The sequence below is a fragment of the Salinispora mooreana genome, assembly GCF_000379065.1.
GTDB classification, from domain to species: Bacteria; Actinomycetota; Actinomycetes; order Mycobacteriales; family Micromonosporaceae; genus Micromonospora; species Micromonospora mooreana.
The window spans coordinates 4789185-4845500 of the sequence record NZ_KB900614.1; the positions used below are offsets into that span (position 1 = coordinate 4789185).

The following is a 56316-nucleotide window of genomic DNA, read 5'->3' on the forward strand; positions in this document are numbered from 1 at the left end:
TGTCCACCTCGCCGGCGTGCAGTAGTGCGGGCAGGGTTGAGGCGAAGCGCAGGCGGCCGGGGGACTCCGCCAGGTAGAGGGGCTTGATGCCGAGCCGGTCACGGGCCAGCACCAGCCGCTGGCGGGTCTGGTCGACCAGCGCGATCGCGAACATGCCGACCAGGTGGTCGACGAAGGCCTCCCCCCACTCGGCGTACGCCACCAGGATGACCTCGGTGTCACTGGTGGAGCGGAAGGTGTGCCCGGCGGCGCGGAGCTCCTCACGCAACTGCGGGTAGTTGTAGATGCACCCGTTGAAGACCAGCGCTGATCCGAGGTCCTCGCGCACCATCGGCTGAGCGCCGGTGTCGGAGAGGTCGATGATGGTGAGCCGGCGGTGTCCCAGGGCTACCCAGCCCTCCGTCCAGTGGCCGGTGTCGTCCGGGCCGCGGGACTCCATCGCCTGGCTCATCCGGATCACCGCCTCGGTGTCCGGCCTTGATCCGTCAAAACGCACTTCCCCGCTGATGCCGCACACGCTCAGTGCCCCTCCGGCCGCTGTCCGGCGGTCCGGGCGGGTCGATGGCCGAACGTCGAATCCATGGCCACCGTCCCGTCGCACCGTCTCACCTGGCCACCGGGCATGGCCCGGGCCCCGTCCCGATCACGGGTGCGGCGGGTACCCGTGATCGGGACGCTCAAACCCGGCCCGGTGCCCGCCGCCGTCCGGGCCGGGTTTCGAGCCGGATCCGAGACCGGTATAGCGTGGCGCAGGACTCCTAGGGTGGTGTCGATCGGTTCACCCGGGTGAGGTACCGGACGCGCGCAACCGGCGCGAACTGACGGCGACAGGAGACCCCATGCCCGCTATCGCGGTTGACGGACTGGTGAAGAGCTTCGGTGCGGTCCGCGCACTCGACGGGCTCAACCTGCGGGTGGAGGCGGGGGAGGTGCACGGCTTCCTCGGGCCCAACGGTTCCGGAAAGTCCACCACCATCCGCGTCCTGCTCGGGCTGCTGCGTGGTGACGCCGGCAAGGTGCGGCTGCTCGACGGTGACCCGTGGCACGACGCGGTGGCGCTGCACCGCCGACTCGCCTACGTGCCCGGTGACGTGAACCTGTGGCCCAACCTCTCCGGTGGGGAGGCGATCGACCTGTTCGGGGCCCTGCGCGGTGGCTTGGACCAGCGCCGTCGCGACGAGCTGCTGGAGCGATTCGACCTCGACCCGACCAAGAAGTGCCGGGCCTACTCCAAGGGCAACCGGCAGAAGGTGGCGATCGTCGCCGCCTTCGCCTCCGACGTCGAGCTGTACGTGCTCGACGAGCCGACCTCCGGGCTCGACCCGTTGATGGAGGCGGTGTTCCAGGATGAGGTGCGGCGGCTCACCGGCAACGGCGCCACGGTGCTGCTCTCCAGTCACGTGCTCGCCGAGGTGGAGGCGCTCTGCGACCGGGTCAGCATCATCCGCGCCGGCCGTACCGTTGAGTCCGGCTCCCTGAGTGAACTGCGGCACCTCGCCCGCACCACGGTCACCGTCGACACGGCGCGCCCGTTGACCGGCGTCGCGGAGCTACCCGGCGTACACGAGGTCCGGGCCGTTGACGGCCGGGTCCGGTTGGAGGTCGAGCCGGAGCACCTCGACGCGTTGCTCGCCCACCTGATCCGCTTCGAGGTCCGGGCCCTGGTGAGCGCACCGCCCACCCTGGAGGAGCTGTTCCTGCGGCACTACGACGGGGCCGACGACGGTCGGGCCGCCGTGGCCGACAGCGGCGCGGAGCGGGCCCGGTGAGCGCGTTCACCGGCACCGGCCGACTGGCCCGGCTCGTCCTGCGCCGCGACCGGATCAAGCTCGGGGCCTGGCTGCTCGGTACGCCGTTGCTCGGGTTCGCCCTCGCCGGTAGCGTCATCGAGTTCTACCCCGACGAGGCCGCTCGTCTCAGCTATGCCGATACCGCGCTCACCAGCGTGGTGGCGCGCGCCTTCAACGGGCCGATCTTCAACGCCGAGCTGGGCTCGATCGTCGTCGCCGAGGCATACCTGACGCTAACCCTGCTCGCCGCCCTGGTCAGCACGTTCGCCGTCGTCCGGCACACCCGACAGAACGAGGAGACCGGCCGGGCGGAGCTGCTCGGTGCGGCCGTCGTCGGTCGGCACGCGTTGCTCACCGCCCCGTTGCTTGTTGTCGTCGGGGCGAACGCCGCCGCCGGCCTACTCCTCGGGCTGGCCTTCGCCGCCGCCGGCCTGCCACTGGCCGGATCCCTCGCCGCTGGCGGGGCGGTCGGCGGAGTCGGCGTCGCCTTCACCGCTGTCACCGCCGTCGCCGCCCAGCTCACGGTCACCTCCCGGGGTGCGAACGCGCTGGCCGCGGCCACCGTCGGGGTGGCGTTCCTGCTCCGTGCCGCCGGGGATGTCCTCGGTGAGCGGGACGGCCTGCAACTGGTGAGCGCCTGGCCGTCCTGGCTCTCCCCGCTCGGCTGGGGCAACCAGGTACGCGCGTTCGGTGCCGAGCGGTGGTGGGTTCTGGGCCTGCCGGTCGTGTTGCTGGTCGGCGCCACCCTGGCCGCGTTCGGTCTCGCCCGCCGACGGGACCTCGGCGCCGGGCTGCTCAGCGACCGGCGGGGGCCGGCTCGTGCCGCCGCCGGCCTGCTCAGCCCGAGTGGACTGCTCTGGCGGCTGCACCGCGGCTCCCTGGTCGGCTGGTCGGTGGCGGTGGCGATCCTCGGGATATCGATGGGCTTCGCCGCGGACGAGGTCAACGACGTGATCGCCGAGAACCCGGCCGCCGCCGAGCTGATCGCCGCGATGGGGGGCGGGGTCGACGACCTGGTTGACGCGTTCCTCGCCGCGATGCTGGGGGTGTTCGCGTTGGCCATCGGCGCGTACGTGGTGCAGGCGTTGCTGCGTACCCGCGCCGACGAGTCGGGTGGCGTCCTGGAGGCGGTACTCGCGACCGCGGTGGGTCGGGTTCGCTGGCTGACCACCCAGGTGGTGGGCGCCGTCCTGGGCGCGGCGGTCCTCGTGTCGCTGGCCGGGCTCGCGACCGGCCTCGGCTACGGACTCGCGGCCGGTGATCCGGGCAGGTGGGCGCTTCGCCTGGGCGGCGCCGGGCTGCTGCAACTACCGGCGTTGCTGGTGGTGGCGGGCTTGGTGACCGCGCTGCTCGGGTTGGTTCCCCGGTGGTCGGTGTCGCTGTCCTGGGCGGTGCTGATCGGGTTCCTGCTGTTGGGACAGCTCGGCGCGGTGCTCGACCTCCCGCAGGCGGTGCTCAACCTCTCGCCGTACACCCATGTCCCCGCAGTGCCGGCGGTCGAGGCGACCGTGCCGCCGTTGGTGCTGCTCACCGCCGTGGCCGGTGCACTGCTCACCGCCGGGCTGGCCGGCTTCCGCCGCCGCGACGTCCCCAGCTGAGTGGCTCGCAGCTCGAGTCCGGGCGCTAGCCGGAGACCTCGGGCTCCGGCTCCGGTTCGGACTCCGGGCCGGTGTGGCGTTGGCGTAGCAGTTCACCGCTCCACCGCGCGGCGGCCCGCTGCTCGGAGAGGATCCGCTCCCGGGCGCGGGCCAGCTCCTCGCGGACCGCTTCCGAGAGGTCGGCGTCGGGCAGGTCGGCGAGGATCGCCGACCAGCGTCGGTTGAGCTGCTCGGCGTAGCGGGCGCGGCGGAGGAGCTCCTCGTGCCGGCAGTCCAGCGCGATCACGCGCTCCCAGTAGGGCTGGAGGGCTTGACGGACTCGCTCATCGAGCTGCACCCATGCTGTGGGACGGCAGGTCACCGTCTGACCACCGCGCTCGAACGACCACGGTTCCTGCTGGGCGAGCTTCCGCTGAAGCTGCGCTTCCAGCTCACCGGCCCGGTGCGGTGCGACGGTACGGGCGAGGTCGCCGGCGATGCTGGTGAGCCGCTGGGTGGCCGGTGGCAGAAAGTAGTGGGCGTACCAGGCGAGCTGATCCGGTCGCAGTCCCTGCGAACGCCAGGTGAGGTCGGCGCGGATAGTGAAGGTGAAGACGTAACCCCGGGCGAAGACGGTGATCGGACCGGCGGGCTCACGCCGTTCGATCGGATCCTGTGGTGGGGACGGTGCCGGCCCCTGCTTCGCGGCCGTGTCGACCGTACGGGCCACCGTGAGCAGCCACCGCCACAGCCGCTGGGTGGCCGGTGCCAGCCGGGCGGCGAGTCGCCGGGCCGCTGAGATCAGCCGGGTGGCGAACGGACGGGCCGCTGGTGCCAGCCGGGCGATAACTCGGCGCGCTCCGGCCGCCAGCCGGGCGACGCTTCGTCGGCACGCTCGCACCAGCCGGGCCCAGCGGCCCGGTCGCCCGGGATCCGGCGCGCCCTGGCGATGCTGACGCGGATCGGGGGGTGTGGCCTCCGCAGGCGCCTCCGCAGGCGCCTGCGCCGGCGGGCCGTCGGCCATGTCGCCTCCCTCGTCCGTCAACCGGTCCGCCGGGCCGAGCGGTGGTGCGGTCGGTGCCAGGTACGAGGGGGTGCCGGCAGGTGCGGTGTCGCCGCCTACTCACGTTAACAAGGACCGGGCCAGTGGGCCGGCAGCGGCACGGCGTGCCGATCGGCGCTCGGCTGACAGTGCGAGAGGATCCAGCCGTGAGTAGCGTCGTCGCCCCGGCCGCCGCACGGTCGGTGCTGGCTGCCCGGACTGGGGTCGTGGTGGTGTTCGCCCTCAACGGCTTCGTTATCGGGTCCTGGTTCTCCCGGGTGCCGGCGGTCCGGGAGACGCTGGACCTCTCCGCGGGCCGGCTCGGGTTGCTGTTACTCGCGATGTCGGTCGGTGCGGTGGTGGCGATGCCCATCTCTGGTCTGGTCGTTCAACGGCTGGGCACCGCCCGGACGGTGGTGGTGGCGGCGCTGACGCTCTCGGTCGGACTGCTGGTAACCGGTGTGTGTGCGAGCGTGGCCGGCTGGCCGCCCGGGGTGGCGGTGGGGCTGTTTGTCTTTGGCTACGGCACCGGTACCTGTGATGTCGCGATGAACATCGAGGGTGCTGCGGTGGAGCGGCGGCTCGGTCGTACGGTGATGCCACGGTTTCACGCGGCGTGGAGCCTGGGTTCGGTGGCGGGGGCGGCTCTTGGTGCGGTGGCCGCTGAGCTGGGGCTGGTGTTGGCTCTTCACTTGCCGCTGGTCGGCGGGGCGGTACTGGTCGGGATGGTCTTCGGTGTTCGAGAGTTTCTGCCGGCTGCCGAGACGACATCGGCCGGCGGCGCGGTGTCGCCGGCGGCCCGCCGTCGTTCGCTGTTGGCGGCCTGGCGGGAGCCACGGACCCTGCTGATCGGTCTGTTTGTGTTGGTCGCGGCGTTCAGTGAGGGGAGCGCCACCGACTGGGTCGCGATTGCGTTCGTTGATGGGTATGGCGTCAGCGAGGCGGCCGGGGCCGTCGTGTACGGGATCTTCGTGGTCGGCATGACCATTGGCCGGATCACCGGCACCCTCGCCCTGGACCGGTGGGGGCGGGTGCCGGTGCTCAGCGGTGCGATCCTGCTCGCGGTGGCCGGCGTGAGCGTGGCGGTACTGGCTGAATCCGAGCCGGTGGCGGCCGTCGGCGTGGCGTTGTGGGGCCTCGGCGGCTCGCTCAGCTTTCCGGTGGGGATGAGTGCGGCGGCCGACGAGGAGGAGCGTGCCCCGGCCCGGGTCAGCGTCGTCGCCGCGATCGGCTACACCGCGTTCCTCGCCGACCCGCCCTTGCTCGGCCTGATCGGGGACCGGGTCGGGACACTGCACGCCCTGCTGGTGGTGCCGATCTTGCTGCTGTTGTCGGTCGTGTTGGTGCCAGCCACCCGTCCTCCTCGCGGACGCCCGAGTGATCACCGTGCCCGTCGTCGCCGGGGCAGGGATCCGAGCCGGCGAAGGAAACTCTGAGGCGGACACCCGATGGTGGATAGCCGGGGCAGCTCGACAGCGAGAAACCGGACGTACCCGATCCCATCGCGCACGGCGGATGAGCCGCACCCCCGCAGCGGCCTCGCGCTGCTGTCGCCGGCGGACAAGACTCATCAGCTATGTGGCGGTGCCACGCTCTCCAGCTCGTCAATGCTGCCGGACATGATCGTGCGAATATGCGCGGTGGTGTGCGCCAACGGCCAGTCCCACCAGGCAAGCGCCATCAGGCGGGCAAACTCTTCTTCGTGGAGGCGGCGGCGGATCACCCGGGCCGGGTTGCCGCCGACGATGCTGTATTCGGGGACATCGTCAACCACAACAGATCCAGAAGCAACGATCGCCCCGCTGCCGATGTGGACGCCGGGCATAATCATCGGAAACGGGAAGGTCGAGGGCCCGTCCATGCGGTGATTGGCGCCGGTCGGATCGTCCGGGTCATCGTAGTAGGTGAACTCCCCAACCTCGATCAGCGGCGAGGTGATCAGTGGCTTCAGCAGCACCACACGTGGCTGTTCGGGCATCGGATGTAGGACATCCGGATCGGCTGGAGTGCCCGTCATCGCAACGTCCTTCTGGGTAAGAAGTGGAAACCGGGACTGTAGCGCCCAGGCGGGAGGCTGTCACCGCGCCCGTTTTGCGGAGAAGCGCGTTGCGTCAGCCGCTCATCCGGTGCACCGGGCGGGACGGAAAGAGCGTTGGCGGCAGGACCGCGTCGCCGTTGAGTACGGCGGTCACGGCGGCTGTCGCGATTCCGGCCACCGGGTGGGTGGACGTGGTGAGCGAGGGGTTGGTCATCGCGGCCAGTGGGGTGTCGTCGAAGCCGGTCACCGCGATGTCCCCGGGGACCTGGACGCCATCCCGAAGGAGCCCGTTGAGCACGCCGAACGAGGTCACGTCGCTGGCGCCGACGATCGCGTCGGTGTCCGGCCAGCGGGCCAGAACCTCCCGGGCCGCGGCACGACCTCGGTCCGCGGTGAAGTCACCCCGGACCAACCGGGGCGGTAGCCCCGCCGCGCGCAGCACTGACCGGTAGGCGCGCACCGAGCGGCCGGCACAGGGCAGCCAGCGAGAACCACTGATCATGGCGATGTGGCGGCGGCCCGTCGCGTACAGGTGCTCTACCAGTGCTGTGGTGCCACCGCCGTTGTCGATGTCGAAGGAGGCCACCACGGGGGAGCCGACGCCGAGCGAGGCGACCCGGCCCCGCAGCGTCGGCGGCACGGCGGCCAGGACCGCGGGGGTGGTGTTGACCAGGACCAGCCCGCTCACCCCGCGCTGCTCGGCGAGCCGGCGTAGCTGGGTCAGATCCCGGGTCGGCAGCCAGTGCAGGGCCACGCCGACGCCGTGCGGGGCGCACACCCGGGCGGCGGCGCCGACAACCTGGTCGACGTACGGGTCCTCGAGCACCCGGGGCGAAGTGCCGTGGACCACCATGACCAGCCGGACACCGGTGCCGCGGACCAGGGCGCGGGCGGCCAGGTCCGGTACGTAGCCGAGTTGTTCGGCGGCGGCAGTGACCCGGTCGCGGGTGTGGGCCGCGGCGTACCCGTTGTTGGCCAGCACCCGAGAGGCGGTGGCCCGGGAGACGTCGGCCGCCCGCGCCACATCCGCCAGAGTCGGCGCGCGCTGCGGTGCCGGCATCGTGATCCCCTCCCCGTTCCCGCCGCCGGGCGACGTGTGTGGTCAGGACATTATTGCTCGGCTCGACGGCGATGGCCTGCGAAGACTTTTCGGTTTGCACTGAGAACGTTCTCAGGGGTGTGCTCGTGCGGTCCGCCCTGATCACCTTGCGCGAGAGGACCCCTGTCGTGAACAGCGTTACTACTCCGGTCGCCCCCGCTGCCCGCCCTCGGTCGGTGCTGGCCGCCCGCACCGGTGTCGCGGTGGCGTTCGCCCTCAACGGCCTCGCCATCGGGTCCTGGTTTGCCCGGGTACCGGCGGTCCGGGAGGCACTCGACCTCAGCGCGGGTCGGCTCGGGCTGCTGCTGCTCGCCATGTCGACGGGAGCGGTGGTGGCGATGCCCACCTCCGGTCTGGTCGCCCAGCGGTTGGGTACCGCCCGGACGGTGGCGCTGGGGGCCCTTCTGGTCTCCGTGGGCTTGGGGACCGCCGGTGTCTTCGCCAGCACGGCCGCCTGGCTGCCCGGGGTCGCGGTGGGCCTCTTCGCCTTCGGCTACGGCACCGGCACCTGGGATGTCGCGATGAACATCGAGGGCGCTGTCGTGGAGCGACGGCTCGGCCGTACGATCATGCCTCGGTTCCACGCCGCGTGGAGCCTGGGTTCAGTGGCCGGGGCCGGCCTCGGTGCGGTGACCGCTCAGGTGGGGCTGGCGGTGGCCGTCCACCTACCGCTGACTGCCGGGGCGGTGCTGGTCGGCGCGGTGTTCGGCGCCCGGGCCTTCCTGCCGGTCTCCGAGACAACGCCGGCCGCCGACGGAGTCTCCCCGGCAGCCCGCCGCCGGGCGTTGATGGCCGCCTGGCGGGAACCACGGACCCTGCTGATCGGTCTGTTTGTACTGGTCGCGGCGTTCAGCGAAGGGGCTGCCACCGACTGGGTCGCGGTCGCGTTCGTGGACGGCTACGGCGTCACCGAGGCGGCCGGAGCCGCCGTCTACGGCGTGTTCGTGATCGGCATGACCATCGGCCGGACCGTCGGCACCCTCGCCTTGGACCGCTGGGGCCGGGTGTCCGTGCTCGGCACCACGATCCTGCTCGCCGTGGTCGGCGTGAGCGTGGCGGTGCTGGCCGGTTCCGGGCCGGTTGCGGTCGCCGGCGTGGCGTTGTGGGGCCTCGGTATCGCCCTCAGCTTCCCGGTGGGGATGAGCGCAGCGGCCGACGAGGAGGAGCACGCCCCGGCCCGGGTCAGCGTGGTGGCCGTGATCGGCTACACCGCGTTCCTTGCCGGAGCGCCCCTGTTGGGCCTGATCGGGGATCGGGTCGGGACGCTGCACGCCCTGTTGGTCGTGCCGATTCTGCTACTGCCGTCGCTGGCGTTGCTGCCGGCTACCCGCCCTCCTCGTTGACTGCCCGATCTACGTGGCCGTCGTGGCGGTGGCAACCGACGTGTCGCTGGGCCGCACCCTGCTGGCGTGCCTGGTCGTCGCGTTCGCGGGGCGGGGCACACGCTGATTGACCGCAGGTGTTCCTCGCCGATTTCGGACATCCGGCCTCGGACCGGAGCCGCGGCGCGTACTTTGACGGCCAAGGGGTGGTGTTGACACCACCCGACCGCTGCCCGAGCCACCGCCGGACCGCGCGCGACGAATGAAGCGGGGCATCGTGAGCATCAAGCAAAGTTTCGCCTGGTGGTCGTTCGCGGAGGCGCCGCAGCAGGTGCCCGACCTGCTGCGGCAGGCCGCGACCATCGGTTACCAGGGCGTCGAATTCCTGCCCCGCGACCGTTGGCAGGAGGCCTACGACCTGGGCCTGGAACTGACGGTAATCGACGGTCACGAGTGCGTTGAGGTCGGCTTCAGCGATCGGGCCAATCACCGGGCACTGGCCGATGAGGTATGCCGCAACCTGGAGATCGCGATCGCGGGAGGGGTGCGGAACCTTGCGGTCGCCTCGGGTAACTGGTCCGGCCCTCCGCATGACGGGATCAGCATCTGTGCCGAGGGCCTGGCACCCCTCGCGGCCGAAGCCGAGGCCGCCGATGTGGGGCTGCTGCTGGAACCGCTCAACACGAAGGTGGACCACGTCGGGCACGAGTGCGACTCCACGGACTGGGCGGCGGCGGTCATCGAACGGGTCGGCTCGCCAGCCCTGCGGATGCTCTACGACATGTACCACATGCAGATCATGGAAGGTGACCTTATTCGGACAATAAGGAATACGTTTCCGCTTATCGGCCACGTTCACGTGGCCGGTGTGCCGGGCAGAGCCGAACTCGACGACCGCCAGGAGGTGAACTGGCGAGCGATCGCCGCGGTGCTGCGGGAGCAGGACTACCCCGGGTACGTGACCCACGAGTTCATCCCGCAGGGCGAGCCGGTCGCCGCACTACGGCAGGCCTTCGGAGTCTTCGCCCAGCCGGCGGCCCAGGCCGCCCGCAGTTGACCGGGCATCCGCAGCTGACCCGGGCGTCCCGACCGCGCCCGATCGCGGTACGGGTCGACGTCGCCTACGGAAGGTGGATGGCTACCTCCGAACGGTGGCCCCGCCCGGCATCGCCGGTCAGCTGATCTGGCGGGCGGCGGCGCGGCCGGCGACCCGGCCGGAGAAGAGACAGCCGCCGAGGAAGGAGCCCTCCAGGGCGTTGTAGCCCATCATGCCGCCACCACCGAACCCGGCGACCTCGCCGGCGGCGTAGAGGCCGGAGAAGGCGTCACCGTCGCGGGTTCGGCAGCGACCGTCCAGGTCGGTCTCCAGCCCACCGAGGGTCTTGCGGGAGAGGACGTTGAGCCGTACGGCGATCAACGGCCCGGCCCTCGGATCCAGGAGGCGATGCGGCGCGGCGACCCGTAGGAGTCGGTCACCGCGGTAGGCGCGGGCGGAGCGAATCGCCTTGACCTGGGCATCCTTGCAGAAGGTGTTGATGAGCTGATGGTCTCGTTCGGTGACGAGCGTACGGATCCGGTCGACCTCGATCGCCGGCACGTCCGGGTCGGCGATGCGGTTCATCCCGGCGACGAGGTCGTCGAGGATGTCCGCGACGACGAAGTCCTCGCCGTGCCGCTTGAACGCCTCGATCGGCCCGGGAGCACCGGCCCGCACCCGGGACAGCAGCAGCTTGAGGTCCTTGCCGGTGAGGTCGGGGTTCTGCTCCGAGCCGGAGAGCGCGAACTCCTTTTCGATGATCTTCTGGGTGAGCAGGAACCATGAGTAGTCGTAGCCGCTGTGGCGCAGGTGGCGCAGGGTGCCGAGGGTGTCGAAGCCGGGGAAGTACGGAGCCGGCAGCCGGTTGCCGGCGGCGTCCAGCCAGAGCGAGGAGGGGCCGGGCAGAATGCGAATTCCATGGTTCTCCCAGATCGGATCCCAGTTTCGTAGCCCTTCGACGTAGTGCCACATCCGGTCCGGGTTGATGATGTTGGCGCCGGCCTCCTCGGCGATGCCCAGCATCCGGCCGTCCACGTGGGCCGGCACTCCGGCCACCATCCGCTTCGGCGGGCTGCCGAGCCGCGCCGGCCACGCCCGGCGGATCAGGTCGTGGTTGCCGCCAATCCCGCCGCTGGTGACGATGAGGGCCTGGGCGCGGGCCTGGAACTCGCCGACCACGGTGCGGCTGCTCGGCCGGCCTCGCTCGGCCGTGGTCGGCTCCAGCCGGCTGCCGTGCACCCCGACCACCGCACCGGCTTCCACGAGTAGCCCGTCAACCTGATGGCGGAACGCGAACCGGATCCGGCCGGTGTCGGCGTGCGCCCGTACCCGTCGCTCGAACGGTTCCACCACCCCGGGACCGGTGCCCCAGGTGATGTGGAACCGCGGAACCGAGTTGCCGTGCCCACCGGGCCGGCCGTCTCCGCGTTCGGCCCAGCCGACCACCGGGAAGAAGCGATGCCCGTACTGCCGCAGCCAGGATCGTTTCTCTCCGGCGGCGAACTCCAGGTATGCCTCGGCCCAGGCACGCGGCCACCGGTCCTCCTCACGGTCGAACTGGGCGCTGCCGAACCAGTCCTGCCGGGCCAGCTCAAGGGAGTCCCGAACGCCCATCCGCCGCTGCTCGGGGCTGTCCACCAGGAACAGCCCGCCCAGGCTCCAGAACGCCTGCCCGCCCAGGTTCTGCTCCCCCTCCTGGTCAACGAGGAGCACACTCCGGCCGAGGTCTGCTGCCTCGGCGGCGGCGACCAGCCCGGCCAGACCGGCTCCGACCACGACGACGTCAGCTTCCACGGATGCCTCCTATCGGTGGGGGCGGGCATCGACCCGCTTCCGGGCCGATCGCGGGAGCGGGGCGGCGCCGGGGGTTGTCCCACCGTGCCGCAGCCGATCGGGCGACGCCACCAGTTCCGCGCTGGGTGAGCATGAGTATTGTCAACCCGCGCGGTTCGTGGTCGGTCGGGCCGGCTGGCAGTGCGAGGGGCGGTGACCGGGGTGGGCCTCGCGGAACGGCTGGTCGTATACCGAATGCTCACCGAGCGTAGCCCGACCCTCGTGGACGAGATGGTCGGCGCGGTGGTCGACCAGGTTCCGATCTACCGTGAACTCAGCGACACCCAACTTGGGGAGGTCACCGCCATCGCCCAGTGGGCCGTCACCCGGCTCACCGAGATGTGGGTTGACGGCACCCGGCTGAGCGCCCGGGACATCAGCCGCTTCCGGGGCATCGGCGCCACCCGCGCCACGGACGGTCGGCCACTGCTGGCGGTGCTGCGCGCCTACCGGGTCGCGGCGGCCGTCATCACGGACGCCGTCGCCGAGCATGCCCCGCCCGGGCTGACCGTCGCCGACCTCGCCGCTCTGGTGCAGGCCCTCGTCGCCGCGCTCGACGAGCTGTCCGAGGCGCTGGCCAACGGCTACCAGCACAAGGCCGCCGAGTTGATCACCGACCGGCGTCGACTGATCGACGAGTTTCTGCACGATCTGCTCGCCGGTCGCCAGACCTCGCCCGGCGCCCTCGCCGACCGTACCGAGCAGCTCAACGTCCGCGTTCCCGCCAGCTTCGGTCTTCTCCTCGCCGTCGGCGACCCGACGAGTCCGGAGACCCACCCGGCCCGCGTCGCCGCGCTCGTTGCGTCTCCAGCCATCGGCGCGGACCACGGCCCGGTCGACCTGGGTACCGGTGCGCTGCTGAGCACGGTGCGGGCCGGCGCGGGTGTCCTGCTGCTCCCGGACGAGCACGATCAGTCCGCGGTGGCGGCGGCCGTCGCCGCGGGCGGTTGGCGGGCCTGTCTGATCAGCGGCGCTTCCCCGGCGACCCTGCCCCAGGACTACCGGGCTGCGGTCGCCGCGCTCGAGCACGCACCCGTGGCGGCGTTCGCCCGCCGGACCGTGCTCGACCGCGGCGACGCGCTCACCGTTGCGGTACTGCACGGTGCGCCCCCCGTTGACCGTGCCGCCCTGCACGCCGCGGTCCTCGGGCCGGTGCTCACCCCCGCCAACGCCCACCTGCTCGAAGGCCTGCATGCGTACCTCACGCACGGGTCGGCGATCGAGGCCGCGACCGCGGTCGGACTGCACCCGCAGACCATGCGCCATCGGCTCCGCCGGCTCACCGAGCTCACCGGCCGCAGCCTGACCCACTCCTGGGACCGGCTCGTGCTCGCGGTGACGCACGCCTCACTCCCGCCCCCGGGGCGGTGAGCCGCCCGCCCCGCGGGCCTGGCTCCCACCCGCCGACGGCGCACCCTCAGCACGGCATCAGGGGGCGTACAGATGGCGCTCAGCCAAGGGTGGTGCACTGGAGGCCGGCGGCGCCGGAGCTTCAAGGAGGAGCGGCATGGGCTGGTTCAGTCGGAAGCGGTCGCGTACCTGGGGATCTGACGGCGTGCCGACGAAGCTCGACCGGGAGGGCACCCGCGCGGACCTGGTGGCGCTGGAGCAGTTCGTCGCCAGCCGGACCGGGGTCGAGTTCTACCTGGAGCCGGAGACGACGGCGACGGACACGACGGTGGTGGCGATCGCTCACGACGGTGAGTGGATCCGCCGTCGTACCAGGTCACCACGGGTTGCCGCGGAGCTTGCCCGCCGGCTGGCCCTGCCGCTGTACGAAGCGGCCAAGGTGGGCTATCCGGAGCGGATGCGCGCCTGGAACCGGGCCCACCCGGAACGGCGTCTTCGGTAGCCGCCGCACCTCCCGGGCCGTGGCTCCGGGAGGTGGTCGACTGTGGGTCTCCCCTCCCGTCGTTGACCGGGACGTATTGGTGTGGCAGAGTTCGCGGCCGGACGGCAGTGAAGGAAGCCGGTGTGAATCCGGCGCGGTCCCGCCACTGTCACCGGGGAGTGATCCTCCTTGTGGAGCCACGACCGTGCGTCGCGCGGTTGGAAGGCCGGGGGTGAGCATCGATCCGGGAGCCAGGATACTTCGGCCGTCGTTGCACCCCAGGGCGTGGATACCCGAGGAGGACCCGATGACGCGCAGCATCTCACCCATTGACATGTGTCGCATCAACCCGGCGGGTGGCGGTATGCCCGCGACCGGTCCGCGCGGTTGATCGCTGCCTGACGCGCTCAGTCGGCCGCCCGGTCGGGCGGCCCGAGACGGCGTCCGCGACGTCGAATCTTCTCCCGTTTCGCTGAGCTCGCACCTCGGCGCGGGCGTCACTCACCGGAGTTTGCCGTGCGCATTCTGCTGCTCTCCACCGCCGACACCGACCTGCTCGCCGCGCGGGCCAGCGGGGCCGACTATCGCCTGGCCAACCCGACCCGAGTAGCCGTTGACGGCGTCCCGGAACTGCTCGACGGCGTGGACCTGGCCGTCGTACGCCTGCTCGGCGGCCGAGCCGCATGGCCGGACGGATTGGCCGCGGTCCTCGCCTCGGACGTGCCAACGGTGGTGCTGGGCGGGGAGAGCGTCCCCGACGCCGAGCTGACCGCCGCCTCCACCGTGCCCTCCGGTGTCACCACCCAAGCCCTCTCCTACCTGGTCGAGGGGGGCCCGGAGAACCTGGCGCAGCTGGCCCGGTTCCTCTCGGACACGGTGCTGCTCACCGGTGAGGGGTTCGCGCCCCCCGCACCGACCCCGGCCTACGGGATGCACGGTGACTGGTCGACCGACCCGGACCGACCGACCGTCGGGATCGTCTTCTACCGCGCGCACGCGCTCGCCGGCAACACTGCCTTCGTGGACACGCTCGCCGACGCGGTGGAGGCCGCGGGGGGCAACGCGGCGCCGATCTTCTGCGGCTCGCTGCGCGGGCTGACCGCCGGCACCGGCCCACTGGAACTCTTCGCCCGCTGCGACGCGCTGCTGGTCACCGTGCTCGCCGCTGGGGGCACGGTGGCCGCCGACGCGGCCGGCGGTGGCGACGAGGACGCCTGGGACGTGGGCGCACTCGCCGCCCTCGACCTGCCGGTCATCCAGGCGCTCTGTCTCACCAGCACACGGGAGCAGTGGGCCGACAGTGACGCCGGGTTGTCTCCATTGGACGCGGCGATGCAGGTGGCGATCCCCGAGTTCGACGGGCGGATCGTTACCGTGCCGTTCTCGTTCAAACAGCTCGACGCCGACGGGCTGTCGGTCTATGCGCCGGACCCGGAGCGCGCCGCCAGGGTGGCCGGAATCGCCGTCCGGCACGCCCGGCTGCGGCACCTGCCGAACGCCGGCAAGCGGGTGGCGGTGGTGCTCAGCTCGTACCCGACGAAGCACTCCCGGGTCGGCAACGCCGTCGGCCTGGACACCCCGGCCAGTGCGGTGCGGCTGCTCACCGCGCTCGCCGCCGCCGGCTACGACCTCGGCGCAACGCCCGTACCGGACGACGGGGACGCCCTCATCCACGCGCTCATCGCCGCCGGCGGCCACGATGTCGAGTGGCTCACCCCCGAGCAGCTCGCGACCGCCAGCGCGCGGGTACCGCGGGAGACGTACCGGCGGTGGTTCGACGAGGTGCCGGCGCCGCTGCGCGCCGCCATGGTCAGCCACTGGGGGGAGCCGCCGGGGGAGCTGTACACCGACGGCGGTGACCTCGTCCTGGCCGGCCTGCGGTTCGGCAACGTGGTCCTGCTGATCCAGCCGCCCCGCGGCTTCGGGGAGAACCCGATCGCCATCTACCACGACCCGGACCTGCCCCCGAGCCACCACTACCTGGCCGCGTACCGGTGGCTGGCCGCCCCCGCCGCGGCGGGGGGCTTCGGCGCGGACGCTGTGGTGCACCTGGGCAAGCACGGAACTCTGGAGTGGCTGCCGGGCAAGGGCCTCGGGCTGGCCGCCGACTGCGCTCCGGACGCGGTCCTCGGCGACCTGCCGTTGGTGTACCCGTTCATCGTCAACGACCCGGGAGAGGGGACGCAGGCCAAGCGCCGTGCGCACGCGGTCGTCGTCGACCACCTGGTACCGCCGATGGCCCGCGCCGAGACGTACGGGGACCTGGCGAAGCTGGAGCAGCTGCTCGACGAGTACGCGACCGTGCAGGCGCTCGACCCGGCGAAGGTGCCCGTCGTCCGCGGGCAGATCTGGGAGCTGGTGCGCACCGCGGAGCTGCACCACGACCTGCACCAGTCGGAGATGCCGGCCGCCGACGACTTCGACGACTTCGTGTTGCACCTCGACGGCTACCTCTGTGAGGTCAAGGACGTGCAGATTCGCGACGGCCTGCACGTGCTGGCCGAAGCACCCGTCGGCGAGGCGCGGGTCAACCTGGTGCTCGCCGTGCTGCGTGCCCCGCAGGTGTGGGGCGGGACCCGGGCCCTGCCCGGCCTGCGGCAGGCCCTCGCCGCCAGCTACGGCCTGGACGAGTCCGCGCTGCTCGCCGCGCCCGGCGACCGGGTGCGGGTGCCGGCCGCGTTGACTGAGGTGGCTGACGGGCCGGCCGGCACCGCCGCCGACGCCGTCGACCTGATCGAGGGTCTGGCCCGGCGCCTCGCCCTCGGGATGGAGACGCTCGGCTGGCCCTCCGACCGGGCGCAGGAGGTCGTCGTCGAGGTCACCGGTCGGGCGATTCCGGAGGCCGCCGCGGTGCTGCGCTTCGCCGCCACCGAACTGGTGCCGCGGCTGCAGCGCACCACCGACGAGCTGACGCACACCCTCGCCGCCCTCAACGGGCGGTTCGTGCCCCCGGGGCCGTCCGGCTCACCCACCCGGGGCCTGGTCAACGTGCTGCCCACCGGCCGCAACTTCTACTCGGTTGACCCGAAGGCGATCCCGAGCCGTAACGCCTGGGATGTCGGCGTGGCCCTGGCTGATTCGCTGTTGAGCCGGCACCTCGCCGACACCGGGGTGTACCCGCGCTCGGTCGGGCTCACCGTCTGGGGCACCAGCGCCATGCGGACGCAGGGCGACGACATCGCCGAGGTGCTCGCGTTACTCGGCTGTCGACCCGTCTGGGACGACCGGTCCCGGCGGGTGACCGGGGTCGAGGTGGTGCCCCTGGCCGAGTTGGGTCGCCCCCGCATCGATGTGACCGTCCGTATCTCCGGCTTCTTCCGGGATGCCTTCCCGCACGTGGTGGCACTCGTGGATGACGCGGTACGACAGGTGGCGGCGCTGGACGAGTCGGCCGCGGACAACCACCTTCGGGCGCACGTGGCCGAGGACCTCGCCAGGCACGGCGACGAGCGCCGGGCCACCGCGCGGATCTTCGGGTCGAAGCCGGGCGCGTACGGGGCCGGGCTGCTGCCGCTGATCGACGCCCGGAACTGGCGCAGTGACGCCGATCTGGCCGAGGTGTACGCGGTGTGGGGTGGTTACGCGTACGGGCGGGGGCTGGACGGCCGGGAGGCCCGCGCCGACATGGAACGCGCCTTCGCGCGGATCGCCGTGGCGGTGAAGAACCAGGACACCCGGGAGCACGACATCGTCGACTCCGACGACTACTTCCAGTACCACGGCGGGATGGTGGCGATGGTCCGGCACCTCACCGGGGCCGCCCCGGCCGCATACGTCGGCGACTCGGCGATGCCGCACGACGTGCGGACCCGCACCCTCAGCGAGGAGACCCGTCGGGTGTTCCGGGCCCGGGTGGTCAACCCGAAGTGGGTCGCGGCGATGCGCCGGCACGGCTACAAGGGCGCGTTCGAGCTGGCGGCCACCGTCGACTACCTGTTCGGCTACGACGCCACCGCGGGTGTGGTGGACGACTGGATGTACGAGCGGCTCGCCGAGGCGTACCTGTTTGACGAAGAGACCCGGGAGTTCCTGGAGCGGTCCAACCCGTGGGCGCTGCGCGGCATGACCGAACGGCTGCTTGAGGCCGCCGACCGGGGGCTGTGGGCAAAGCCGGAGCCGAGCACCCTGGACCGGCTCCGGGAAGCGTATCTGGCCAGTGAGGGTGATCTGGAGGACCGCGGATGAGCACGACGAGTGAACCGGGCCTGCGGGTCCCACGGCCGTCGCGACCGGAGGTGCCCGGGGCGAACTACCCGTTCTCGGCCGTACTCGGCATGGCCGACATGCGCCTGGCGCTGCTGCTGAACGCGGTCCACCCGGCGATCGGCGGGGTGCTGGTGCGGGGCGAGAAGGGCACCGCCAAGTCGACCGCGGTGCGCGCCCTCGCCGCCCTGCTGCCGGCGGTGGTTCGGGTCGCCGGCTGTCGGTTCGCCTGTGATCCGCAGACGCCCGACCCCGGCTGCCCGGACGGGCCTCACCCGGCGGTGCCGGCGACCGAAACCCGTCCGGCCACGTTGGTCGAGTTGCCGGTCGGCGCCGCCGAAGATCGGGTGGTCGGCTCGCTCGACCTGGAGCGGGTGCTCGCCGACGGGGTCCGCGCCTACGAGCCCGGCCTGCTCGCCGCCGCCCACCGGGGGGTGCTCTATGTCGACGAGGTGAACCTGCTCCACGACCACCTGGTTGACCTGCTGTTGGACGCCGCCGCGATGGGGCGCTGCCACGTCGAGCGGGAGGGCGTGTCGGTCCGCCACGCGGCCCGGTTTCTGCTGGTCGGCACGATGAACCCGGAGGAGGGGGAGCTGCGTCCACAATTCCTCGACCGGTTCGGGCTGACCGTGGAGGTGACGGCCAGCCGCGACCCGGCCGTACGGGTGGAGGTGGTGCGCCGCCGGCTCGACGCCGACGCGGACCCGGCCGGCTTCGCCGCCCGCTGGGCTGGGGAGGACGCGGCGGTTGCCGGGCGGGTGGCGGAGGCCCGCGCCCGGCTGGACCGGGTGGTGTTGACCGACGCGGCACTGCGTCAGATTGCCGAGGTCTGCGCGGCGTTCGACGTGGACGGGATGCGGGCCGACATTGTCACCGCCCGGACCGCCGTGGCGCACGCCGCCTGGCAGGGCCGGGACCGGGTGAGCGCGGAAGACGTGCGGGTGGCCGCCCGACTCGCCCTGCCGCACCGTCGCCGCCGGGACCCGTTCGACCCGCCGGGACTGGACGAACAACGCCTCGACGAGGCGCTGAACCGGGCACAGGAGGAACATCCCGACGACCCGGACCACGACGGCGGCCCCGGCCGTGGTCCAGGGGATGACGTCGGCCCCGACGGTGGTCCGGGGGGCGGCACACCACCCGACGGTGGTCCGGGCGGGGGCAGCGGTCCCAGTGGTGCGGGCGACCCGGCGGGCGACACCGGGCCCGAGCCGGTCACCGGCTCCGCGGCAGACCTCCACTCTGGTGGCAGCGCCGACTCGATGGCTGATCCATCCGGTCCGGACCGACCCGCGGTCCCCGAAGACGGTGCCTCCCAGTCCGCGCATTCGAGCCGGGACGCGGATCCGAGCCGGGTCCCGCACCCGGTGGCCGCGCCACAGCTCGGGCTACGGGCGCGGTTGTTCACCGTGCCGGGCATCGGGGAGGGGGTGCCGGGCCGGCGGTCGCGGGCGCGGACCGGGCGGGGTCGCACCACCGGCGCCCGGATACCGGCCGGGCGCCTCGGTGCGCTGCACCTGCCGGCGACGGTTCGGGCCGCCGCCGGGCATCAGGTCGCCCGGGGACGGGCCGGTGGACCGCTGCGGTTACGCCCGGCCGACGTACGGGAGGCTGTCCGGGAAGGGCGTGCGGGCAACCTGGTGCTCTTCGTGGTGGACGCCAGCGGTTCGATGGGTGCCCGGCAGCGGATGAGTGCCGTCAAGGGCGCGGTGCTCGCCCTGCTCACCGACGCCTACCAGCGCCGCGACAAGGTAGCGGTGGTCGCCTTCCGCGGTGCGGGCGCGCAGGTCCTGTTGCCCGCTACCGCCTCGGTGCTCGCCGCCTCCACCCGGCTTGCCGAGCTGCCCACCGGCGGGCGTACCCCGCTCGCGGAGGGCCTGCTCGCCGCCGCCGAGCTGCTGCGGGTGGAGCGCCTGCGGGACCCCCGTCGGCAACCGCTGACCCTGGTCCTGACCGATGGTCGGGCCACCGCCGGCGCGGACCCGTTGCCGCGCGCCGCGCGGGCGGCGGCGGTGCTGCGCGCAACCGGCGCCCCCTGTGTCGTCGTGGACTGCGAGTCCGGCCCCGTCCGCCTCGACCTGGCTCGCCGCCTGGCCACCCAGCTGGCCGCCGCCCACCACCCCCTGCCCACCGTGACGACCGCCCCGCTGGCGGCGTTGGCGACCGCCGGCTTCGCCGCGGAGCGGAGCGTGCTCTGATGCCGCAGGGTAAACCGACGCACGTGCCGGCCGACGGGCTCACGACCCGGCAGCGGCGGAACCGCCCGCTGCTGATCGTCCACACCGGATCGATGAAGGGGAAGTCCACCGCCGCCTTTGGCCTCGCGCTGCGGGCCTGGACCGCGGGGCTGCCGATCGGGGTATTCCAGTTCGTCAAGAGCGCCAAGTGGCGGGTGGGCGAGGAGAGTGCCTTCCGCGCCCTCGGTGAGGTACACGAGCAGACCGGTCAGGGCGCCCCGGTGAGCTGGCACAAGATGGGTGAGGGCTGGTCCTGGATCCAGCGCGAGGGTGCGGCCGACCACGCCGCCGACGCCCGCGAGGGGTGGCGGCAGATCCAGCGCGACCTGACCGCCCAGCGGTACGGCCTCTACGTGCTCGACGAGTTCACCTACCCGATGAAGTGGGGCTGGGTGGACGTCGCCGAGGTGGTCGAGACCCTCACCACCCGACCCGGTTTTCAACACGTGGTCATCACCGGCCGAGCTGCCGACCCGCGCCTGGTGGCCGCCGCCGACCTGGTTGCCGAGCTGACCAAGGTGAAACATCCGATGGACGCCGGCCAGAAGGGCCAGAAGGGCATCGAATGGTGAGCGTCCCCTGGTCACTGCCGCGGGTCGTGGTCGCCGCACCGGCCAGCGGCCACGGCAAGACCACGATCGCCACCGGGCTGCTCGCCGCGCTGCGCCGTCGGGGCCACACGGTCAGTCCACACAAGGTCGGCCCGGACTACATCGACCCCGGCTACCATGCCCTCGCCGCCGGCCGACCCGGCCGCAACCTCGACCCGTGGCTGGTGGGGGAGGAGCGGATCGCCGGTCTGCTGCGGCACGGCGCGGCCGTACCCCGTCCCGCCGACATCGCGGTGGTCGAGGGGGTGATGGGGCTGCACGACGGTGCGGTCGGTCACCGCGGGTATGCCTCTACCGCCCACGTCGCCCGGCTCGTCGCCGCGCCCGTGCTGCTGGTGCTCGACACCACCGCCCAGGGGCGCAGCGCCGCCGCCCTGGCCCTCGGAATGGGCGCCTTCGACCCGGCGGTGCGAATCGGCGGGGTGGTGCTCAACCGGGTCGGTTCGCCCCGGCACGAGTCGTTGCTGCGCGAGGCCCTGGCCGAGGTCGGAGTACCGGTGCTGGGCGCGGTCACCCGCGCCGCCGAGGTCGCCGCCCCCGCCCGCCACCTCGGCCTGGTGCCGGTCGCGGAGCGGGCCGCCGAGTCGATCGCCGTGGTTGACGCGTTGGCCGACCTGGTGGGAGCGACGGTGGACCTCGACGCGGTGCTGGAGCTGGCCCGGAGCGCGCCGCCGCTGACCACGCCGCCCTGGGACCCGGCCGCCGCCGTCGGCGGCGTGGCCGGGTCCGACCGTCCGGTGGTCGCCGTCGCCGGTGGCCCAGCCTTCACCTTCGGTTACGCCGAGACGACCGAGCTGCTCACCGCCGCCGGTGGGACCGTCGTTTTCTTCGACCCGCTCCGCGATGCGGCGTTGCCGCCGGGTACCCGGGCGGTGGTTGTCGGCGGGGGCTTTCCCGAGGTGTACGTGGAGGCGCTCGCCGCCAACACCGGGCTGCGCGCCGATCTGGCCGCCTTCGACGGGCCGGTGGTGGCCGAGTGCGCGGGCCTGCTCTACCTGGGACGCGAGCTGGACGGGGTGCCGATGTGCGGCCGACTTGACCTGACCGGCCGAATGACCGGCCGGCTCACCCTCGGCTACCGGACGGCCGTCGCCGCCGCCGATTCGGTGGCGCACGCCGCCGGTGACCGGGTCCGCGGGCACGAGTTCCACCGCACCGGCACCGATCCCGGTCACGGTGAGCTGCCGGCGTGGCGCTGGGACGGCGCCGCGCACGGCTTCGTCGCGGGCCGGATCCACGCCTCTTACCTGCACACCCACTGGGCGGGCCATCCCCGAGCAGCCCAGCGGCTGGTAACGGCGGCGTCCGGGTGACCGTGACGCTGACCGGGGTCGGGGTGGGCCCCGGCGACCCCGAGCTACTCACTGTGCGCGCGGTACGGGTGCTGCGCGAGGCCGACGTGGTCTTCGTACCCGTGCTGGACCGGCCCGAGGGTGTCCTGGCCGCCGGCCGGGCCGAGACCACCATCGCCTCGTACGTCCCGTCGGAGCGGCTGCGCCGACTGCCGTTCGCCCTGGCCGACCGGGGCGGGGTGACCCAACGGCGGGAGCGCGCGTGGAACGCTGCCGCGCGGGCGGTCGCCACCGCCGTTGACGAGGGCGCCCGGGCACTGGCCTTCGCCACCATCGGCGACCCCAACGTCTACTCCACCTTCGGCTACCTGGCGCAGACCCTCCGCGAACTGCGGCCGGGGGTCGCCGTGCACACCGTCCCCGGCATCACGGCCATGCAGGAACTCGCCGCCAGAAGCGGAGTTCCACTCTGCGAGGGGCGGGAGCCGCTGACCCTGCTGCCGGCCACCGCCGGACTGGCGCTCTTCGCCGACGCGGTCGCCGGGCCGGGCACGGTCGTCGCCTACAAGGGGTGGCGGCGGCACCCGGAGCTGCTGGCCGAGCTGCGCCGGCAGGGTCGACTCACCGACGCGGTGCTGGGCAGCGGGCTGGGTCTGGCCGACGACCGTGTCGGTCCGGCCGCCGAGGCCGGCGACGAACCGCCGTATCTGTCGACACTGCTGGTCCCGGCCCGCCGGGACCGCCGAGGGGGGAAACTGTGAGCGGCACCGTCTGGTTCGTGGGTGCCGGGCCTGGCGCGGCAGATTTGCTGACCCTGCGCGCGGCCCGGGTGATCGCCGCCGCCGACGTGGTGGTCTGGGCGGCCAGCCTGGTCCACGCCGACGTGCTGGCCCATGCCCGACCGGACGCCGAGATCGTCGACTCATCGCGGTTGCCGATGGAGGGGGTGCTGCCCCTGTTCCGGCGGGCCGCCGCCGACGGGTTGACCGTGGCCCGGATCCACTCCGGCGACCCGGCGCTGTGGGGCGCGGTGCAGGAGCAGCTCGACCTGTGTCAGGCGCTCGGGCTGGCCGTGGAGATCGTGCCGGGGGTCTCCTCGTTCACCGCGGTCGCCGCCCGAGTCGGTCGGGAGCTGACGGTTCCCGAGATCGCGCAGTCGGTCATTCTCACCCGGCTGGAGGGTGGGAAAACGCCGATGCCGCCGGGTGAGCGGGTGCGCGAGTTCGCCCGACACGGCACCACGATGGCGTTGTTCCTCTCCGCCGCGCGCTCCGGCCAGGTGCAGGCCGAGCTGCTCGCCGGGGGGTATCCGGCGGACACCCCGGCGGTCGTGGCCTATCAGGTGACCTGGCCGGACGAGCTGGTGGCGCACTGCACCGTCGGCACCCTCGCGGCGACGGTCAGGAATCATCGGCTCTGGAAGCACACCCTCATCCTGGTCGGGCCGGCGCTGGAGGCTGCCGGTACCCGTTCGCACCTCTACCATCCGGGGCACTTCCACGGTCACCGGCGGGCGGAGCCGGCCGCGCGGGCCGCCCTTCGTCGGGAGCTCACCGATCGGGCGGATCGGCCGACCTGATGGCCTACGACATGCCGCCGTTGCGCGAGCCGGACCTGCCGCGTACCGCGAAGGTCCGGCCCGTGGCTCTGCGTACCGGCTGGACCACCGGCGCCTGTGCGACGGCCGCGACGAAGGCCGCGCTGACCGCCCTGGTCACCGGCGTGGTGCCGGCGCAGGTCGAGATCGGACTGCCGGCCGGGCGGCGGGTGTGTTTCCCGGTGGCCCGCTGTGCCCGTACGGCTGGCGGCGCCGAGGCAGTGGTGATCAAGGACGCCGGCGACGACCCGGACGTCACCCATGGCGCCGAGCTGACCGCCACGGTCGGCTGGCGGCAGGTCCCCGGACTGGACCTGGTGGGTGGGCCCGGGGTGGGCACGGTGACCAAGCCGGGGCTGGGACTGCCGGTCGGCGGACCGGCGATCAACGACACCCCGCGCCAGATGATCGGCGCGGCGGTCGCCGAGCTGGTCGACCTGGCCGTCCTTGGCGTCCGGGTGGTGATCAGCGTCCCGCGCGGCGAGATCATGGCTCGGAAGACCACGAACCGTCGGCTCGGCATCCTCGGCGGTATTTCGATCCTCGGTACGACCGGCGTGGTCAGACCCTTCTCCACCGCGTCCTGGCGGGCCAGCGTCGTGCAGGCCGTTCAGGTGGCGGCTGCGCAGGGAGAGTCGACAGTGGTGCTGTGCACGGGCGGGCGGACCGAGCGGGCCGCCCGAGAGCTGCGGCCGGAGCTGCCCGAGGTGTGCTTCGTGGAGGTGGGTGACTTCACCGGTGCGGCGGTCACCGCCGCGGTCACCCACGGACTGTCCGGGGTGGCCTTCGTCGGCATGGCCGGCAAGCTGGCCAAGCTCGCCGCCGGGGTGCTGATGACCCACTACACCCGCTCCAAGGTGGACCTGTCGCTTCTCGGCGCCGTCACCGTCGAGGCGGGCGGCACCGCTGAGCTGGCCGCCGCCGTCACCGCCGCCAACACCGGTCGGCACGCGTACGAGCTGTGGGAGGCCGCCGGCCTGCTCGGTTCCGCCGGCGACCTGCTCTGCGGTCGGGTCCGCGCGGTGCTGCGACGCTTCGCCGGGGAGGCCGTCGCCGTTGATGTGGCGATGGTTGACTTCACCGGGGTGCGGTGCGTGGCCGCCAGCGGGCGGTGGGCCCGGTGACCGGTACGTCGGGTGCGGGTTGGCGGAACGCCAGCGCCGGCCACCCCGATGACTCCGTCGTCGCCGGTGGTTCCGTTCTCGGAGCGCCGGTGGTGACGGTGGCCGGTGTGGATGCCGCCGGTAACCCGGCGCACCCCACCCTCGCCGCCGAGCTGGTGCGGGCGGGGCTCGTGGTCGGTGCGGCCCGGCACCTGGCGGCTGCGCCGGTGCCGGCTGGCGTGGAGACGGTCGTGCTCGGTCCGTTGGCGCCGGCCCTGGAGCGGCTCACCGCCGCGGTTGCCGCTGGCACCCCGGCCGTCGTCCTGGCCAGCGGTGATCCAGGCTGCTTCGGGATCGTGCGGCGGCTGCGGGCGGCCGGGCTGCCGGTGCGGGTGTTACCGGCGGTGTCCAGCGTCGCCGCCGCGTTCGCCCGGGCCGGGCTCTCCTGGGACGGGGCGGCCGTGGTCAGCGCCCATGGCCGGGACGCCCGGGAGGCGCTCAACGCCTGCCGCGCGCTGCCCCGGGTCGCGGTGCTCACCGCGCCGGGCGCGGGGGCCGCGGAGCTCGGTGCCGGCCTGGCGGGCTGGTCGCGTCGTCTGGTGGTGGCCGAGCAGCTCGGCACCGACGCCGAGCGGGTCACCTGGACGACCCCGGCGGCGGCGGCGGCCGGTAGCTGGACCGATCCGCATGTGCTGCTGAGCCTCGCCCCCGGCCCGGTCGGGGCGGCCCGGGTGGACAACCAGCCGGCTGCCGCCCCGGCCGCCGGGTGGGCGCTGCCCGAGGGGGCGTACCGGCACCGCGATTCGATGATCACCAAGGCGGAGGTACGGGCGCTGGTCGTGGCCGGGCTGCGGCCCCGGCTCGGCCGGCTGGTGTGGGACGTGGGTGCCGGCAGCGGCTCGGTGGGCATCGAATGTGCCCTGCTCGGCGCGGCGGTCGTCGCGGTTGAGCGGGACCCCGCCGCCGTGGACCTGGTTCGCGGCAACGCCGCTCGGCACGGCGTGGACGTACGGGTGGTAGCCGGTGCCGCCCCGGCCGCCCTGGCCGGGCTCCCCGACCCCGACGCGGTCTTCGTCGGCGGGGGCGGCACCGGGGTGCTCGCCGCGGTGGCGGCCCGCCGGCCGGCGCGGGTACTCGTCGCGCTCGCCGCGCTGGACCGGGTCGCGCCGGCCCGGGACGTGCTGCGGGCCGCCGGCTACACGGTCAACGGTGTCCAACTCTCCGCCGCCCGCCTCGCAGATCTGCCCGGCGGGTCGATCCGTCTCGCGGCCACCAATCCGGTGGTCGTCCTCACCGGGGAGCTCCTGTGAAGCACGTCGAATGCACCGAGGCGCGGTCGCGTCGGATCGGGCTGGTCGCGGTCACCGCGGCGGGGCGCCGGCACGCCCGTGTCCTCGCCGATGCCTGGCCGCAGGCCCGGCTGCTGGAGGCGGAGAGCGCCGCCGCCGGACTCCGGGCCGCCTGGTCGGAGTGCGACCAGATCGTCGCGTTCCTGGCCACCGGAGCGGTGGTCCGCCTCCTCGCGCCGCTGCTCGGCGACAAGCACCGCGATCCGGCGGTGGTGACGGTGGACGAGGCGGCCCGGCACGCGGTGGCCCTGCTCGGTGGGCACGCCGGCGGTGCCAACGCGCTCGCTGCCGAGGTCGGGGCGCTACTCGACGCGGCCCCGGTGGTCACCACCGCCACCGACGCGGTCGACCTGCCTGGCCTGGACACCCTGGGCTGGCCGGTCGAGGGGGCGGTCGCCGCGGTGAGCCGGGCGATCCTGGACGGTGAACCGGTCACGGTGGTCGCCGACGCGCCCTGGCCACTGCCGGCACTGCCAGCCAACGTCCACGTCGCCCCGGCCGGCCCCGCCGGTGCCCCTGCGACGGGCTATCGGGTGCTGGTCACCGACCGGATCGTGCCCCTGGACGGGCGAACCGTCGTGCTCCGGCCCCCCTCCCTGGTCGCCGGGGTCGGGGCGAGCCGCGGCGTGCCCGCCGCGGAGGTGCGTGCCCTGCTGGATCGGGTGCTCGCCACCGCGGGCCTCAGCGCGGCGAGCCTGCGCTGTCTGGCCAGCGCCGACATCAAAGCCGATGAGGACGGTATTCGCGCCACCGCCGACACGCTGCGGATACCTCTGAGGACCTGGTCCGCCGCGGAACTGGCGACGGTTGCGGTGCCTAATCCCAGCGAGGTGGTTCGCGCCGCGGTTGGCACGCCGAGCGTCGCGGAGGCCGCGGCGTTGCTCGGCGGGGACGCCGAACTGCTGGTGGCCAAGACCGCGACCGCGATGGCGACCGTCGCGGTCGCCCGGCACGCGCCGCGCGGCCGGCTCGCCCTGGTCGGCCTCGGACCCGGTGCGGCCGACCTGCGTACCCCCGGGGCGGTGACCGAGCTACGGCGGGCCGCCGTCGTGGTCGGTCTGGACCAGTACCTGGACCAGATCCGCGGCCTGTTGCGCCCGGGGACCCGGGTACTCGCCAGCGGGCTCGGCGCCGAGGAGGAGCGGGCCCGGTCCGCCGTCGCCGAGGCCACCGCCGGCCAGGCCGTCGCCCTGGTCGGATCCGGCGACGCCGGGGTGTACGCGATGGCGAGCCCTGCCCTGGAGTACGCCGACGAGCGGGTCGATGTGGTCGGCGTGCCCGGGGTGACCGCTGCCCTCGCGGCGGCGGCCCTGCTCGGGGCGCCGCTGGGGCACGACCACGCCTACCTGAGCCTCTCCGACCTGCACACCCCCTGGGAGGTCATCGCCCGTCGGGTGGCCGCCGCGGCGCAGGGGGACTTCGTCGCGGTGCTCTACAACCCGCGTAGCCGGAACCGGGACTGGCAGTTGCCGGCGGCGCTGCGGCTCTTCGCGGAGCAACGGGCACCGGAGACACCGGTCGGCGTGGTCCGCAACGCCAGCCGGGACGGGCAGCGGGTGCACCTGGCCACCCTGGCCACCCTCGACCCGGCGATCGTCGACATGTACAGCGTCGTGGTCGTGGGCAGTAGCCAGACGCGCCGGATCGCCGGTCGGATGGTCACCCCGCGGGGCTACCGGTGGCGGGCATGACCGGCGCCGCAGCGGTATTCGTTGGCGCCTGCCAGGGCTGTGGAGCCTGTCTGTTGACCTGCCCGACGCACGCCATCCGGCCGGTCTCCGGCGGCCTCGTCATCCGGGCCGACCGCTGCACGGGTTGCCTGGAATGTCTGGAGATCTGTCCGGTCGGCGCCATCCGCGCCGCCGGCCCTCGACACCTGGAGGAGCCGATGGTCATCACCCCGGTCAACCCCGCACCTGAGCGGGAGGACGGATGAGCCGGCGGGTGCATCCGATCGAGGTGGAGTCGTACCGGATTCTGCGGGAGCGGGTTGACCTCCGGCACCTGTCGCCGCTGACCCGCGCGGTCACCGAGCGGGTGGTGCACGCCAGCGCGGACCTGAGCTACGTGACGGATCTGGTCTGTGACGAGACCGCGCTGGCCGGCGGGCTGGCCGCGCTCCGGTCCGGTGCCCCGGTCGTGGCCGACGTGGCGATGGTCGCCGCCGGGATCACCGGCCGGGCGACGGTCTGCCCGGTTGCCGAGGCGGGCACCGCCCGGCTGGCCCGGCAGGCCGGGATCACCCGCTCGGCCGCCGCGGTGCGGATCGCCCTGGACCGGGTGGGGCCCGGGGCGGTGTGGGTGGTCGGCTGCGCGCCCACCGCGCTGACCGAACTGCTCGCCCTTCAGGCCCGGCCGGCTCTGGTGGTCGGCCTGCCGGTGGGCTTCGTCGGCGCCGCGGAGTCGAAGGCCGCGCTGCGGATCAGCGGTCTGCCGGGAGTCTCGAACCGGGGCGAGAAGGGCGGGTCGGCGGTGGCCGCCGCCGCCCTCAACGCCCTGCTCTATCTGGAGGGGGAAGAGTGACCGCATTGGTCATCGTCGGGCACGGTACCCGCAGCGCCGAGGGGGTGGCGCAGTTCGCCGCGCTGGTCGAGCGGGTGCGCACCTGCGCCGGCGGTACGGTCGGCGACGTCGAGGGCGGCTTCATCGAGTTGTCTCGGCCGCCCCTGACCGACGCCGTCGGCGCGCTCGTCGAGCGGGGGCACAAGGCGCTGGTGGCGCTGCCGCTGGTGTTGACCGCGGCCGGGCACGGCAAGGGCGACATCCCGGCCGCACTGGCCCGGGAACAGCAGCGCCACCCCGGCCTGTCCTACGCCTATGGCCGTCCGCTCGGTCCGCACCCGATGCTGCAGACCGCCCTTGCGGAGCGGATCGACGCGGCGCTGGCCGGTGCGGATCGGGCCGGCACGTGGGTGGCGTTGATCGGGCGTGGCTCCACCGATCCGGACGCGAACGCCGAGGTTGCCAAGGTGGCTCGGTTGTTGTGGGAGGGTCGGGGCTACGCGGGCGTTGAACCGGGCTTCATCTCGCTCGCCGAGCCGTCCGTGCCGGCGGTGCTGGACCGGCTGCGCCGGCTCGGGGCGCGACGGATCGTCGTCGCCCCGTACTTCCTGTTCGCCGGGGTGTTACCGGATCGGATCCGGGCCCAGGCGCGGGAGTTCGCCGCCGCCCACCCGGAGCTGGACCTGCGGATGGCGGATCTGATCGGCGACTGCGACGCCCTCGCCGACCTGGTGTTGGAACGCCACGCCGAGGCGGTCCGCGGCGACATCCGGATGAACTGCGACACCTGTGCGTACCGGGTGTCGATGCCGGGCTTCGTCGACAAGGTGGGTCGGCCGCAGACCCCGCACGACCACCCGGACGACCCGGTGGGTGGGCACAGTCACCCGCACCCGCACCCACATGCGCACGCGCACGCGCACGCGCACGCGGACCCACATGCGCACCCGCACGCGCACGCGCACGCGGACCCCGAGCCCGCGTTGCGGCCGGGTGCGGTGGCGATCGTCGGAGGCGGGCCGGGCCCGGCGGATCTGATCACCGTCCGGGGCCGGGCGTTGCTGGAGGTCGCCGACGTGGTGGTGGTGGACCGGCTCGCCCCGCAGGGCCTGCTCGCCGGATTACGCCCGGGGGTGCGGGTGGTGGATGCGGCGAAGTCACCCCGGGGGCCGTCCGTCGGGCAGGACGCCATCAACACCGTACTGGTCCGGCACGCCCGCGCCGGGCGGCGGGTGGTCCGGCTCAAGGGTGGCGACCCGTACGTCTTCGGGCGCGGGCACGAGGAGGTGTTGGCCTGCGCGGCGGCCGGGGTGCCGGTGACCGTGGTGCCGGGGGTGACCAGCGCGGTGGCGGCGGCGGCCCTGGCCGGGGTGCCGGTCACCCACCGCGGGACGGCGCACGAGTTCACCGTGGTCTCCGGGCACCTACCACCCGGGCATCCGGACTCGCTGGTCGACTGGGCGGCGCTGGGCCGGGCCCGGGGCACCCTGGTGGTGCTGATGGGGGTGGAGACGATCGGCGCTGTCGCCGCGGAGCTGATCGCGCACGGGCGCGCCCCGGGCACCCCCGTCCTCGCCGTGCAGGATGCCGGCCTTCCCGGGCAGCGCTCGTTGCCCGCGCGCCTGGATGAGATCGCTGCGGCCGCGGCTCGGGCGGGCGTGTGCCCCCCGGCGGTCTTTGTGATCGGCCCGGTCGCGGCGTTCGCCGCGGAGCCGGTCCTGGCCGCGTCGGGCCATTGAGCTGACTCCCGGTTGGCGTCCGCCGCGCAGGTGACCCACGCGGTGGTGGGGGAGCGCGGCGGGGCCGGCTCACGACCAGGGCAGGGCGGTCGCCGCGAGGTGGCCGAGCGTCGCCGCGGCCACCGCCGCGGCGACGCCGAGGAACGCGTTGGCCACCGCCGGACGAAACCGACCGGCGGTGGCCAGGCGCAGCGTCTCGTAGCTGGCTGTCGAGTAGGTGGTGAGGGCGCCGCAGAGCCCGGTGCCGAGCAGCACGCCAGCCGCCGGTGGGAGCGGGAGTCCCAGCAGGAACCCGAGCAGCAGCGAGCCGGCCACGTTGACGGTCAACGTGCCCCAGGGGAAGCGGGCACCGAAGCGGTCCTGTACCGCTCGGTCGGCGAGGTAGCGCAGCGGCGCCCCGACGGCCGCGCCGAGTGCGACGAGCAGCGCGGTCATCTGTGCACCCGCCGCTGTCCCGTCCCGGTGCCGCTGACCGACGGCGTGAGCCGGTCGGTGGCCGCGTACCCGACCCAGACCGCGAGCAGCGCGCCGGCCAGGGTCGCCGCGAGGTAGGCCAGGGCGATCGCCGCCGCGCCGTCGGCGGCCAGCTGCCGTGCCTCCACGGCGTGGGTGGCGAAGGTGGTGTAGCCGCCGAGCACCCCGACCCCGAGAAACGGCCGGGCCAGCACCGGTGGGTTGGCCTGCTTGGCGAGCACCGCCATCAGCACGCCGATCAGCAGACACCCGCTCAGGTTGACCGCGAACGTCGGCCACGGGAAGCCCGCGGGATCGTACGGCAGCGCGGCCGAGAGGCCGGCGCGGGCGAGCGCGCCCAGCACACCGCCCGCGGAGACGGCGGCGAGCACCGCGGCCGGGTGGGCGGGCAGCTCGGCTCGATCGGCGGGCACGGCCAGGTCCACATCGGGGTCGACGCGTCGCTGCTCCGGTCCGGACACCCGTTCCCCCATCCACGCCGCCGTCGACCGAGCCACCCTATCGGCGGGGCAGCACGGCCACGTGGCAGCGGGGTGCGGCCAGGTGTCGGTGGTGCCGGACTCGCGGCGTTGGCGTACGGTGGCAAGATCGCCGAAGTGTTCGTCCGGCGCAGTGAGGAGAGCGGCGATGTCGGATCGTCCGCCCCACCGGGACCGGCGGGAGCCTACCGGGTGGGAGAGCGCGACGGCGCCGGAGCCGGATGGGTCCGCTCACCGTCCGGTGTCGGACCCGCAGCGACACAACGCCGCGTACGACATGTTTGCTGCCGATGTCGCCTCGCGTGCGCTCGGTATCGAGCTGGTCGAGGCGGCGGCGGGGGCGGCGGTGGCCCGGATGCGGGTAACCGCCGCGATGGTCAACGGTCACCGCATCGCCCACGGTGGCTATCTGTTCCTGCTCGCCGACACCGCGTTCGCGTTGGCCTGTAACAGCTATGGCCCGGTGACGGTCGCCGCTGGCGGGGACATTGTCTTTGTTCGACCCGCGCGCGAGGGGGATGTGCTGCTTGCCCGGGCCGCCGAGTGCGTTCGCTACGGTCGCAGCGGGATCTACGACGTCACCGTCGCCCGGGACGACGGTGCGGTGATCGCCGAATTCCGTGGCCGTAGCCGCACCCTGAACGGGGCCTGAGCCGGCCGGGACGGCGGCGCGGGTGCGCCATTCGGTCCGGACCGCCCGGGTGAGCCGGGCGGCGGCGACGGAGGCGACCACCGGGTCCGGCACGGTGTAGCCGTCCGGCCCTGCGGCCAGCAGGTCCTGGTTCGCCAGATCGTGTAGCGCCGCGACCGCCCAACCTGGTGGCCAGCCGAGTACGCGGTCCAGCAGCACCGGCGTGACAGGCGTCCCGATGGCGGCGGCGGCCATCAACACTGCCCGGCGGGTACCGTCCAGCTGGTCGAGCCGAGTGTCGAGGGCGCGCCGGATCGGATCGGGAACCGATGGTGCGGAGCCGGCGGCCAGCGACGCCACGTACGCGGCGGCCCGACCGGGGAGGCCGCGGACCAGCGGTAGCAGCGCTGTGGCGAGCGTAGCTGGCTGACCGGCCTGGTGCAGCAGGTGGCGCAGGAGCCGTTCAGACTCGCTGGTCGACAAGTGGTGCAACGGCAGTCCCTCCCGCCGGCTCCCGATGAGCCGGGCAGCCGTTGGCGCCGGACCGTGCAGGGCGATCACCACGAGGGGCAGTGCCCGGATCCGGGCGGCGGCGAGCAGCCGGTGCAGGAAGCGGCTCACCTCTGGGGCACCGCGGTCGAGGTCGTCAACCGCCACCACCACGGGCTGTCGCTCGGCGAGGCCGAGCAGGCACTCCTGCCACCCTGCCACCCCCCGATGAGCGTTGCCGCCGGCGTCCGGCTCCGCCAGCAGTTCCTGCAGCGCGGTTACCACCTCAATGCGGCGCGTCGGCGGGACCACCGTGGCGACGGCGGAGGCGAGCCGGGCCCGGACCACCGGGGTCGGATCCAGGTCACCGATTCCGGCGAAGGCGCGAACCAGGTCGGCTACGGGTGCCAGTGGCTGCTCCGGATACGGCGGGCACGCCGTCACGCACCAGTGGACCGGGGCTCCGTCGATCGCCGGGACCGCGCGTACCAGCTCGTGGAGCAGCCGGCTGCGTCCGCTGCCCGCCGGGCCGGTCGCCGAGACCCAACAGGGTCGGCGGTCCCGCACCGCCCGCACCAGCTGATCCCGGGCGGCGGCGAGCTCCCCGCGGCGCCCGATCAGGGGCCCGCGGTGCCGCGTCGGCTCCGGCCGGGCCGGGCCGATGGCGTGCCAGATCTCGATGGGCCGCGACGTGCCGACGACCGCCACCGCGGGCACCGGACGTTGACCGATCAGTCGGTTGGTCGCCCGATGGGTGATAGCGCAGAGGACGACCCCGCCCGGCGGGGCGGCGGTCTGGAGGCGGGCGGCGAGGGTGATGACCGCGCCGCTGGCCATGCCGTGCGCGCCGTCGTGGATGGTGCTGAGATCGACCACCGCCTCGCCGGTCGCCACCCCGACCCGGACGCGTAACGTCGGTGCCCCGGGGAACGTCCGCCGGTCCAGCGAGCGCTGGATCTCCAAGCCGGCCCGGACCGCGCGGTAGGCATCGAAGCCGTCGGACTCCGTGGCGCCAAAGAGCGCCATCACCGCGTCGCCGATGTACTTCTCCACCACTCCGCCCCAGCGGCGCAGCACCCGGGCCACCGTGTCGAAGTAGGCCTGTTGCAGGGCCCGTACCTCCTCGGGGTCGAGCCGGTCAACCAGCCGGGTCGACCCGACGATGTCGGCGAAGAGGACGCTGACTGTGCGCCTCTCCTCGGGAACCGGCCAGCGGCCAGGGTTGTCGGTGCCGACTCGTGAGGTGTGAGGGGGAGTGCTGGGATGCCGGTCGGCGACCGGAGGGGGCCCAGCGGTGACGTTCAACATGGCGTGCATCTGTCCTTTCGATCCCCCGTGGGTGGAGTGGCTCCTGCGGACCTTGCCGACAATCCGAGACTGTCAGCTTTGAGGTGCTTCGGGATCTGTTGGATGATGTATCTCCGCCGGCTGCCACTTTTGTTCACAATGCCGACGGGATGAGGACAATCAGCTAAATTGCTGGTATGATACGCCCGGGCGAGCTAGTCTGCATGGATGATCAGCGATGTGGACGGTGCGCCGCTCGTCGGCCGGAGCGAATTGCTGGAGCCGGTGCGATCCACTCTGGCCGGCGCCGGTCCGGGGTAACCGACGGCGGCTTTCCTCACCGGTAGGAGTGGGGCTGGTAAGAGTCGACTGCTGCGTGAGATCGGTTCCGAGCTGCGGGCGGCTGGTGCCCCGCTGTTCGCCGGCGCCGGTCTGGATATTGGTGACGCCTCCCCGCTGCATCCACTGCGCCAGGCGCTGCGTGGCCTCGACGCCAAGTTGACCAACAGGCCTCCCGCGACTCCTCGGCCCTGCGGGGGCTGCTGAGGATGTTCGCTGACCAGGCCGGTGGCCCCGACGGTGCCGGGGCGCTGTTGGGGCAGGTCTCCCACGGACTGCACCTAATCGCCGGCGGACGGCGGTCGGTACTCATCCTCGATGACCTTCAATGGGCTGACCGCAGCGCCCGGCAGTTCCTGCTCTACCTGCTCGCCGGGCTGGCCGACCTGCACCTCTCGGTGCTGGCCGCCGTTCGCGCCGAGTCCCTCCATGTCCACGGGCTGAGGGGTTCCGCTCCCACCGGCCAGCGGCGGGAACGAAACCCCTCGTGAGTCCGAGGTGTTCGGATTCTGCTATCCGACGCAGTCGGGTACGTCGCCGGAGCAGTTGTCCGGCCGGTTCTTGATCACAACGGTGCCGGTGGCGGTGTTCAGGTTTACCGTGCCGCCCCCCTCGTTGAAGATTCCTCCACCTTCGAGGACGGCGAGGTTCTTGATCACCTTTGTGTTGAACAGGCTGACCGTGCCGGGGTCGTCATTGTATATCCCGCCACCTATGTCCTCGGCCAGATTGCTGGCGATCTCGGAATTGCGTATTACGGTGTCTCCTTCGGTGGAGATTCCGCCGCCGTCCGCCAGGGTTATGTTCTTCTTGATCAAGGTCTTGTCGGCCACGAGCGTGGAACCAGACAGGGAAATTATTCCGGCGCCTTCGAGAGCGCTGTTCTTGAGAACCTTTACGTGCTGTAGGGTGGCTTGCGTAGACTCGTCGAGTCGGATGCCGCCCCCTTCTTCCGGGCCGGAGTTGCCCTTAATTTCTGACTTGGTGAGTTGGAGAATGCTGGCGACCACGTTTATTCCGCCGCCCTCGCTTTCGGCGACATTGTCACTAACGACACTCTTGTGTATCAGTGTGGTGCCACCCTCGTTTGCGTCAATGCCACCTCCGTTGTCCGAGGCCACGTTGACCGTGATTTCCGCTTCCGTCGCGGTGAGGTTGCCGTTGCTCTGGATGCCGCCACCCACCTCTGCGCGATTGAGGGTGATTGTGGAGCTCTTGACTCGGGTGGTGCCGTTGTTGGCGATGCCCCCACCGTCGCTATCGGCGACGTTGCGGGTGATGGTGCTGTGCCTGACGGTCAATTCACCACCTTCATTGACGAGGATGCCGCCACCATCCTCGGCTACTCCGCCGGTAATTTTCAGTTTGTTGAGGGTGAGGTTGCCACCGGTGTTGACGGTGAGGATTCGGAATTCGTCGGCGGTGGCGGAGCGTTCGATGGTGGTGCTTTTACTGCCGTTGAGAGTGATGGGGGCGGTGATGGCGGGGAGGCCGGCGTCGTCGATGTCGGCGGTGAGCAGGTAGGTGCAGTCCTCGGCGAGGTCGAGGACGGCGCCGTCGCTGGCGTTGGCGAGGGTGATCGCGGCGATCAGTTGGTCCGCGCTGCAGGGGACGGGGGTGCCCTTGGGCTTGCTCTCCTTACCTCCCTTGTCTTTGTCGTCGCCCTTGCCCGCATCGCGGTGGCTGTCGGCGGCGGACCGGTCGGACTTCCCGGCCCGGTCGTCGGCGGTGGGAGCGCGCCCGATGGCGGCGGCGGCCGGGGTGGCGGCAGCGGCGGTCAGGGCCAGGCCAGCTACCCCGGCCAGCCCAAGGGTCCACCATCGTCCCCTCGTCCGGCCTCCACCTGGCCGGTGCGGTTCGTGGTCCTGGTGCGGATGGTTCATCGCGGTCTCGGTGTCCTTCCCCCGTCGCGGACGAGAAGCCAGTCATCCGGGTGGTAGGGCCGGGTGCTGTTCCTCGGCTACCAGGTAGGTGGTAGCAACCATCCTCAAGCTAAACCGATATAAGCACCAAGCAGATATTAATGCGAAAAATATACCTAAATGGGGCATATGGCTCGTCTCCGTTGCCGCGTGCCGTCGGGGCAGCGAGGCGCTAACACCGACGATGGCTGTTTTCATCCGGTTAGGCCGGTATGTCCCATTGGCTCCGGACCGTAGGATGCGAGGTAAACAGGTGATTTATTCATGTTGACGGTCCTGCCCACTTTTCTCCCCGTACCGTGACGTTCGGTAACGACCACGTGGTCGCTGCCCTACCGTCCGGAGATATCCCGGCCGGCTCAGGTGTGAGGGAGAGGCAGGAGAGCGCGATGTCCACGTATCACGACAGCCAGCGACCGCCGCGGGGCCGGCGACGGTCTCGACGGCTGCTCGCCGGCGGGCTGGTCGCCAGTGGCTTAGTCGTCGGAGCGGCGGGGCTCGGCGGCGCGGCCGCGGCGTACGAGCGGCCACCCGGCGGCGAGAATGCCGCCGTGGCCCGAGGCGACTCCGTCTATGATCGCGACGGAAAGTCCCGGGGGATCCCGGTGCCCTGCGACAGCGCCAAGCTGATCGCCGCGTTGGTCCGGGTCAACGCCGAGGGCGGCGGGGTGCTGCGGCTGGCACCGAGGTGCACCTACACACTCACCGACGCCTTCCATCAGCCCGACCAGTACGACGGTGGGATCCGGGACGCGAGGGAAGCCGCGGATTCGGCGGAGAATCCCGGCGATGCCGACGACAAGCCGCCCCGGAACCCCGCCGACGACAAGGCCGGGCTGCCGGTCATCTACCACCCGGTCACCATCGAAGGCGAGCAGGCCACGATCGAACGTGCGCACGACGCCGAGGTGTTCCGCTTCTTCACCGTCCGTGACGGCGGTGAGCTGACCCTGCGTGACGTTCGGCTCGTCGGCGGTCGCTCCGACGCCGAGGGGGGCGCCGTCCACGTGGTGCACGGCGCATCGGCGACAATCGATCGGGTCACGGCGATGCACAACGCCTCGTCCTCGGCGGAGGGCGGCGGGGGAGCCCTGTTCAACGACGGCAACATGGTCGTTCAGGACAGCAACCTCATCGACAACCACGCCTACGGGGCGGAGGGCAAGGGTGGAGGTCTGCTCAACAACGGGGTGCTGACCCTGCGCTCCTCAACCTTCAAGGGCAACAGCGCCACCGCCTACGGCGGCGGGCTGGGCAACTACCAGGCCGCGGCGGAGGTACACACGAGCACCTTCACGCACAACGCGGCGGGGCAGGGCGGTGGCCTGGCCAGCTTCTCCGCCCGGACCCGGGTCTCCGACTCCACGATCGTCAGCAACCGGGCGGAGACCGGGGGCGGGATCGCGAACTCGGACGCGCTGATCTTCCTGCGCGGAATGGAGGTCCGGGACAACATCGCCACCGGCGACGGCGGCGGCATCTCCACCTTCCAGGGCCTCGTGCCACTGGACGACAGCGTGGTGGCGGACAACACCGCACACGGCTCCGGCGGCGGCATCCACGCGACCAAGTCGAACCTACTGGTTCGAGACAGTAAGGTCCGGAACAACCACGCCGTCGAGGCGAAGTCCACCGGTGGTGGGATCGCGGTCAGCATGGGCCGGGTCGCGCTCTACCGCAGCCTCGTCGTCGAGAACCAGTCCACACTGCCCGCCGGTGGCCTGAGTGTGGACAAGGCACAGGCGACGGTCGACTCGAAGACCGTCATCGCGAAGAACCGCCCGACCAACTGCCTGGGTAGCACCAGCCCGGTGCCAAACTGCTTCCGGTAGCACCACTCGCGGCCGGTTGGGTGAACGAACGACCGCACCGGGGAGCGGCGAAGCCGTCCCCGGTGCGGTCGTATACCCGTCCGCCCACACCACTGGAGGGCGCGCTCAGGCGTCCGCGCTGCCCCCGGTCGACGGCACGACCGCTGCCTCGGCCAAGGCCTTCGCCTGCTTCGGCCAGGTTGGCAGGCTGGCCGCGCCCCGCAGGCCAGCGCCGCGAATCAGTTCCCGCAGCGCCGGTTCGTCCAGCTCGGCGAGCTGCTGGTAGGTGCGGATGCCGGCGGCCTGCAGCCCCGCGGCCATCTTGGGTCCGACTCCCTGGATCCGGCGGAAGTCGTCGGCGGCACCGGACTCCAGCTCGGACGCAGCCTGCTCCGGCTTCGGTTTCGGCTCGGTGGCAACCGGCGCCCGGTCCGCCGGCTCGGTGTCGGGCTCCACCGGGGGGGCCGCGACCACCGGGGACGCCACCGCGTCGGTGTCGGCTGGCTCAGTCTGGCTGCTGTCAGCCGCCAGAGTGTGCTCCGGGACCGGTGCCGGGTCGACTTGCTCCGGTGTGGTGGCGGTCTGCTCCGGTGTGGTGGCGGTCTGCTCCGGTGTGGTGGCGGTCCGCTCCGGTGCGGTCGCGGTCTGCTCCTGCGCGGTGGGGGTCTGCTCCGGCGCTGCTTCGGCTGCGCGGGAACGGCTGGTGTCGGTGCTGGTACCAGCGGATGGGGACATCGGTTCGCTTACGGCCGTCGTTGTCGTGGACGCCGGCGTAGCATCCCCAGTGGTGCCAGCCCGCACGGCGTTTTGCCGGCCGCGGACCACCCAGCCGGCAGCGGCGCCCACCAGCAGGGCCACGACAATCAACGGCCATTCCGACCAGGCCACGGCAGACCTCCCCTTTTCGTTTGGTGAGTTAGTCGAGAAAAGCTCGCCGAAGCTTGCCACATGCCCGGTGCGATACGACACCATAGCCTGGTAGTCCAGCACATAGCTGGGCTGGATCACACCGGTGGTGGTCGGAGTGTGACGCAACGTTGAATAGTCGGTCGGTGGTGACCGGACGGCCTGGACCCAGCACCCGACGGCCGGACCCGGCGCGCCGCCGCCGGACCCCGGGGAGCCGCGGCCGGACCCCAGCACCAGGGGCCCGGCCGTGCCGGTCAGTCCTCCTCCTCGCCCCGGTAGCTGTAGAAGTCATCGACAAACCGTCGGGCGAGTCGCGGTACCCGGCTGGTGACGCCGAAGTAGCCACGGGCACCGAGCAGGGCGAGGCGGCCGACGACGGGTCGGTACATAGGGTCGTCGCCGCTGGTGCCGCTGCGGTTCAACGAGTCGGCCACCCGCGCGAAGCCGTACGGCAACATGACCGCCTCGTAGTCGGCTACCGCCTGCAACAGCGTCTTTGCTCCGGCCGCGGTGTGGCGTAACTGCCGGTTGAGCAGGGCGGCGTCCCGGAGGGCGGTGTTCGCACCCACCCCGCGCCCCGGGGTCATCGTGTGGATGGCGTCGCCGAGCAGGGTGACGGTGCTGCTCTTCCACGGTGGAACCGGTTCGCTGGTGGAGACCTTGATCGGCAGGGCGCTGGCCGGATCGGCGAGGACCAACAGCTGGCGCAGGTGCGGGTGCCAGTTCTGGGTCAGACCCAGCGCGGTCTGAACCAACTCCTCGCCACGGAGCCGCATGATGTCGGGCGGAAACCGTCGGGCGGTACTCCAGACAACCAGGTTCACATTGTCGCGGGTGCTGTCGTGCGCCCGGCCCGGCCAGCTGTTCAGCAGCGCTGCCTCGGCGGGATCGAGGCCGCTCTTCAGCGCGCCGGAGTGGTCCCACGGAAACTCCATGACATGCAGGACACCCATCACGCCACCGCTGCCGAAGATGAGCGAGATGCCGTGCTCGATCCGCTCCGGCAGCAGCGCCCGTACCTCCTCGGTGAGCGAGATTCGGGTGGCGATGTTGATGGTGCCCGCGCTGCGGGTCACGGCGTGCGGCAGGTATTGGCGCCGGACCGCCGAGTGGGTGCCGTCGGCCCCCACCAGCAGGTCGCCGGTAGCGCTGTCCCCGTCGGCGAAGTACGCGGTGACGCTGCCGTCATCCCGCTGCTCGAAGTGGGTGAGGGCCTTGCCGAAGTGGACAGCGTCCTCCAGCCCGGTGAGCAGGACCTGGCGCAGGGTCATCCGGGCGACGGAGCGCTCGGTGTTCACCTCCTCGGTCTCTGGTCGCAGCGGAAACGACGCGGTCTGCCGGAGCCGTTGGGTGACGACATTGAAGTAGCGGGGAGACCTGGCGCAGGTGGCCCGGTAGATGCGGAACAGGTCGGGCGGCAGGCACTCGCGCAGTGCCCGGCTGCCGGTGGGTCCGATGCCGACCCGGTAGCCGAGTAGGCCATCGCCCCGGGTGCGGTATCGCTCGTAGACGGTCACGGCGATTCCAGCCTGGCGCAGTCCGTGCGCCAGGCAGAGTCCACCGGTCCCCGCCCCGATGATCAGAACGTGCGGTCGGTTGCGGGACACGTGGCGGTCAGCCGGCCACGTGGGGTGCGGCGGCAGCCGCTGAGTCCCAACGGTAGAAGCAGCCGGCAATGGCGTCACGCGGTGAGCGCCAGGTCGGCAGATACGGGGAGGTATGCGCGGAGAGCCGCTCGTTGACCTGTTGGTAGAGCGGATGGTTACGGGCACCGGCCAGGGTGTCCGGGTCCACGTCGGCGGTCTCCATCAGGTGGATACAGACATCGTGCAGGCAGTACAGGGAGCGATGCCGGACACCGGTGAGGCCGGGCAACTCGGTGGCGTCAGACTCGGCGAAGATCTGGGCTACCCGTCCCTCCGCGCCGGGGACGATCCTGCTCACGATCAGTAGTCGGCTCATTTGGGGACTCCTTCCGCCGTGGTGCCCCGTGCGGCCGGGCCGGGGCGGGTACCGTCCCCCACGCTGCCGAGGCCACTGTCACCTGCCCGTCACATCAATGTCCGTTCTGGTGACGCGGGGCGTGGGGGGCGCCTGCCGGCGTCCCTGAGGTTCACGGCTGGCCTGTCGGATCGGCCGGAGCGTCTCGTCGAGCAGGGCGGTCATCGCGGCCGATGGTTCCAGTCGCAGTTCCCGCCGCAGCAGGTCGCGGTAGACGTAGAACGCGTGCACCGCCTCGAAGGCGTTGCCCTCGGCGAGGTGGATGCGGACCACCAGGCGGTGCGGTGTCTCGCGGAGCGGTTCGGCGGCCATCGCCTCCAACGCCGCCTCGAGCGCCTCACCGTGTCGGCCCGCCGTCAGGTAGTGGTCGGCCAGCTCCTCGAGCATGTGCAGCCGCAGTTGGCGCAGCCGTTCCCGTTCGGCCAACACCCAGTCGTCGTACCAGCCGGGCAGCAGATCGTGGCGGCCCTTCGCGAGCACGGACGCGGCGGTGTTCGGGTCATCGCCGTCACGGACCCGGGTAGCCATGCCAACCAGGGCGTCCACGTCAACCTGGACGGCGGGCCCGAGTCGGAGGGTGTCTCCACTGGTACGCAGCGGACAGTAGGGGTCCTGCCGTAGTCGCCACAGGGCGGTGCGGAGCGAGGAGAGGGCGCGCTCCTCCGGATTGTCCGGCCAGAGCAGCCCGGCGAGGTGGCTGCGGGTGGTGCCGGGGCGGAGGCCGACCAGCGCGAGTACGCGTTGCAGCCCGCGTGGTACGACCACCGGGGCGTTGCCGTGCAACAGCCGGAACCCGCCCAGCAGGTGCAGCCGGATCGGGGTACCCGGACGGTCCCCGGCGGTCGGCATGGACGGACCAGCGGCCATGACGGACCCCCTGCGGAATGCTCCTCGGCTGTGTCCCCCGGCGCGGCTGCCCGTGACCTCCACCGGTCGGGTAGCTGGTCCCGCGGCACGGCGTCGGGTCACGGCCACCGGGTTAACCGTGACGGAGATTATCAATTCAGTCACGCACCGTCAACATGCTGTCGGGTGTGTAGCTGCTGTGAAACCCGCTCTGAACTGCGGATAGGCCACTATGTGCAGGTTGCATGTCACAGCTCCTACACAGTCAGCGTCAACGCACCGTCACCAAAGTCTGGGCCGGAGACGGCTCCGGTGACGCGTCGGTGACGGTGGCGCCGCCAAGGTGGGGATAGTCGTCCGGCTTGTCGGCGTACGGCGCCACCGGCGCCCGTAGCCGTTGGGGGAGGTTCATCGATGGAGCGTTCGTTGATCGTCGCGAAGGTCGACCCGAGTGCGGAGGAGCGGATCGCCGAGATCTTCGCCGAGTCCGACGCGACCGAGTTGCCTCGCCTGGCCGGGGTTCAGCACCGGTCGCTGTACCGGTTGCAAGACCTGTACCTACACCTCCTGGAAACGGAGCTGCCGGGGGAGACGGCGGTCGCCGAGGCCCGGTGCCACCCGGAGTTTCTCCGGGTCAGCGAGCGGCTGCGCCCGTACGTCTCGCCGTACCTGCCAACCTGGCGGGAGCCGCGAGACGCGATGGCCCGGTGCGTGTACCGGTTCGATGCTCCCGGAGACCGGGCATGAACCCCACCACGCCCCGGGGCGGGCAGCTCTGGTCGCGCTGCGGCGGCTGCGCCAGCCTGCTGTATCGCAAGCGGCTGCGGCGAAACCTGGACGTGTGCCCGGAGTGCGGCGCGCACTCCCGGCTCGACGCGCCGGCCCGCCTGGCCCTGCTGGTGGACCCCGGGTCGTTTGACGCGCTCGCCGACCCGGCGCCGGAGGTGGATCCGATCGGCTTCGTTGACGTGCTCCCCTACCCCCACCGGCTCACCGCCGCGCGCAGTGGCACCGGGCTGGCCGAGGCGGTTGTCTGCGGCACCGCCACGGTGGCCGGGAGCCGCTGCGTGATCGCCGTGATGGACTTCCGCTTCCTCGGTGGCAGCCTCGGTTGCGCGGTCGGGGAGCTGATCACCCGGGCCGCCGAGCGAGCCCTCGCCGACCGGGTTCCGCTGGTGGTGGTGACCGCCTCCGGCGGAGCGCGGATGCAGGAAGGGGTGCTGTCGTTGATGCAGATGGCGACGGTCAGCCAGGCCGTCGCCGCGTTGCGTGAGTCCGGGGTGCCCAGCGTCAGCGTGCTCACCGACCCTACGTACGGCGGGGTGGCCGCCTCGTTCGCCACCAACACCGACGTGGTGGTCGCCGAGAGCGGTGCCCGGATGGGCTTCGCCGGCCCCCGGGTGATCCGCCAGGTCACCGGCCGGGAACTGCCCGACGGGTTCCAGACCGCCGAGTTTCTGCTGCGGCACGGCCAGGTCGACCTGGTGGTCCCCCGGCACGCTCTGCGCGGTTGCCTCGCCACCCTGCTCGCTGCCGCATCCGGCGGGCGAAAACCGGTGGGTGCCGGGCCCGGATCAGCGTGCCCCACCGGGGACAGCCTGCCGGCGCAGGGGCGTGGTGCGGACAGGCGGGATGCCTGGGAGACGGTCCGGCTGGCCCGGCATCCGGGTCGACCAACCACCCTGGACTATCTGGGGACGGCCTTCGACAGCTTCGTCGAGCTGCACGGTGACCGACTGGGCGCGGATTGCCCGGCGGTCGTCGGTGGGCTGGCCGAACTGGCTGGCCGGCCGGTCCTGGTGGTCGGCCATCAGAAGGGCCACACCACCGCCGACCTGGTGTCCCGCAACTTCGGAATGGCGAGTCCGGCCGGGCACCGGAAGGCGCTCCGGCTGGTCCGGCTGGCCGCGCGGTGGGGGCTGCCCGTCGTCACCCTCGTTGACACCCCGGGTGCTGACCCGGGAGTGGGCGCGGAGGAACAGGGCCAGGCCGCGGCGATCGCGGAGAACATCCTGACCCTGACGATGCTGCCCACCCCGGTCGTCGCGGTGATCACTGGCGAGGGCGGCAGCGGCGGTGCGCTGGCGCTCGCGGTCGCCGACCGGGTGCTGATGCTGGAACACGCCGTCTACTCGGTGATCAGCCCGGAGGGGTGCGCCGCAATCCTCTGGCCAGACCGGTCCGCGGCCCCGCAGGCGGCCCGCGCGCTGCGGTTGACCAGCGCCGACCTCTGTCGTCTCGGGGTGGTCGACGCGGTGGTGCCCGAACCGGCGCCGGCCGCGCACCACGACCCACCGGCTGCCATGCAGGCGGTGCGGGAGGCGGTGCTGGCGCACCTGGTGCCGTTGCTCGACGTGCCCACCGCGACCCTGGTTCGCCGCCGAAGGCGGCGGTTCCGCCGGTTCGGTTCCGCCGGCCTCGGAGCCCGGGCGGGTGCCCGATGAGCGCGGAACTGGCGTCGACCGGCGCGACGAAGCTCAACGGGGAGGCGGCGGTGGACGCGGCGCCCCGGTCCGGCGGGGCCTTCGACGACACTCCGACCCCGGTGTCGGTCCCGGCGGCGGAGGCCGGGCTGGCCGAGCTGTGCACCCAGGCCCGAGAACTCCTCGCCGACCTCGCCGGGCCGATACGGCGGATCCGGCTGGGTAGCGGGAACGCGAGCCTGGAGGTGGAGTGGCACCCCGCGGGGGCCGCCGGACAGCCACTCCCGGCATCGACGGTGTCGGTCCTCGCCCCGCAGCCGGTCGTTCCACAGCAGGCGGTCGTCTCACCGCCGCCGGTCGTCGCCCCGCCGCCGGTCGCCGCACCCGCCACCCGGCACGCTGTGCGGTCACCGATCGTCGGCACCTTCTACCGGGCGCCGGAGCCCGGCGCGGCGCCGTTCGTCGCCGTCGGCGATCGGGTCCACCCCGGCCAGGTCGTCGGCATCGTCGAGGCGATGAAGCTGATGAACGAGGTGACCGCCGATCGGGCTGGGCGAGTCGCCGAGGTCCTCGCCGACGACGGCCAACCGGTGGAGTACGACCAGCCGCTCCTCGCGGTGGTTCCGGTCTGAGGCGGGTGGGCTGATGTTTGGCAAGGTACTCATCGCCAATCGGGGCGAGATCGCGCTGCGGGTGCTGCGAGCCTGCCGCGAGTTGGGAATCCGTACCGCGGTGGTCTACTCCACGGCGGACGCCGACTCGACCGCGGTACGGCTCGCTGACGAGGCGGTCCTGATCGGACCGGCGGCGAGTCGGCGCAGTTACCTGAACCCCGCGGCCATCGTCGAGGCCGCCCGCCTGGTCGGCGCGCAGGCCGTGCACCCCGGCTACGGCTTCCTCTCCGAGGACGCCGACTTCGCCGAGATCTGCGCCGACAACGGTCTCACCTTCGTGGGGCCGCCGCCGCAGGTGATGGCCGCGCTGGCCGACAAGTCGTCCGCTCGGGCGCTGATGAGCCGCGCCGGCCTGCCGCTACCACCGGGCAGCATTGCACCGGTGCCGACCGCTGCCGACGCCGCCCGGGTCGCCGCCGAGGTGGGCTATCCGGTGATCGTGAAAGCTGCCGCCGGGGGTGGTGGCCGGGGGATGACCGTCGTCTCCGCGCCGGCCGAGCTGCCCCGGGCGTACGCCCGGACCCGTGCCGCCGCCCAGGTCGCCTTCGGCGATGACCGGGTGTACGTCGAGCGGTACCTCGGCAATGCCCGGCATGTGGAGGTGCAGGTGCTCTGCGACGCCCACGGCAACGGAGTGCATCTGGGGACCCGGGACTGCTCGGTGCAGCGCCGACACCAGAAGCTTGTCGAGGAGGCGCCCGCCCCGGCGCTGTCAACGACCACCCTGGCCGCTGTCGCCGACAGCGCGCTACGCGGCGCGTTGGAAGCCGGCTTCACCGGTGCCGGGACGGTGGAGTTCCTGGTTGACCCGGCGGAACAGTTCCACTTTCTGGAGATCAATTGTCGGATCCAGGTGGAGCATCCGGTCACCGAGATGGTCACCGGCATCGACCTCGTGCACGAACAGCTGCACCTGGCCGCCGGCGGGACGTTGCGGTGGCGGCAGGAGGAGATCGCGACGCACGGGGTGGCGGTCGAGTGCCGGGTGAACGTCGAGGATCCCGATCGGGACTTCACACCGACTCCCGGCCGGTTGGAGCGGTTCGTCCCCCCGGGCGGCCCCTTCACCCGGGTCGACACCCACGGGTATCCCGGCTACGTCGTCGGCCCCCACTACGACTCGCTCCTGGCCAAGGTGGCGGTCTGGGCCCCGGACCGGGAGTTGGCCCTCAACCGGCTGGAACGTGCGCTCGGCGAGTTCGACGTCGCTGGCCCCGGCGTCCACACCACCATCCCGTTCGTCCGGCGGGTGCTCGACGACGCCGGCTTCCGCAAGGGCCGCCACTGCACCGGTCTGGTCGAGACGCTACTCGCCGACCTGCCCACGCAATCGAGGAGGAACACATGACCGTCACCGACGGCCGCCCCCTGGCCGCCGACATCACCGACATCCTGGTAGCCCACTGCGGGCTCAACGTTGACGACGCCGCCCGCGCCCCGGGCGCCACGCTGGAGGAGCTGGGCATGGACTCGCTGGCCCTGCTCGAGCTCTCCGCCGTGGTCGCCGACCGCTGGCAGGTGCGCATCCCCGAGGAGACCGGGCAGCTCAGCATCGCCGGCGTCGCGGATCTGGTCGCCCGCCGCGTCGAGCCGGCCGGGCACACCGAGAACGACATCCTGATCGCCGCGCCCCTACCGCTGGTCTGGGAGGTCACCAACGACGTCGCCGGTTGGCCCCACCTGTTCACCGAGTACGCGGTGGCCGAGATCCTGCACCGGGAGGGAAACACCGTCCGGTTCCGGCTCACCATGCACCCCGACGAGAACGGGATCGCCTGGAGTTGGGTCAGCGAGCGTACGACCGATCCGGACGGTCGGGAGGTCCGGGCGCAACGGGTGGAGCCGGGCCCGTTCGAGTACATGCGGATCCACTGGCGCTACGCCGAGGAGGCCGGTGGTACCCGGATGATCTGGACGCAGGACTTCGCCATGAAGCCCACTGCCCCGCTCACCAACGCCGAGATGACCGACCGGATCAACGCCAACAGCGCGGTGCAGCTCGCGGTGATCAAAGAGAAGATCGAGCGGCGGGCCGCGCAGGAGACGGGAGCCGGCGATGAGTGAGCAGGTACCCGGGCTGGTGGCTGCGGCGAACGTGGCCGCCGACACCCGCCGCGGCGGCGAGCTGCGGGTCCTGCTCGGTCCGCGTACTGTCGGCAGCACCTCTGGGTTTATGGGCGTGGCGACGCTGGGACCGGGGGAGCGAATCGCCGAGCACTACCACCCCTACAGCGAGGAGTTCCTCTACGTCGCCCGCGGCGCGATCACCGTTGACCTGGACGACGCGCCGGTCCCGCTGGCGACCGGCGAGGCGCTCTTCGTCCCGATCAATACCCGGCATCGGCTGCGCAACGCCGGTACCGCGGACGCCGAGGTCGTGTTCCACCTCGGTCCGCTCGCCCCGCGCCCCGAACTGGGCCACGTCGACACTGAACTCGTCACCCAACGTGGTGGTGGGTCATGAGCGCGAAGATCGGAGTGGCGCCGTGACCGGGCGCCGCTCGGTGGTGACCGGCGTTGGGGTGGTCGCGCCGGGTGGCGCCACTCGGGACCGGTTCTGGAAGGCGATCACCGAGGGGCGTACGGCGACCCGGCGGATCTCCTTCTTCGATCCGTCACCGTTCCGGTCGCGAATCGCCGCCGAGTGCGACTTCGAGCCGGTGGCCGCCGGCCTCAGCATCGCCGAACATCGTCGTGCTGACCGGTACGTGCAGTTCGCGCTCGCCTGCGCGGCCGAGGCGGTCGTGGACGCCGGCCTGGAGTTCACCGACACGCTGCGGGATTGCACCGGGGTGGTCCTGGGCACCGCCGTCGGCGGGACGATGGCGCTGGAACAGGAGTACGTCACGGTCAGCGACGGCGGCCGGAACTGGCTGGTTGACGCCGCCCGGGGCGGCCCGTACCTGTACCAGGCGTTGGTGCCGAGCAGCCTCGCCGCCGACGTGGCCTGCCGGTACGGGCTGCACGGCCCGGTTCAGGTGGTCTCCACCGGCTGCACGTCCGGCATCGACGCGATCGGCTACGCCCACCAGCTCATCGCCGAGGGGGAGGCGGACGTGGTGCTCAGCGGTGCCGCCGACTCGCCGATCTCCCCGGTCACCGTCGCCTCGTTCGACGCCATCCAGGCGACCAGCCCCGACAACGACGACCCGGAGCACGCCTCCCGCCCGTTCGACGCCGACCGGCACGGCTTCGTCCTCGCCGAGGGCGCCGCGGTGCTGGTGCTGGAGGAGGAGGAGCGGGCCCGGCGGCGGGGCGCGCACATCTACTGTGAGGTCGCCGGGTACGCCAGCCGCAGCAACGGCTACCACATGACCGGGCTCCGTCCGGATGGGCTGGAGATGGGGCTCGCCATCACCGACGCGCTCGGCCAGGGGCGGATCCGGGCCGATCAGGTCTCCTACATCAGCGCCCATGGCTCCGGGACTCGGCAGAACGACCGGCATGAGACCGCCGCGTTCAAACGGGCGCTCGGCGAGGTCGCGTACCAGGTGCCGGTCAGCTCGATCAAGTCGATGGTGGGGCACTCGCTCGGCGCGATCGGTTCGATCGAGATGGCCGCCTGCGCGCTGGCCATCGAGTTCGGCGTGGTACCGCCGACGGCCAACTGGGCGACCCGCGACCCGGAGTGCGACCTGGATTACGTGCCGAACGAGGCGCGGGAGTTGCCGGTGAACGTGGCGTTGTCGGTCGGCAGCGGATTCGGTGGTTTCCAGTCCGCGATGGTGTTTCGGCGGTTGTCGGCGGTGCCGTCGTGACCGCGCGGGCGGTGGTGACCGGGATCGGGGTGGTGGCACCGAGCGGTGTCGGCGTGGACGCGCACTGGCAGACGGTGCTCACCGGAACCCGGCGCACCGGGCGGATCACCCTGTTCGATCCGTCCAGCTACCCGACCCGCTTCGGCGGCGAGGTGTCGGGATTCGACGCCGCAGCCTACGCCGACAACCGTCGGCTGGTGCAGACCGACCGGTGGACGCACCTCGGGTTCGCCGCCACCCGGCTGGCCCTGGCCGACGCGGGGCTGCCGCTGCGGGCCCCGGACCCGTACGGCTACGCGGTCGCCCTGGCCAGTTCGTCCGGGGGGAACCTGTTTGGGCAGCGGGAGCTGCAACGGCTGTGGGGTGGATCCACCCGGACGGTCGGGGCGTATCAGTCGATCGCCTGGTTCTACGCCGCCAGCGTCGGTCAGCTCTCGATCCATCATCAGTTCAAGGGGCCGTGCGGGGTGCTGGTTGCCGAGACCGCCGGGGGGCTGGACAGCCTGGCGCACGCGGCCCGGGCGGTCCGGCGGGGGACCCCGGTGGTGATCGCCGGCGCGACCGAGTGCCCGTTGAGCCCGTACGCGTTGGCGTGTCAGCTCGCCTCCGGGATGCTCAGCGAGGGGGCGGACCCGGAGCGGGCGTACCGACCATTCGATGTGGCGGCGAGTGGCTACCTGCCGGCGGAGGGGGGCGCGGTCTTCGTCGTGGAGGAGTTGAGCCATGCCCTGGCACGCGGAGCTCGGGTCTACGGTGAGGTGATGGGGTGGGGCGCCACCCACGACGGTGCGCACACCACTGCGGACACAGCGGGCGATCCGGTGCAGTATGCCCGGGCGATGCGGCTGGCGCTGGATCGGGCCGGGGTCGGCGCGGACGCGGTCGACGTGGTGGTACCGGATGCGTTGGGGGTGCCGCGCTACGACCGCAGCGAGGCGATCGCGTTGCGCGCTGTCTTCGGGGATCGGCCGCCCCCGGTCACCACGCAGAAGTCGCTGACCGGGCGGGCCCATCAGGGGGGAGCCGCCATGGATGTGGCGACCGCGTTGCTCGCCTTCGCGCATGACACGCTGCCCGCGTCCGCCGGGCCGGATGAGGTTGCGCCCGGGTGCGAACTGGACTTCCTGCGGGAGCAGCGGCAGCCGGTGAACCGGTTGTCTCTGGTCTGCGCCCGCGGCTTCGACGGGTTCAACAGTGCGCTGGTCCTGCTTGGGGCGGCGCCGAGTGACGGCGGTGAGCAGTGACCGAACTGGACGAACGAAAGGCGGCGACCCGATCTGACGGTGCCGGTGGGGCCCGGGCGCGGGTGGTGTTCCTGGTGCGGGTGCCAGCCGAGCGGACGGAGGCGTTCCTGGCCGCGTACGAGGCGGTGCGCCACCTCGTCGCGGACGGGGTGCCGGGACACCGGGTCGACCAGGTATGCCGGTCAGCGGCGGACCCGGAGCAGTGGTTGATCACCAGCGAGTGGGCGAGTTTGGCGGACTTCGAGGCGTGGGAACGGAGCGCGGAGCACCGCGACCTGGTGCGCCCGATGCGGGAGTGTTTCACCGATGCCCGTTCGTTGCGCTTCCACATCCTTGCCCAGACGCCGACTCTGCCCTGACAGTACCGGGGCACCCCGCGCCCTGGCGGGTGCGGGGTGCCCCCCGCTGGCGTCGGCCTCCGGATGCGCGGGCAGCGGTCGGGGCGGGAGCCGGTTGTGGGGCGGGCGCATCATGCGTTCGGGGTATCGAAGGTCCTCCTAACGCGTGAAGGGTCACCCGTTGGTTTCGGTCCGGGTGCACGCGCGCGATACTGCACGGCGAAGTGGTTGCCGGCAATCCGGCCAGCCGCTTTTTTTGATCTATCCTTTCGCACCTGTTAGCGGATCTGGAGTCTGCCGTAGGGTCGGCCGCAGCATCTCAGTGAAACTCCCTCAAGGGCAGGAATGCCCTTATTTGTGCTGGGCGGTGAACGGCAGTGAACGGGAACCCCTCGTCCCGCGACTCCAATGCGATCGATCCCGACTGGATAGACGAATTTCTGTTTACCGGCCGACCGGCCGACGTCTGCCTCCGGCTCCCCGACCCGGTTGACCAGGGCACTTTACACCGGCTGGTCACCGAGGCGCAGACCCGCCTCGGCGCCGCTGGGCTGCGTCCCGGGGGTGCCGTCGCGCTCCGGCTGCCGCCGTCCCTGGCGTACGTGGTGAACCTACTCGCTACCTGGCGGAGCGGTGCCCAGGCCATCCTGCTGGACCATCGTCTCACCGACCACGAGGCCGACCGCGCGCTGCGGCGGCTCACCCCTCAGGTAGTCGTTGCGCCGGTCCGCACCGGTGGCACTGCACTACGCGTTTTCGTCGAGGTCACCGAGGGGGTCACTCCGTACGGCGACCGCCCGGCCGCCACCGACCACGCGGTGATCCAACTCAGCTCCGGCTCCACCGGACCCTCCAAGGTGATCGGTCGGACCGCCGCCGACCTGGTCGCTGAGGTGCGTCGCTACACCCAGCTCGACGGCGTCGCCCTACCCGGCGAACGACTCATCCTGCTGCCGTCCATGGTGCACGTGCTTGGCCTCGTCGGTGGCCTGCTCTATGGGCTGCACGCCGGCGTCGAACTGGTCCCACCGGAACGACTCAGCGGCGCGGCGGTGCTCGATGCTATCGGCGCAGCCGACAGTCCGGCCACCGTCCTCGGCGTGCCATTCCACATCGGACTCCTGGCCGCCACCCAGCTCGATCGGCCACTGCCCATGTTCACCCGGATGATCACTGGTGGGGAGCTGGTCTCGGCTGCCACGGCCCGCGCTTTCACCGATCGGTTCGGCGTGCCACTCGGCAACATGTACGGGATGACCGAGGTCGGCGTCATCGGCACCGACCTGTATGGACGACACCGGCCAGGGATCATGCCCGCCCCCGGCATCGACGTCCGCGAGGTCGCCGGCGAGCTCCGGGTGAGCTGCCCCGCCTCCCCGTACCTCGGTGGCACCGATCCGTCCCGCTGGTCCGCCGGTTGGCTACACACCCGGGACGCGGGCACCGTGGACGCGGACAGCGGCCTGGTGACCATCCGCGGCCGGCTCGACTCCCAGGTCTCGGTCGGCGGGATGAAGGTCGATCTCACCGAGGTGGAGCACACGGTCGCCGAGTTGCCGGGGGTCGCCGCCGCCGTGGTGGTCTGGGACGACGGCATCACCGCGTACGTGCAGCCGGTGGGCGCCCTCGCCGAGGAGACCCTGGACCAGCAGCTCGCCGAGCGGCTGGCCAGCTACAAGCGGCCCCGTACCCTGCGGCTGCTCGACCGGCTGCCCCGCACGACCACCGGCAAGCTGGTCCGTTCGGTGGAGACGCTGCGGACGGCAGGGACATCGTGACCGGGCTACTCCGCCTCTCCGACGACAACCATCTCAGCTTCGCCACCGACCACCGCTACCGCCAGGAGCAGCGTCCCGGGGCAGTGGGGATGGCCGACCCAGACATCGGTGACGGCTGGCACCGGGCGTATCCGTCCCGGGGCGGGGACGGGCATCTGACGGCGCGGACCTCCGGCGCGCAGACCGAGGCCGAGCGCCTTGCCGACGGCCTCCTTCGCGGTCCACAACCGCAGGAAGTCCCGACTCCGGCCCGCTTCCGCGCGGGCGGCGAGCCAGGCCACCTCGGCCGGGCTGTACCAGCGGCGGGCCAGGTCCAGCGCGGGCAGCTGGCGGCACCGCTCGACGTCCACCCCCACCGGCCCGCCGGTTCGGACGGCGACCACCGTCACGCCGCCGCCACGGCTCACACTCGCCGGCACGGTGACCTGGCCGTGGCCGGTGTCCCCGGTGACCAGCGCAGCCGCGCCGGGCCGGCGGGTCACCACGATGTCCGCCTCCGGACAGTCCAGCACTCCAGCGGCGGCCTGCCGCAACAGTCGCTCGGCTACGGCCGGCCGACCGCCATTGTCCCGACCAATCCACACGTAAACGGTGTCCCGACCCGACACCGGTGACAGGTTCACGGAGAGAGGTTAACCATGAGAGCCGAGGTCCGCGCCTTCGTCATCGAGCAACTCATCGACATGAACTACGACGTGGAGGAGGTCGACGACGAGTCCACTCTCGGGCCCGCGGGGGTGGACCTGGAGTCCCTGGCCCTCGCCGACCTGGCTGTCCGGGTCGAGGACCGGTACGGGCTGACGTTCGCCGAGGAGGAGTCGGAGAAGCTGGCTCTGATGACGGTGGGCGAGTTCACCACGATGGTCGCCAACCGGGTTGCCGGGGCGCCGAGCGACCGCTCCTGATGGCCGGTCAGCCAGACCTGGGGCGAGGCGACCTGGTCGCCATGCTCGCCCAGCTCACCGACCGACCCACCGACCAGCCTGAGCGGATCGGCTCGATGGAGCTGGCCTGGCTGGTGCACCTGGTCGAGCAGCGCTATGACCGGCGACTCGACCTCACCGACGACCAACTCGCCGGGATTCGTACCGTTGACGACGCACTGGTGGTCTTCCAGACGGCCCTGGTCGCCGCCGATGGTTGAGCCAGCCGATGTTCTCCTCACTGGTGTCCACGCGACCAGTGCACTCGGCCGGGGCGCCGAGGCGCAGCTGGCCGGGGCGCTTGCCGGAATCCCCGCGTTCCGGCCGGTTCGCCGGTTCGACGCCGGCCCCCGGCGGGTCAACGCGGCGGCCACCCTGCCGGATACCGGTCCGCTCACCGACGAACTGACCGAGGCGGTGCTGGCGGCGTGCCGGTCGGCGGGGCTCACCGCGTCGCATCGCGCTGAGGCGGCACTGCTGCTCGCGGTGCACGGCGGGAGGTCCGTGCCGGCATTGAGCGCTGGCCTCGCCGCGGCCACCGGCTTCCCCACCGTGCGCACGTACACCACGGCGTGTGTTTCGGGAACCAACGCGGTCGCCGACGCGGCGGTGTTGTTGCGTCGCGGCGAGGTCAACCGGGCCGTGGTCGCCGCCGGCTACCTGGTCGAGCCCGACCAGTACGCCCTCTTCGACGTCGGCCGGGCGCTCGCCACCGATGCGGCGGTGCGTCCGTTCAGCGCCGGGCGTACCGGCCTGCTGCTTGGCGACGGAGTGGCGGCGGTGGTGCTGGAACGCGCCGACATCGCCCGGCAACCGATCGCCGCTCTGCTCGGCTGGGGACGGGCGGGTGACGCCTTCCACCCGTGCCAGCCGGAACCGAAGGGCCGTGGCCTGGCCCGGGCGATCACCGCCGCGCTGGGCCGTGCCGGCCGTGACCCAGCGGACATCGGTTACGTCAACGCCAATGCCACCGGGTCTGGACCGGGCGACGCGGCCGAGGCGGCGGCGCTGCGGACCGCGCTGGGCCCGACGGCCCAGCGGGTGCCGGTGAGCTCCACCAAGGCTCTGCATGGGCATGCCCTGGAGGCATCTGGCCTGCTGGAACTGGTGGTGACGGTGCTCGCGCTGCGGCGCGGCAAGCTGCCGGCGAACGCCGGCTGGCTCGGTCCGGACTCGGACTGCCCGCTCGATGTCATCCGGGACGGCCCCCGACCGGCGGCCACCGGCCACGCGCTCACCCTCAACGCCGCTTTCGGCGGCGCGAGCACCGCCCTGCTGCTGGGTGCCACGTGACCGGGCGGGAGGGACCGACCGTTCGGGCCGAGGCGGCCTGGCCGGAGCCGGGCGACGGCGCGATACCACCGCTACCAGGATTCGTCCACTCGGCGTTCAACCCGCTGGTGGCGGCGGTAGCAGATCGGTGCCTGCGCCGGGCGTACCGAGCCGGGCCGGCCGCCGACGCAGAGCGCACCGCGATCGTGCTGGTCAGCCCGACCGGCGACGAGGCCAGCGCGGCGCACGTGCGGGCCGCGGTGGCCGCTGACCGTCGGCCGGGACCGCTGTTCTTCTTCCAGTCGGTGCCGAACAGCGTGGCCGGCCAGGTGGCCGCCCGCTGGGGGCTGGGTGGGCCGGTGGTCTGCCTCGCGCCGACCGGCGACCCGCGGGCGGCCGGGTTCGCCGAGGCCGACCTGTTGCTGTACGACGGCGACGCCGACGCGGTGTTGCTGATCCTGATCGACACGGCACCGGACGACGGTGATGCGGAGTCAGCCGTCGCCGTGCTGCTGGGGGGAGGAGACCAACCATGAGAGCCAGGGGAATCCGTGGGCTGCTCGCCGCCGACACCCACATTGGTGCCGGGAATGTGCTCGAGCGGGTGCTTGCGCATGGCACCGACCCGGACACGCTCTGCCTGACATTCGACACACCACTGGACGGGCACCCCGCCGAGACGGCGCTCACGCTGGGACAGCTCGACCGCCGGGTGGCAGCCCGGGCCGCCTGGCTGCACGAACGGGGTATCGGCCCGCGTGATCCGGTGGCGGTCTGGGCCACCGCGGTCGCGGACATGGTGCTGAGCTACCTCGCGCTGACCCGGCTGGGCGCGATCCCGGCGTTGATGAACGGGCAGCTGCAGCCGACCATCGCCGCCGAGTACATCCGGCGGCTGCGTGGCGTCGCGGTGCTCGCCGACGAGGCACACCGCACGCTGCTCGCCGACCATGACCTTGGGGTCCCGGTGCTCGGCACCCCGGCCGAGGCCGGCAGCGGTGATCCGGCCTCGGCGCCAGCCCACTACCGGCACCACCCGGACGACCCGATCGTGATCACCCACACGTCCGGCACCACCGGAGTGCCGAAGGCGGTGCTGCACTCGCACGCCAGCCTCTTCGCGGCGACCCGGCACCTGCTGAGCATGCCGCAGGCGCAGGGCACCAGCCGGATCCTGAGTGCCTTGCCCGCCCCACACACCGCCACCGTGCTCATGGTCAACCAGGTGCTCGGTAACGGCGCGGAGATGCTGCTCCTCTCCGAACAAGGTGGAGAACGGGTTCTCGACGCCATCCAGGGCTGGCGACCGGACGGGGTGTTCGGCTTCTCGGTCACCTGGGCCGAGCTGGCCCGGTGCGACCTGGCCGGGTACGACCTGAACTCGGTACGGCTGTGGTTCAACACCGGCGACTCGTCGCACGAGCCACACATCCGGCACCTGGTGGCGGCCGGTTCCCGGGACGTGATGACCCGTACGGGGGTCACCCGGGTGCCGGGCTCGGTGTTCATCGACGGTCTCGGCTCCTCCGAGATGGGACACTCGATGTTCCACATCACCCACACCCAGGAGACCGACCGGTACGGACGGTGTATCGGCCGGCCGTACCAATTCACGAAGGTAGCCGTGTTGGATGCGGCGGGCGAGCCGGTGCCCACGGGCGAGGCCGGCTGGTTGGGCATCGACTCGCCGTCGCTGTTTCGCGGCTACTGGAACGACTCGGTCACCACCCACCGTTACCGTCAGCGCGGCTGGTACCTGACCGGGGACCTGGTCTACGCCGACGCCGACGGCTGGTACTACCACCTGGACCGGGCGGTTGACTCGGTTGACTCGGTCGACGGGAAGCGCTTCTATACCGCGCTTTCCGAGGAACGGATCCTCGCCGCCTGCCCCGATGTCACCGACTGCACGGTGGTCATGGTGCGCCAGCCGGCCGGTGTCGTCACCGACGTGCTGCTGGAACTGGCCGCCGACGCGGACGAGAGCACGGACCGCACCGCGGCGGTTCGGGCGGCGCTGGGCGGGGAGGTCGGGGCGACCCTACGGCGGGTGGTCCCGGTCCGTTCCGCCGACATCCCGGTCACGGTGACGGGCAAGGTCCGCAAGGTGGCGCTGCGGGAACGCTACCTGAGCGAGGCGTCCCGATGACGGCGGTCATCACCGGGATGGGGTTGTACACCCCGGTGGGCCGGGGTGTCGAGGCCACCTTTGCGGCGCTGTGCACCGGCCGTTCCGGGCTGGCCCGTCCGCCGGCCGACCACCCCGCCGCCGAAACCCTGGAGGTCGCCGGGGTGCTGCCGGCGATCGACCCGCGGTCGGTCTCGTCCGGCCCGGACACCAAGGTCCTGGACCGGATCGTGCTGCTCGCCCTGCTCACCGCCGCGGATGCCCTCGCCGATGCCGGCCTTGAGGTGGGCCGGGACGTCGCCCCGGAGCGGACGGCGGTCATCGTCGGCGGGGTCGGTGGGCTGGCCACCCTGGAGACGCAGGTGCTCACCCGAGCGGCTCGGGGG

The 56316-nt window shown here is 72.3% G+C and carries 51 protein-coding genes, 2 pseudogenes and 1 riboswitch (2 of these 54 running past the window's edge); of the genes and pseudogenes, 38 read left to right on the forward strand and 15 right to left on the reverse strand.

All coding sequences use genetic code 11. The annotated features are described in order from the left end of the window. On the reverse strand, nt 1-517 hold the 5' portion of the coding sequence (locus tag SALPAC6_RS0122950; protein WP_080636121.1) for an N-acetylglutaminylglutamine amidotransferase. Its footprint begins 1265 nt before the window's first position; only the first 517 of its 1782 coding nucleotides appear in the window; its start codon is at nt 515-517; the stop codon falls past the left edge of the window. Nucleotides 518-839: 322 nt separating this feature from the next. Here SALPAC6_RS0122950 and SALPAC6_RS0122955 point away from each other — a divergent pair, with 322 nt between their 5' ends. Together SALPAC6_RS0122955 and SALPAC6_RS0122960 are read left to right on the forward strand one after the other, a co-directional pair. After that, the gene (locus SALPAC6_RS0122955; protein ID WP_018255658.1) at nt 840-1769 is read left to right on the forward strand and encodes an ABC transporter ATP-binding protein; all 930 of its coding nucleotides are present in this window, start codon (nt 840-842) and stop codon (nt 1767-1769) included. Continuing rightward, nucleotides 1766-3388 (forward strand): ABC transporter permease, encoded by a 1623-nt coding sequence (locus tag SALPAC6_RS0122960; protein ID WP_018255659.1) that lies wholly within the window; start codon nt 1766-1768, stop codon nt 3386-3388. Before SALPAC6_RS0122955 ends, SALPAC6_RS0122960 begins: the two co-directional genes overlap by 4 nt. Nucleotides 3389-3413: 25 nt before the next feature. On the opposite strand, the gene SALPAC6_RS0122965 is transcribed toward SALPAC6_RS0122960, so the two are convergent. Continuing rightward, nucleotides 3414-4391: a hypothetical protein gene (locus SALPAC6_RS0122965; protein ID WP_018255660.1), complete on the reverse strand. Its 978-nt coding sequence runs from the start codon at nt 4389-4391 to the stop codon at nt 3414-3416. Between the two features lie 185 nt (nt 4392-4576). On the opposite strand from SALPAC6_RS0122965, the gene SALPAC6_RS26620 reads away from it, so the two are divergent. Continuing rightward, entirely contained in the window at nt 4577-5845 is a 1269-nt protein-coding gene (locus SALPAC6_RS26620) for an MFS transporter (RefSeq protein WP_050563516.1), read from the forward strand. Nucleotides 5846-5979: 134 nt separating this feature from the next. Here SALPAC6_RS26620 and SALPAC6_RS0122975 read toward each other — a convergent pair whose 3' ends face one another. Then, nucleotides 5980-6387, reverse strand: coding sequence for a hypothetical protein (locus SALPAC6_RS0122975; protein ID WP_450097616.1), 408 nt, complete (start codon nt 6385-6387; stop codon nt 5980-5982). A 133-nt stretch (nt 6388-6520) separates the two neighbouring features. After that, complete coding sequence (locus SALPAC6_RS0122980) at nt 6521-7507, reverse strand: LacI family DNA-binding transcriptional regulator (RefSeq protein ID WP_018255663.1); 987 nt, start codon at nt 7505-7507, stop codon at nt 6521-6523. A gap of 167 nt (nt 7508-7674) precedes the next feature. On the opposite strand from SALPAC6_RS0122980, the gene SALPAC6_RS0122985 reads away from it, so the two are divergent. Further along, nucleotides 7675-8889 carry an MFS transporter gene (locus tag SALPAC6_RS0122985; RefSeq protein WP_026189996.1) on the forward strand — a complete coding sequence of 405 codons (1215 nt, stop codon included), beginning with the start codon at nt 7675-7677 and terminating at the stop codon, nt 8887-8889. Nucleotides 8890-9145: 256 nt separating this feature from the next. Continuing rightward, on the forward strand, nt 9146-9925 hold the full coding sequence (locus tag SALPAC6_RS0123000) for a TIM barrel protein (protein WP_026190052.1): 780 nt from the start codon (nt 9146-9148) through the stop codon (nt 9923-9925). 117 nt (nt 9926-10042) lie between these two features. Here the strand turns inward: SALPAC6_RS0123000 and SALPAC6_RS0123005 are convergent, their stop codons facing one another. Next, entirely contained in the window at nt 10043-11698 is a 1656-nt protein-coding gene (locus tag SALPAC6_RS0123005) for an FAD-binding dehydrogenase (protein ID WP_018255666.1), read from the reverse strand. Between the two features lie 201 nt (nt 11699-11899). Here SALPAC6_RS0123005 and SALPAC6_RS0123010 point away from each other — a divergent pair, with 201 nt between their 5' ends. The 14 genes from SALPAC6_RS0123010 to cobA all read left to right on the forward strand — a co-directional run bounded on the left by SALPAC6_RS0123010 (nt 11900) and on the right by cobA (nt 30204). Continuing rightward, nucleotides 11900-13108, forward strand: coding sequence for a PucR family transcriptional regulator (locus tag SALPAC6_RS0123010; protein WP_018255667.1), 1209 nt, complete (start codon nt 11900-11902; stop codon nt 13106-13108). Nucleotides 13109-13244: 136 nt separating this feature from the next. Beyond that, nucleotides 13245-13589 (forward strand): hypothetical protein, encoded by a 345-nt coding sequence (locus SALPAC6_RS0123015; protein WP_018255668.1) that lies wholly within the window; start codon nt 13245-13247, stop codon nt 13587-13589. A 110-nt stretch (nt 13590-13699) separates the two neighbouring features. Further along, a riboswitch (cobalamin riboswitch) is annotated at nt 13700-13830 on the forward strand. 254 nt (nt 13831-14084) lie between these two features. Further along, on the forward strand, nt 14085-17753 hold the full coding sequence (cobN, locus tag SALPAC6_RS0123020) for a cobaltochelatase subunit CobN (protein WP_018255669.1): 3669 nt from the start codon (nt 14085-14087) through the stop codon (nt 17751-17753). Continuing rightward, nucleotides 17750-19972, forward strand: a complete 2223-nt coding sequence (locus SALPAC6_RS0123025; protein ID WP_018255670.1) for a VWA domain-containing protein — start codon at nt 17750-17752, stop codon at nt 19970-19972. The genes cobN and SALPAC6_RS0123025 overlap by 4 nt, the downstream gene beginning before the upstream one ends. Further along, a complete protein-coding gene (gene cobO / locus SALPAC6_RS0123030) occupies nt 19972-20583 on the forward strand; it encodes a cob(I)yrinic acid a,c-diamide adenosyltransferase (RefSeq protein WP_018255671.1) in 612 nt (203 codons plus the stop codon). The genes SALPAC6_RS0123025 and cobO overlap by 1 nt, the downstream gene beginning before the upstream one ends. Next, nucleotides 20577-21935: a cobyrinate a,c-diamide synthase gene (locus SALPAC6_RS0123035; protein ID WP_018255672.1), complete on the forward strand. Its 1359-nt coding sequence runs from the start codon at nt 20577-20579 to the stop codon at nt 21933-21935. The genes cobO and SALPAC6_RS0123035 overlap by 7 nt, the downstream gene beginning before the upstream one ends. After that, a complete protein-coding gene (gene cobI / locus SALPAC6_RS0123040) occupies nt 21932-22675 on the forward strand; it encodes a precorrin-2 C(20)-methyltransferase (RefSeq protein WP_018255673.1) in 744 nt (247 codons plus the stop codon). The genes SALPAC6_RS0123035 and cobI overlap by 4 nt, the downstream gene beginning before the upstream one ends. Further along, on the forward strand, nt 22672-23493 hold the full coding sequence (cobM, locus tag SALPAC6_RS0123045) for a precorrin-4 C(11)-methyltransferase (protein ID WP_018255674.1): 822 nt from the start codon (nt 22672-22674) through the stop codon (nt 23491-23493). Before cobI ends, cobM begins: the two co-directional genes overlap by 4 nt. Then, nucleotides 23493-24635, forward strand: coding sequence for a cobalt-precorrin-5B (C(1))-methyltransferase (locus SALPAC6_RS0123050; RefSeq protein ID WP_018255675.1), 1143 nt, complete (start codon nt 23493-23495; stop codon nt 24633-24635). Before cobM ends, SALPAC6_RS0123050 begins: the two co-directional genes overlap by 1 nt. Further along, nucleotides 24602-25924: a bifunctional cobalt-precorrin-7 (C(5))-methyltransferase/cobalt-precorrin-6B (C(15))-methyltransferase gene (locus SALPAC6_RS0123055; protein ID WP_018255676.1), complete on the forward strand. Its 1323-nt coding sequence runs from the start codon at nt 24602-24604 to the stop codon at nt 25922-25924. The genes SALPAC6_RS0123050 and SALPAC6_RS0123055 overlap by 34 nt, the downstream gene beginning before the upstream one ends. Then, nucleotides 25921-27654 (forward strand): precorrin-3B C(17)-methyltransferase, encoded by a 1734-nt coding sequence (gene cobJ / locus SALPAC6_RS0123060; RefSeq protein ID WP_018255677.1) that lies wholly within the window; start codon nt 25921-25923, stop codon nt 27652-27654. Before SALPAC6_RS0123055 ends, cobJ begins: the two co-directional genes overlap by 4 nt. Further along, on the forward strand, nt 27642-27899 hold the full coding sequence (locus tag SALPAC6_RS0123065; protein ID WP_026189997.1) for a 4Fe-4S binding protein: 258 nt from the start codon (nt 27642-27644) through the stop codon (nt 27897-27899). The genes cobJ and SALPAC6_RS0123065 overlap by 13 nt, the downstream gene beginning before the upstream one ends. Next, nucleotides 27896-28486, forward strand: coding sequence for a precorrin-8X methylmutase (locus SALPAC6_RS0123070; protein ID WP_018255679.1), 591 nt, complete (start codon nt 27896-27898; stop codon nt 28484-28486). Before SALPAC6_RS0123065 ends, SALPAC6_RS0123070 begins: the two co-directional genes overlap by 4 nt. Beyond that, a complete protein-coding gene (gene cobA, locus SALPAC6_RS0123075; protein WP_018255680.1) occupies nt 28483-30204 on the forward strand; it encodes a uroporphyrinogen-III C-methyltransferase in 1722 nt (573 codons plus the stop codon). The genes SALPAC6_RS0123070 and cobA overlap by 4 nt, the downstream gene beginning before the upstream one ends. Nucleotides 30205-30273: 69 nt before the next feature. Here cobA and crcB read toward each other — a convergent pair whose 3' ends face one another. Together crcB and SALPAC6_RS0123085 are read right to left on the reverse strand one after the other, a co-directional pair. Continuing rightward, a complete protein-coding gene (gene crcB / locus SALPAC6_RS0123080; RefSeq protein ID WP_018255681.1) occupies nt 30274-30639 on the reverse strand; it encodes a fluoride efflux transporter CrcB in 366 nt (121 codons plus the stop codon). After that, nucleotides 30636-31151, reverse strand: coding sequence for a fluoride efflux transporter FluC (locus tag SALPAC6_RS0123085; RefSeq protein WP_018255682.1), 516 nt, complete (start codon nt 31149-31151; stop codon nt 30636-30638). Before SALPAC6_RS0123085 ends, crcB begins: the two co-directional genes overlap by 4 nt. A 154-nt stretch (nt 31152-31305) precedes the next feature. On the opposite strand from SALPAC6_RS0123085, the gene paaI reads away from it, so the two are divergent. Further along, nucleotides 31306-31809, forward strand: coding sequence for a hydroxyphenylacetyl-CoA thioesterase PaaI (gene paaI, locus SALPAC6_RS29530; protein ID WP_026189998.1), 504 nt, complete (start codon nt 31306-31308; stop codon nt 31807-31809). A gap of 546 nt (nt 31810-32355) precedes the next feature. Here paaI and SALPAC6_RS30570 read toward each other — a convergent pair. Continuing rightward, nucleotides 32356-33594 (reverse strand): annotated as a pseudogene (locus SALPAC6_RS30570) (adenylate/guanylate cyclase domain-containing protein); the annotation flags it as partial. A 198-nt stretch (nt 33595-33792) separates the two neighbouring features. On the opposite strand from SALPAC6_RS30570, the pseudogene SALPAC6_RS28465 reads away from it, so the two are divergent. Next, nucleotides 33793-34349, forward strand: a pseudogene (locus SALPAC6_RS28465) (ATP-binding protein); the annotation flags it as partial. 66 nt (nt 34350-34415) lie between these two features. On the opposite strand, the gene SALPAC6_RS0123110 reads toward SALPAC6_RS28465, so the two are convergent. Beyond that, nucleotides 34416-35786: a right-handed parallel beta-helix repeat-containing protein gene (locus SALPAC6_RS0123110; protein WP_018255685.1), complete on the reverse strand. Its 1371-nt coding sequence runs from the start codon at nt 35784-35786 to the stop codon at nt 34416-34418. A 428-nt stretch (nt 35787-36214) separates the two neighbouring features. Here SALPAC6_RS0123110 and SALPAC6_RS0123115 point away from each other — a divergent pair, with 428 nt between their 5' ends. After that, nucleotides 36215-37657 carry a right-handed parallel beta-helix repeat-containing protein gene (locus SALPAC6_RS0123115; protein WP_018255686.1) on the forward strand — a complete coding sequence of 481 codons (1443 nt, stop codon included), beginning with the start codon at nt 36215-36217 and terminating at the stop codon, nt 37655-37657. 105 nt (nt 37658-37762) lie between these two features. Here the strand turns inward: SALPAC6_RS0123115 and SALPAC6_RS0123120 are convergent, their stop codons facing one another. From SALPAC6_RS0123120 to SALPAC6_RS29770, 5 genes are all read right to left on the reverse strand, one after another. Next, nucleotides 37763-38524, reverse strand: a complete 762-nt coding sequence (locus SALPAC6_RS0123120) for a hypothetical protein (RefSeq protein WP_018255687.1) — start codon at nt 38522-38524, stop codon at nt 37763-37765. A 275-nt stretch (nt 38525-38799) separates the two neighbouring features. Further along, a complete protein-coding gene (locus SALPAC6_RS0123125) occupies nt 38800-40152 on the reverse strand; it encodes an FAD-dependent oxidoreductase (RefSeq protein WP_018255688.1) in 1353 nt (450 codons plus the stop codon). A gap of 7 nt (nt 40153-40159) precedes the next feature. Beyond that, nucleotides 40160-40507 carry a TcmI family type II polyketide cyclase gene (locus SALPAC6_RS0123130; protein ID WP_018255689.1) on the reverse strand — a complete coding sequence of 116 codons (348 nt, stop codon included), beginning with the start codon at nt 40505-40507 and terminating at the stop codon, nt 40160-40162. Nucleotides 40508-40585: 78 nt separating this feature from the next. After that, on the reverse strand, nt 40586-41413 hold the full coding sequence (locus tag SALPAC6_RS0123135) for an AfsR/SARP family transcriptional regulator (protein WP_018255690.1): 828 nt from the start codon (nt 41411-41413) through the stop codon (nt 40586-40588). 250 nt (nt 41414-41663) lie between these two features. After that, entirely contained in the window at nt 41664-41804 is a 141-nt protein-coding gene (locus tag SALPAC6_RS29770) for a hypothetical protein (protein ID WP_018255691.1), read from the reverse strand. 2 nt (nt 41805-41806) lie between these two features. Between SALPAC6_RS29770 and SALPAC6_RS0123145 the strand changes: the two genes are divergently transcribed. The 10 genes from SALPAC6_RS0123145 to SALPAC6_RS0123190 all read left to right on the forward strand — a co-directional run bounded on the left by SALPAC6_RS0123145 (nt 41807) and on the right by SALPAC6_RS0123190 (nt 51607). Further along, entirely contained in the window at nt 41807-42139 is a 333-nt protein-coding gene (locus SALPAC6_RS0123145; RefSeq protein WP_018255692.1) for a TcmI family type II polyketide cyclase, read from the forward strand. Then, nucleotides 42136-43836, forward strand: a complete 1701-nt coding sequence (locus tag SALPAC6_RS0123150) for an acetyl-CoA carboxylase carboxyltransferase subunit alpha (RefSeq protein WP_018255693.1) — start codon at nt 42136-42138, stop codon at nt 43834-43836. The genes SALPAC6_RS0123145 and SALPAC6_RS0123150 overlap by 4 nt, the downstream gene beginning before the upstream one ends. Beyond that, nucleotides 43833-44447, forward strand: coding sequence for an acetyl-CoA carboxylase biotin carboxyl carrier protein (gene accB, locus SALPAC6_RS0123155; protein WP_018255694.1), 615 nt, complete (start codon nt 43833-43835; stop codon nt 44445-44447). Before SALPAC6_RS0123150 ends, accB begins: the two co-directional genes overlap by 4 nt. 13 nt (nt 44448-44460) lie before the next feature. After that, nucleotides 44461-45837: an acetyl-CoA carboxylase biotin carboxylase subunit gene (locus SALPAC6_RS0123160; RefSeq protein WP_018255695.1), complete on the forward strand. Its 1377-nt coding sequence runs from the start codon at nt 44461-44463 to the stop codon at nt 45835-45837. Further along, nucleotides 45834-46553 (forward strand): SRPBCC family protein, encoded by a 720-nt coding sequence (locus SALPAC6_RS0123165; protein WP_018255696.1) that lies wholly within the window; start codon nt 45834-45836, stop codon nt 46551-46553. The genes SALPAC6_RS0123160 and SALPAC6_RS0123165 overlap by 4 nt, the downstream gene beginning before the upstream one ends. Beyond that, entirely contained in the window at nt 46546-46953 is a 408-nt protein-coding gene (locus tag SALPAC6_RS0123170) for a cupin domain-containing protein (RefSeq protein ID WP_018255697.1), read from the forward strand. Before SALPAC6_RS0123165 ends, SALPAC6_RS0123170 begins: the two co-directional genes overlap by 8 nt. A 22-nt stretch (nt 46954-46975) precedes the next feature. Next, nucleotides 46976-48247, forward strand: coding sequence for a beta-ketoacyl-[acyl-carrier-protein] synthase family protein (locus SALPAC6_RS0123175; RefSeq protein ID WP_018255698.1), 1272 nt, complete (start codon nt 46976-46978; stop codon nt 48245-48247). After that, nucleotides 48244-49491 (forward strand): beta-ketoacyl synthase N-terminal-like domain-containing protein, encoded by a 1248-nt coding sequence (locus tag SALPAC6_RS0123180; RefSeq protein ID WP_018255699.1) that lies wholly within the window; start codon nt 48244-48246, stop codon nt 49489-49491. The genes SALPAC6_RS0123175 and SALPAC6_RS0123180 overlap by 4 nt, the downstream gene beginning before the upstream one ends. Next, complete coding sequence (locus tag SALPAC6_RS0123185) at nt 49488-49850, forward strand: antibiotic biosynthesis monooxygenase family protein (RefSeq protein ID WP_018255700.1); 363 nt, start codon at nt 49488-49490, stop codon at nt 49848-49850. The genes SALPAC6_RS0123180 and SALPAC6_RS0123185 overlap by 4 nt, the downstream gene beginning before the upstream one ends. 356 nt (nt 49851-50206) lie before the next feature. After that, complete coding sequence (locus SALPAC6_RS0123190; protein WP_018255701.1) at nt 50207-51607, forward strand: class I adenylate-forming enzyme family protein; 1401 nt, start codon at nt 50207-50209, stop codon at nt 51605-51607. Nucleotides 51608-51612: 5 nt separating this feature from the next. On the opposite strand, the gene SALPAC6_RS0123195 is transcribed toward SALPAC6_RS0123190, so the two are convergent. Next, nucleotides 51613-52230, reverse strand: a complete 618-nt coding sequence (locus SALPAC6_RS0123195) for a 4'-phosphopantetheinyl transferase family protein (protein WP_018255702.1) — start codon at nt 52228-52230, stop codon at nt 51613-51615. 15 nt (nt 52231-52245) lie between these two features. Here SALPAC6_RS0123195 and SALPAC6_RS0123200 point away from each other — a divergent pair, with 15 nt between their 5' ends. The 6 genes in view from SALPAC6_RS0123200 to SALPAC6_RS0123225 are tightly spaced (each overlapping or abutting the next) and all read left to right on the forward strand, a layout consistent with a single transcriptional unit that may run on beyond the window. After that, nucleotides 52246-52512, forward strand: a complete 267-nt coding sequence (locus SALPAC6_RS0123200) for an acyl carrier protein (protein ID WP_018255703.1) — start codon at nt 52246-52248, stop codon at nt 52510-52512. Further along, on the forward strand, nt 52512-52751 hold the full coding sequence (locus SALPAC6_RS0123205; protein ID WP_018255704.1) for a hypothetical protein: 240 nt from the start codon (nt 52512-52514) through the stop codon (nt 52749-52751). The genes SALPAC6_RS0123200 and SALPAC6_RS0123205 overlap by 1 nt, the downstream gene beginning before the upstream one ends. Further along, entirely contained in the window at nt 52744-53823 is a 1080-nt protein-coding gene (locus tag SALPAC6_RS0123210; RefSeq protein ID WP_018255705.1) for a beta-ketoacyl-[acyl-carrier-protein] synthase family protein, read from the forward strand. The genes SALPAC6_RS0123205 and SALPAC6_RS0123210 overlap by 8 nt, the downstream gene beginning before the upstream one ends. Further along, the gene (locus tag SALPAC6_RS0123215; protein WP_018255706.1) at nt 53820-54338 is read left to right on the forward strand and encodes a beta-ketoacyl synthase chain length factor; all 519 of its coding nucleotides are present in this window, start codon (nt 53820-53822) and stop codon (nt 54336-54338) included. The genes SALPAC6_RS0123210 and SALPAC6_RS0123215 overlap by 4 nt, the downstream gene beginning before the upstream one ends. Continuing rightward, complete coding sequence (locus tag SALPAC6_RS0123220) at nt 54335-55951, forward strand: class I adenylate-forming enzyme family protein (protein WP_018255707.1); 1617 nt, start codon at nt 54335-54337, stop codon at nt 55949-55951. Before SALPAC6_RS0123215 ends, SALPAC6_RS0123220 begins: the two co-directional genes overlap by 4 nt. Next, nucleotides 55948-56316, forward strand: the start of a protein-coding gene (locus SALPAC6_RS0123225; RefSeq protein ID WP_018255708.1) for a beta-ketoacyl-[acyl-carrier-protein] synthase family protein. 876 nt of this gene lie beyond the right edge of the window; the window shows 369 of its 1245 coding nt (coding positions 1-369); its start codon is at nt 55948-55950; the stop codon falls past the right edge of the window. Before SALPAC6_RS0123220 ends, SALPAC6_RS0123225 begins: the two co-directional genes overlap by 4 nt.

What these genes read in the sequence shown, in the direction of transcription:
- SALPAC6_RS0123115 (WP_018255686.1), top strand. Translation starts at nt 36,215, where the DNA reads ATGTCCACGTATCACGACAGCCAGCGACCGCCGCGGGGCCGGCGACGG.
- accB (WP_018255694.1), top strand. Translation starts at nt 43,833, where the DNA reads ATGAGCGCGGAACTGGCGTCGACCGGCGCGACGAAGCTCAACGGGGAG.
- SALPAC6_RS0123170 (WP_018255697.1), top strand. Translation starts at nt 46,546, where the DNA reads ATGAGTGAGCAGGTACCCGGGCTGGTGGCTGCGGCGAACGTGGCCGCC.
- SALPAC6_RS0122955 (WP_018255658.1), top strand. Translation starts at nt 840, where the DNA reads ATGCCCGCTATCGCGGTTGACGGACTGGTGAAGAGCTTCGGTGCGGTC.
- SALPAC6_RS0123015 (WP_018255668.1), top strand. Translation starts at nt 13,245, where the DNA reads ATGGGCTGGTTCAGTCGGAAGCGGTCGCGTACCTGGGGATCTGACGGC.
- SALPAC6_RS0123165 (WP_018255696.1), top strand. Translation starts at nt 45,834, where the DNA reads ATGACCGTCACCGACGGCCGCCCCCTGGCCGCCGACATCACCGACATC.
- SALPAC6_RS0123210 (WP_018255705.1), top strand. Translation starts at nt 52,744, where the DNA reads ATGGTTGAGCCAGCCGATGTTCTCCTCACTGGTGTCCACGCGACCAGT.
- SALPAC6_RS0123035 (WP_018255672.1), top strand. Translation starts at nt 20,577, where the DNA reads ATGGTGAGCGTCCCCTGGTCACTGCCGCGGGTCGTGGTCGCCGCACCG.
- SALPAC6_RS0123220 (WP_018255707.1), top strand. Translation starts at nt 54,335, where the DNA reads ATGAGAGCCAGGGGAATCCGTGGGCTGCTCGCCGCCGACACCCACATT.
- SALPAC6_RS0123050 (WP_018255675.1), top strand. Translation starts at nt 23,493, where the DNA reads ATGGCCTACGACATGCCGCCGTTGCGCGAGCCGGACCTGCCGCGTACC.
- cobO (WP_018255671.1), top strand. Translation starts at nt 19,972, where the DNA reads ATGCCGCAGGGTAAACCGACGCACGTGCCGGCCGACGGGCTCACGACC.
- SALPAC6_RS0123025 (WP_018255670.1), top strand. Translation starts at nt 17,750, where the DNA reads ATGAGCACGACGAGTGAACCGGGCCTGCGGGTCCCACGGCCGTCGCGA.
- SALPAC6_RS0123070 (WP_018255679.1), top strand. Translation starts at nt 27,896, where the DNA reads ATGAGCCGGCGGGTGCATCCGATCGAGGTGGAGTCGTACCGGATTCTG.
- SALPAC6_RS0122980 (WP_018255663.1), bottom strand. Translation starts at nt 7,507, where the DNA reads ATGCCGGCACCGCAGCGCGCGCCGACTCTGGCGGATGTGGCGCGGGCG.
- SALPAC6_RS0123085 (WP_018255682.1), bottom strand. Translation starts at nt 31,151, where the DNA reads ATGGGGGAACGGGTGTCCGGACCGGAGCAGCGACGCGTCGACCCCGAT.
- SALPAC6_RS0122975 (WP_450097616.1), bottom strand. Translation starts at nt 6,387, where the DNA reads ATGCCCGAACAGCCACGTGTGGTGCTGCTGAAGCCACTGATCACCTCG.
- SALPAC6_RS29770 (WP_018255691.1), bottom strand. Translation starts at nt 41,804, where the DNA reads ATGAACCTCCCCCAACGGCTACGGGCGCCGGTGGCGCCGTACGCCGAC.
- SALPAC6_RS0123150 (WP_018255693.1), top strand. Translation starts at nt 42,136, where the DNA reads ATGAACCCCACCACGCCCCGGGGCGGGCAGCTCTGGTCGCGCTGCGGC.
- crcB (WP_018255681.1), bottom strand. Translation starts at nt 30,639, where the DNA reads ATGACCGCGCTGCTCGTCGCACTCGGCGCGGCCGTCGGGGCGCCGCTG.
- SALPAC6_RS0123145 (WP_018255692.1), top strand. Translation starts at nt 41,807, where the DNA reads ATGGAGCGTTCGTTGATCGTCGCGAAGGTCGACCCGAGTGCGGAGGAG.
- SALPAC6_RS0123130 (WP_018255689.1), bottom strand. Translation starts at nt 40,507, where the DNA reads ATGAGCCGACTACTGATCGTGAGCAGGATCGTCCCCGGCGCGGAGGGA.
- SALPAC6_RS0123160 (WP_018255695.1), top strand. Translation starts at nt 44,461, where the DNA reads ATGTTTGGCAAGGTACTCATCGCCAATCGGGGCGAGATCGCGCTGCGG.
- SALPAC6_RS0123110 (WP_018255685.1), bottom strand. Translation starts at nt 35,786, where the DNA reads ATGAACCATCCGCACCAGGACCACGAACCGCACCGGCCAGGTGGAGGC.
- SALPAC6_RS0123200 (WP_018255703.1), top strand. Translation starts at nt 52,246, where the DNA reads ATGAGAGCCGAGGTCCGCGCCTTCGTCATCGAGCAACTCATCGACATG.
- SALPAC6_RS0123205 (WP_018255704.1), top strand. Translation starts at nt 52,512, where the DNA reads ATGGCCGGTCAGCCAGACCTGGGGCGAGGCGACCTGGTCGCCATGCTC.
- paaI (WP_026189998.1), top strand. Translation starts at nt 31,306, where the DNA reads ATGTCGGATCGTCCGCCCCACCGGGACCGGCGGGAGCCTACCGGGTGG.
- SALPAC6_RS0123135 (WP_018255690.1), bottom strand. Translation starts at nt 41,413, where the DNA reads ATGGCCGCTGGTCCGTCCATGCCGACCGCCGGGGACCGTCCGGGTACC.
- SALPAC6_RS0122965 (WP_018255660.1), bottom strand. Translation starts at nt 4,391, where the DNA reads ATGGCCGACGGCCCGCCGGCGCAGGCGCCTGCGGAGGCGCCTGCGGAG.